Below are 57,671 nucleotides of genomic sequence, written 5' to 3' on the forward strand. Positions count from 1 at the left end.
CTGAAAGGAACTGAGGCGCTGGTGATACTTGCCAGAAAATTAGCTCGGGTATTGTTTGCCTTGATGAAAAACCAAAGCGAATACAAGCCAAATTCTATGTTTGGGGGTTCCCCCCAAACATAGAATCTCCCACATTTCGACCACATTTCCAATGAGTTAACTCGGTTGAGTGTGGGAGCGGGCTTGCTCGCGAAGGCGTCAGATCAGGCGACAGCAGTCTCTGCTGGCGAAACAATACTGGTCTTGCCTCCACGGGACTTGCCAGAGCTCAAATATTCGGCAATCGACTCCTGGGTCACTTCCCCAAGAAACACCCGTTCCGCATCCATCACCGGCAGCCACGACCGATTGAACTCGTACATCCGCGACAACAGGATGCGCAGATGCTCGTCATAGGCGGCCGTAGCGTTGAACTCGCGCAAGTACTGAGCACAGGTGCCGGCCTGACGGTGCAAGTCGCGACGACGCACGTAGCCCAAAGCCTTGTTCTCGGCGCAGGTCACCACCACATAACGCCGGTCATGCTCGTCCATCAACTCCAGCGCATCGGCCACCGGGGTTTCCGGGCTGACCGAAGGGGCGTTGTCTGCCGCATCTTCGGCCTTGACCAGCAGCAGGCGTTTGAGCGTGCTGTCCTGACCAACGAAGTTGCTGACAAACTCATCCGCCGGATGCGCGAGCAGGGTATCTGGATGATCGATTTGCAACAGTTTGCCGGCGCGGAAGATCGCGATCTTGTCGCCCAGCTTGATGGCTTCGTCGATATCGTGGCTGACCATGATCACGGTCTTGTTCAGCGCGCGCTGCATCTCGAAGAACTCGTTCTGGATCATCTCGCGGTTGATCGGGTCGACTGCGCCGAACGGCTCGTCCATCAGCAACAACGGCGCATCCGCCGCCAGGGCCCGGATCACGCCGATGCGCTGTTGCTGGCCACCGGACAGTTCCCGCGGGTAGCGATGCAGGTATTGCTTGGGTTCGAGCTTGATCATGCTCATCAACTCGCGGGCGCGGTCGTGGCATTTCTGTTTGTCCCAGCCGAGCAGTTTCGGCACCACTACGATGTTTTCCTCGATGGTCATGTTCGGAAACAGGCCGATCTGCTGGATCACATAGCCGATGTTGCGGCGCAGGGTCACCTCGTCGAGACCGGTGGTGTCTTCGCCGTTGATCAGGATCTTGCCCGAGGTCGGCTTGATCAGGCGGTTGATCATTTTCAGCGTTGTGCTTTTGCCGCAACCGGACGGGCCGAGGAACACGCAGATTTCGCCTTCATTGACGGTCAGGCTCACCGAGTCCACGGCTTTCACGTCTTTGCCGTTGCTTTGGAAGGTCTTGCTGAGGTTTTGAAGTTCGATCATTTGAGCAGTCCTTTTGGAGTCAGCGAGCGTTGCAGCCATTGCAGAAGCAGGTCGGCGAAGATGGCCAGCAGACTGACCAGCACCGCGCCGACGATCAGCATCGACATGTCGCTGCGGCTGATGGAAGCGAGAATGAGTACACCGAGGCCGCCGGCGCCAATGGTCGCGGCGATGGTCATGACACCGATGTTCATGACCACGGCGGTACGCACGCCGGCGAGGATTACCGGTACGGCGATGGGCAGTTCGACCATGCGCAGGCGCTGGCCGAAGGTCATGCCGATGCCGCGTGCGGCTTCGCGAATGCCAGGTTCCACACCGGTCAGGGCCAGGTAGGTGTTACGCATGATCGGCAGCAGCGAGTAGAGAAACACCGCGGTGATCGCCGGCAGCGGACCGAGGCCCTGGCCGAATTTGGAATAGAACGGCAGCAGCAGGCCGAACAGCGCAATCGACGGCACGGTCAGCAGCACTGTGGCGCTGGCTTGCAAGGGGCCGGCGAGGGTCGGGAAGCGGGTCATCAGGATGCCCAGTGGCACGCCGGCCACAATCGCCAGCGTCACGGCGATGCCGACCAGGGTGATGTGCTGCCAGGTCAGGTGCAGTACCTGCTGCCAGTCGAGGTGGGAAAAGGCGTTGAGAAATTCCATGGCTTTTCCTCCTTATTTGATTGGATGCCGACGCAGGAAATCTGCGGCAACGGATGAAGGGCTTTCATGGTCGACATCGACCCGCGCGTTGAGCTGGCGCATGGTCTCGTCGTCGAACAGTTCGGCCAGGGGCTTGAGCTGTTCGGCCAGTTGCGGGTGTTCGTCGAGATAGGCCTGACGCACCACGGGAGCTGCGGTGTAGTCGGGGAAGTAGTGCTTGTCGTCCTCGAGCAACTTGAGCTTGAAGGCATTCAAGCGACCGTCGGTGGTGTAGACCAGGCCGGCAAACACTTGGCCGTTGCGCAGCGCGGTGTAGACCAGTCCGGCGTCCATTTGGCGGATGTTTTTGCGCGTCAGGTTCATGCCGTACAGCTTGACCATGCCGTCGAGACCGTCGGAGCGGTTGGCAAACTCGGTGTCCAAAGCCACCAGGTTGTTGGTCTTGCCTTCGCTGCGCAGCACGTCGTTCAACTGGCTGATGTTGTTGATCTGCGGGTATTCGTCGGCGACGTTTTTCGGCAGGGCGAGGGCATAGGTGTTGCTGAATTTGGACGGGGTGAGCCAGACCAGGCCTTTTTTCGCGTCGAGTTCTTTCACCCGGGCGTAGGACTGTTCGCTGTCGAGTTTTTCGGTGACATGGTTGTAGGCCACCAGCGACACGCCGGTGTACTCCCAGAGCATGTCCAGTTGCCCGCTTTCGTGGGCGCTGCGGGCCAGATTGCTGCCCAGGCCGCCGGTGACTTTCACCTCGTAACCCTTGGTGCGCAGGTACTGCGAGGTGATTTCCGCGAGCAGGGTTTGTTCGGTGAACACCCGGGCGCCGATGCGGATCACCGGTTTTTCCGCGGCTTGGGCAAATCCTGCGAACAGCAGAACGCAGCCTAGTAAAAAGCTTGATGTTTTCATGATGATTCCTTTGCCGAGGCTTAAGACGGGCGCAAGCCGCGTTCGAGCCAGACTCGGCTGGCAAGTGTCACCAGACCGTCGAGCAGCAGTGCAAGCAGGGCGGTACAAGCCGCGCCGAGCAGCAATTGCGGCTGATTGTTCAGGGCGATGCCGGGGAAGATCAGGCTGCCCAGGCTGTTGGCACCGATCAGGAACGCCAGTGGCGCCGTCCCGACATTGATCGCCAGGGCCACGCGCACGCCACCGATGATGATCGGCACGGCGTTGGGCAATTCGACTTTCCACAGCACCTGGCGCGGGGTCATGCCGATGCCGACGGCGGCTTCCTTGAGCGAACCCTGGACGTTTTTCAGGCCTTCATAGGTGTTGCGCACGATGGGCAGCAGGGAGGCCAGGAACAGGGCGAAAATCGCCGGACCGCTGCCGATGCCGAGGATGCCCAGGGCAATGGCCAGTACGGCGAGAGGCGGCACGGTGTTGCCGATGTTGAAGAACTGCATGAAGCGTTCGGCGCGGCCGACCATGGTCGGGCGGCTGAGGAGGATGCCGGCGGGGATGCCCACGACAAGGGCGGCCAGCATGGACGCGAGGACGAGAATCAAATGAGCTTGCAGGTAAAACAATAAATCGTCGCGGTAGTGTTCGATCGTGTTGATGCCGATCCAGTTGATCAGCAGGGCCAGAAGGGCGATTACCAGCGCGCCTCCTATCAGCCCTTTGCCATAGTGGATAGCCACAGGCGGACTCCTTTTTTTCAGTCGGCGAACACTTTCTCGTGTGGCAACGCCATGCCTGGCTGCCGAAAAAGTGATCGCGATAAGCAGCTCATGCCGAGCGCATTCCACTGTAGGAGCGAGCATGCTCGCAAAAACGTCCGGACAACGCGTACCTTCAGGTACCCAGCGTTATCGTTGGCGTCCATCGCGAGCGTGCTCGCTCCTACAGGGGGAGAGCGCACGGCTTTTTGAGCCATGAGCACAGCCTCGTCAGGCTGAATTGCGGGTGTTTCAGGCCCCCGACGAGTGGTCGTAGCAGGGGAATGGACGCCTCCACCTTTTAAAAGGTTCCATAATTTGCAGCCTTTTGCCACCCTTAATGCCCACTCGCATACCCGTAGGAGCCGGCTTGCTGGCGATGGCATCCCCGCGGTCTGTCAGTTGCACCGAGGTGATGCCATCGCCAGCGAGCCGGCTCCTGCAAGGGGCTCTGTTGGTCGCCGCGGTGGTCCGGGGCGGTCCCTTTGCGCTATACTCGCCGCCCTTTTTTGAATCACCTGCCAGGCGATTTCCCATGACCAAACAGGCCGCCGAAGTCGCGAAACGCCGCACTTTCGCCATTATTTCCCACCCCGATGCCGGTAAGACCACCATCACCGAGAAGCTCTTGCTGATGGGCAAGGCGATTGCGGTTGCCGGTACGGTGAAATCTCGTAAGTCCGACCGCCATGCCACCTCCGACTGGATGGAAATGGAAAAGCAGCGTGGTATTTCCATTACCACGTCGGTCATGCAGTTCCCGTATCGCGAACACATGATCAACCTGCTCGACACCCCGGGCCACGAAGACTTCTCCGAAGACACCTACCGCACCCTGACGGCAGTGGACTCGGCATTGATGGTTCTCGACGGCGGTAAGGGTGTAGAGCCACGGACCATCGCCCTGATGGACGTTTGCCGTCTGCGTGATACGCCGATCGTCAGCTTCATCAACAAACTCGACCGTGACATCCGCGACCCGATCGAACTGCTCGACGAAATCGAAGCGGTCCTGAAGATCAAGGCAGCGCCGATCACCTGGCCGATCGGTTGCTACCGCGATTTCAAAGGCGTGTATCACCTCGCCGACGACTACATCATCGTGTACACCGCCGGTCACGGGCACGAGCGCACCGAAACCAAAATCATCGAGAAGCTTGATTCCGATGAAGCCCGCGCGCATCTGGGCGACGAGTACGAGCGCTTCATCGAACAGCTGGAACTGGTGCAGGGTGCCTGCCACGAGTTCAATCAGCAGGAATTCCTCGATGGCCAACTGACCCCGGTGTTCTTCGGTACCGCTCTGGGCAACTTCGGTGTCGACCACGTCCTCGACGCCGTCGTTGATTGGGCGCCGCGCCCGCTGGCCCGCGTGGCCAACGAGCGCACCGTGGAGCCGGTGGAAGAGAAGTTCTCGGGCTTCATCTTCAAGATCCAGGCAAACATGGACCCCAAGCACCGCGACCGTATCGCCTTCATGCGTATCTGCTCCGGCAAGTACGAAAAAGGCATGAAGATGCGCCACGTGCGCACTGGCAAGGACGTACGCATCGGCGATGCCCTGACCTTCTTCTCCTCCGAGCGTGAGCAATTGGAAGAAGCGTTTGCCGGCGACATTATCGGCCTGCACAACCATGGCACCATCCAGATCGGCGACACCTTCAGCGAAGGCGAAGTCCTGGGCTTCACCGGCATCCCGCACTTCGCCCCGGAACTGTTCCGCCGCGTGCGCCTGAAGGACCCGCTGAAATCCAAGCAACTGCGCCAGGGCCTGCAGCAGTTGGCCGAAGAAGGCGCGACCCAGGTGTTCTTCCCCGAGCGCAGCAACGACATCATCCTCGGCGCCGTCGGTGTGCTGCAGTTCGATGTGGTCGCCAGCCGCCTGAAAGAGGAATACAAGGTCGAATGCTCCTACGAGCCGATCACTGTCTACTCTGCGCGCTGGATCGAATGCAGCGACAAGAAGAAGCTTGAGGAATTCTCCAACAAGGCCGTGGAAAACCTCGCGCTGGACGGCGGCGGCCACCTGACTTACCTGGCGCCTACGAGGGTCAACCTGGCGCTGATGGAGGAGCGCTGGCCGGACGTGAAATTCCGTGCGACGCGTGAGCATCACTAAGCGTTAGCTGCGATACCCGAAACCCCGTTGCGAAAGCTTCGGGGTTTTTTGTAGCCTTAAGTAATTCCCTGGATCAATGCACCTGACCACTGGCCGAGTCACCTTGGCGGACGAGAATTTCATTGTCCTTGCTGATGGACTGCTTGATGTTGTAACCGATGAGTTCTATCACCTGACCTTCCTGCGAATACGTCACCTCGACATATCCCCCGCCAAAATACTCCACGCGATAAATACGTAACTGATCCACGGTTCGCATCGCGAAGGATTCAATCTCGAATAAATTCTCGATCCCTACTGATTTGGTGGTCATGTTCTCGACCGTTATATGTCCCGCTTCATCCAGGAACATTATTGCCCCGGCCGGGCGCGTGACTTTCACGCAGCCCTCTACCTTCTCCACCACGCAGCCAGAAATCTGGGCGCCAACGAAGTTACCTTCGCGGTCTACCTGGACATAGCCATCGTCTGCCGTCGTTTCCGCTCCTTGTGGGGCTGCCTCAAACTCTACGTTTATCTTGCCTGCTTTAAGTCTGGTCATTTTCTGCTCCTTGCAGTTGCCGGAATTGGCGGTGGTTGTATTGCGTCAGACTTTTGCCATACCGATTGCAACAATCGGCCAGTGCGTGCCCGATAAATGGATCGGGAAATACTCATGCTTCGCCGAACAGGCTCCACTTAATTTTCTCCTCTTGGACGGTAATTCTGTCGGCGAGCAGGAAGCGGCTATGGCTGCGCTGGACATTGAGGGTCGGCATCATTTCGCCTTTTTCGAAGCGTTGGATCTTGTTGATGATGCCTTCGGCTTTCCAATAGCCCGTCTGCGGGCAGGCTTGGCCACTGTTGCAGGTCAGCGTGGAGTAAGGAGTCCGGATAAAATCGGGAGAGTCCGGCAACGGGCGGCCGGAGGAGGGGTCGAGGAGTTTGGCCTTGGCCAGTTGGCGGATCAGCGTTTCGCTGGGTTTTTCTGGCGGGACGTTGGCCAGGCGTTCTTCGAGCCATTGCAGTTTGCCGTCCCAGGCTGGCAGTTTGGCCGGTGGGAGGGGGGCGATCTCGTTTATTTCCGGGACTTTAGGATTGGCGTAGGAGTAGCCAGAGAGCACTTTCCAGATTTTTGCGTAACGTTCGGCGCGCTCCAGATCTTCCTTTTGACCGAGATAGTGCAATCGATTCGTAGGTTCTGGACCTCGAAATCCCGCCTCAATAAAACCGGCAGAAGTATCATCTCCAGCTGCCACTCCGAGCTGGAATGCCTCGAGCGCTTCTTGATACTGCTTCTTCCCCTGAAGATTGACCCCTAATTCTGTAGCCGCCTCTCCATGCCCCTGTTCAGCGGCGCAACGGCGCATTTGCCTGGCAATGTCAGGGGCAGCATCGCTCCAGGCCAGTTTGTCACCCACATAGTACTGCGCTTGCGCGCTGCCTTCATCTGCCGCCTTGCGGTAGTAACGTAAGGACATCTGCGAATCTTGCTTCAGTCCCGCCGAGCCCTGTTTGAGGAAGATCCCGACGAAGTAGTATCCCGTCGCCACACCTGCGTTGATGAGTTGCTGACTCATCCTCAAGTGCTCCTCGCCTCGGAGCTGGAATTGGCCACGCATAGCACCATTCTGCAGATTGATGTTGGCCCTGTAATGGCCATTCTCGGCGGCAATGCGGTACAACCGCTCGATTTCCGCATCGACGCTTTTATCCTGTTTGAGTTGATTATTTTTCTGCAACCAGCGGGCGTCCTGGAACAGTACATCCGACTCGGCTGAGGCTTCAGGTATCTGCTCGCGGGCGCAGGTAAAGGCCAACTTGGCTTTGATCTCGGTGAGCGGGTTCAATTGAGGATCCTTCTTCGTAGAGTTAAAGGCGTCGGGACTGTCACAGGCGACCAGCAGCAGGCAAGAACACAAAAGTAAACAACGCATCAGTCGAGGTCCTGCATGGTGTCTTTGTCGTAATAAAATTCAACAAGAGGGGCGTCTGGCACGCCGTTTTGCTTATCCTTCTGTCGGTCTTTATTTATCTTAATAATCTCCTGCCAAGCCTTGAATGCCTGGCCTGCATCATCCTGCGCCCCTTTCTTATTCGTATGCAGATCCCACAACCGCCGCCGCATTTCCCGGGTCACACTCGCCCACTCATGAGCAATATTCAGCTCGCTGTCCACCTGCATGCTGCGAGTGTTGATGTTGGCCGAACCATGGGTGGTGAAGACGTCGTCAATGATCATCAACTTGGAGTGGATGTACACCGGCATCCAGTTGTCCGCCGGTGAGTCTTTGGCGACCAACGAGCACACGTGGATTTTCAAACCGGGTATGTTCAAGTTCGCCTCCACTTTGCTGCTTTCGATTGCACGGATGCTGGCGTTGAGATCTCTCAGTCGCCAAAAGTTGGAGTTGGCAGTTTCCCGCTGAGCTTCTCTGGCTTTTTCACTCAGATCGGTGCCTCCCATCGCATCGGTGAGACTTGTCATCATGAGTAAAGCGCGCTGCTCGACCAGCTCACCCAAAGTTGGAGTCAGCGGAGCGGCCTGAGCTTTTACCGCCTCGATGCGACGTAACTTGGTGACCTGGGGCATGGTCTCAGCCCGCCCGAGGCTTTCGAGCATGCGCTGTGTATTGACCATGCCGGCACCGATGGCGCCGTACTCGTCATTGGTGATCACAAACAGATGCAGGCTGCCGTGCAGGCCGGGATCGCGACCGCCTTTGGCTTGGGCGGCGGCAACTTCCTTGATCAGTTCAGCCAGGGGCGGCCAGCGAAAGTACTGATTCTCGATGTAAATGAACTGGGTCGCGTTGTTGACAGCTTGCAGGTAAAGCTTCTCGATGTCGCGCTTGCCTTCCTGCGGTTGGGTGCGCACCAACTGGGCCATTTGCCGGGTGACCTCCGGGCTGCATTGAAGTGTTGGCCCTATCTGCATGGCACGGCGTGAGGCGAACAGGTCTTCGCGGGTTTCCTTACGCCAGGCCTTGGCAAAGTTGTGGTGCAGGTGCTCGAGAATCGGCCCACTTACGCGGCTGGAAATGTCCTGCCGTGGTGTATCGCCACGCGGTCCTCTATCGGGAGCGGGCTTGGTGCCTTTGTTACGGTTCAACGCCGTATGGGAGTCGGTGTCCCAGTACTCGTCGAGCATGTTGTGGCCCATGACGAAGCCGACGGCGCGGCCAGGTATCTCGTAGTCGACCAGGACCGTTTTCTGGTGGTGAGTCGCTGTCGCGCTCAGCGTGGTCAGCGTGCTGGGGCTGAGTTGTCGATCGAGGCTTTGGTATTTGACCTGATGGGCAATTTCGGCGCGTTCATATACGCTGAAACCCCGACTGACGAATACCGGCACCTTGCGCGCGATCAGCATCGCCGGCGCCAGGTGGTCATCGTACGCACAGCGGGCAAACCACTGACGGTCATAGGCATATTGCTCGTCTGTGGAAGGTTGCAGCGCCCGATTACGCAACCGGTAAGGGCCTTTACCGGGCAGGTTGGCTTCACCCCCATAACCCGCGCTGTTGAACGGCATCTCCCACCCCAGTAGCCGCACCTCGACACCTTCCCGGGCCTTGAGCATGAGCAACTCGCCTATGCACGGCGCCTCGCCGTCGCGGATGAAGTACATCGACGGCTGGAAACCCCAGCAGATGATGTCGATCGTTCTGACAGCCTCCTTGATGGCATTGTGAACGGCCCGGAAGGCCTCCTCGCCGTTGATCAAGGGCTCATAGGTTGCCTTGGCCGGCGGGTATTCGGTGTTCTGCACGTACCACGGCGGGGTGCAGGTCACCTCGTCGGTATGCTGAAACGCGACCGGCACGACGATGTCGGGTCTGCTCATTGTGTTTTTCCTTCCTGGTCGGTGGCGTCCATCTGCACGGCGTACTGCGCGCGGTGATCGGTGTGCGATGCGGGCTGGCTCAGCTCGGCATCGGCTTGTGAGGGGTGGTTGTGCAGGCCGCGATTGGCGAGTTGCGCCTGCTCGGCGTTGCGGTATTCGCTGGGCACCGGGATCTGGTAGGCCACACCGTTGGCCATCACCAACCGGTAGCCTCGGGTGACGACCTGATGGTCGATCGACAGTTGCCCGGTCTTGTCCAGCACGCCTTGTTTGAGGACTGCGCCGTCGGCGTACAGGGTGTAGGGCATACCCGCCCAGTTATGGCCGGAAGCATTGGCGGCTGGCGGCAGGTTGAACCGTAAGGTCTGCCTGGACAGGCTTTGCGGGTAATCCGGATGCGTGGCTTTCATGCTCGCCGGGCCGCTGTAGTCGAAATGCGCCGACTTGACCTTGTGATCCCCTGCCGTGCCCGACTCGATGCAACACTCATCCAGGCTGAGGTAACTGCCGCCACCGTTGAGGACGATTTTCTTTTTTGCAGTGATGTGGATTTCGTCTTCTGTGCTGGTGATGTCCAGGCCGTGCCGGGCGATCAGCTCCAGTCGGCCGTTTTGCGCCTGCACGCTCACCGGGCCCTGATTGGCGATCAGCTTGAGGCCGAGCTTGCGCACGAACAGGCTCATTCCCTGCCCGACGCCGATGAACAGGCGCTTGATCACGCTGAGGTCGGCCTCGCCGCCGGCGTTGAGCATCAGGTTGTCCTTGGCCGCCAGTTGCAGGTGTTTTCCGCTGGTCAAGGCGATGCCTTGCGGGGCGCTGAGCAGCAGGACCTGGGACTTGAGTTGTTCCAGATCCTGGCGCAGCAGGTTTAGCTGCGCGGCTACGTCCGCCGGTTCGGCTTTGGCGGTGTGGGCGTCAGTGGAGAGCTGCTGCAGCTGTTCGCCGGCCTGTTGCAGTCGGGCCACGGCGTCGTCCATGTCCAGCACCTGACCTTGCGCCTTGGCCTGCGCATCGGCGCTGATGAACACGCCCTTGCCCGCGCGCAAACTGCCCCAATCATCCGTGCGCAGCTCAAACCCCTCCCCGCGCTTGACCCTCTTGGCATCCACCAGATGCCCCAGATTGAGCTGGCTCTTGCCCCCATACTCAGTACTGAGCTTGACGTGCTCCTCCCCCCGCGTGTCGTCCAGGCGCAACTTGTTGTTGGCCGGAGTACGCAACACATTGCGATGGTCATTGCGCATGGTCACCAGGTCGGGATGCTGGTCATCATGCAAGGCGTGGGCAATGTAGGGTCTATCCGGGTCGCCCTGTTCGAAGGCGATSGCCACTTCGGTGCCGGCGATCAGCGGCAGGTGCAGGCCGTAGGTGTCGCCGGCGTAGGCGCGGGCCTGGCGCAGCCATTTGCTTTCGCGGCCGGGTGGCTGTTCGAAGGCGATCGCCACTTCGGTGCCGGCGATCAGCGGCAGGTGCAGGCCGTAGGTGTCGCCGGCGTAGGCRCGGGCCTGGCGCAGCCATTTGCTTTCGCGGCCGGGTGGCCAGGTGTCGCGGTCGAAGAGGAATTTGACCCGGTAGCGRCCKTGCTGGTCGATTTCGGTGTAGAGGGGGTTGCTCTGGGGGTGGGTGATGCGTGCCGGGAGGGTGCCGGCGATTTGTGGTTTGGGTGGTATTTCGGGGCGGAAGCACAGGCGCAAGGCGTAGGGCATGGCTTCAAAATCGCAGGTCAGGCTGCGGTCGCGGGCGGCGCGGATGGCGATCTTTTTAATCACTACGCGGGGGGCGAAGGCCTTGGGGGTGTCGCCGCTGATGGTCAGGACCTGGCCGGGGGCCAGGGTGGCGCTGCTGCTGGTGCCGCTGAGGTGGGTCTGGTTGTTGAGGTAGCGCTCGTGGCGCAGGCGTGCGTAGAAAAAGCCGCTTTCGCTTTGCAGGTCTTCGTCGCGCAGGTGGGCCTTGCCGAGCACGCGGTAGGGTTCGGCGTAGTGGTAGGCCTCGCCGTAGGTGTTGTCGGCGCATGGGTCTGGTTGTTGAGGTAGCGTTCATGGCGCAGGCGTGCGTAGAAAAAGCCGCTTTCGCTTTGCAGGTCTTCGTCGCGCAGGTGGGCCTTGCCGAGCACGCGGTAGGGTTCGGCGTAGTGGTAGGCCTCGCCGTAGGTGTTGTCGGCGCTGGGGCGTTCGACTTTGCCGTGGRCRGCCGGCTCGCCCTGGGTCTGGTCGACTTCGCCATCGAGGTAGGCGCGGCTGTCTTCGGGGTGGTAGGCGCGAACATTGACCTGCTGTTCCACCACCTGGTGGCGGGTCTGCAGGGCCCAGACGCTGTCCTCGTCGCTGTTGCTGAAGCCCGATGGTGAGCGCAGCGGCAATTCGACGTCGAACTGGTAGCAGCGCTGGTCGTCGCAGAACTCGACCATGTCGAAGTGGAGTTTTTCRTGTTGGGTGCAGCGGTACCAGATGCCRACTTCGGCGAGGATCCGGCTGATGAAGGCCAGGTCGCTTTCCTGGTACTGCATGACCTGTTCGCGGGACGGGTAGTCGCGCTTGAGGGTGAAGCGAAARTGCCCGGTGTCCAGAYCGTGGCGGCTGCGCAGGATGCTTTTGACGATGTCCGGCACGGACTGGTGCTGGTAGATGCGCGTTTGCTGGCCGCGATCGAGCAAGGCCAGGCGCGGTTGCAGGGTGACTTCGTAGCGGGCTTCGTCGACCGACCCGGACAGGCGCTGGCAGCCGGTGATGCGGCCGTACAGGGTGCGCAGGGGTTTGGGTGGYTTGGGTTCGTCCCAGGACATCACCGGCCGCGTCGAGGGGTGGGCGTACAGGCTGAACTCGGCGTATTGGCCGATGAGTTTTTCCGCGCCGATGTCGAGGTCGCTGGCGGTGAATTCGATGCGGTAGAGGTAGGGTTGGCTGAGGTACTCATGGCCCTCGAAGGCGAGGACGTCGAGGTGGGTGTCGAGTTGGTCGATCTTGAGTTTGTGGCGGCTGTGGTCGAAGAAGGTGTTCATGCTTGGCCCTCCATCGCAACGGCTGAGGGCGCGTCGCTGAATTGCAGGGTGATGCCCTCCTCGTCGCTGTAGCCCAGGGTCACGCCAAGGGTTTTATGCCGGGCGGCCTGGCGCTGCAGCAGCTGTTGGCTGAGGACCGGCAGAATCTGCTGGCTGAGCAGGCTGTCGATGTTGCGCGCGCCGCTGTCGGGCAGCAGGCAGGCGGCGACCAGTGCGTCGTGCAGGCCATCGTCGATCTGGCAGGTCAGGCCGTAATGGCGGTGCAGGCGCTTGGCGACCTTGGCCAGTTTGAGCACGACGATGCGCTTGAGCGCCTCGGCCTGCAGCGGGCGGTAGATCAGGGTCTGGAAGCGGGCGAGCAAGGCGGGCTGGAAGTGCTCGCGCAGCAGCGGTCGCAGCCATTCGTGCAGCTCGCTGTCGCTGGCCTCGGGCTGGTCGCGCAGGCCGCTTTGCAGCGCATCGCTGCCGAGGTTGGAGGTCATCAGGATGACGGTGTTGCGGAAGTCGATTTCGCGCCCTTCACCATCGCGCATGAAGCCGCGGTCGAACACCTGATAAAACAGGTTGAGCACGTCGCGATGGGCCTTCTCTACCTCATCCAGCAACACCACGCTGTAGGGCCGTTGGCGCACCGCTTCGGTGAGCACGCCGCCTTGGCCGTAACCGACGTAGCCCGGTGGCGAGCCCTTGAGCTGGCTGACGGTGTGGGCTTCCTGGTACTCGGAGAGGTTGAGGGTGATCAGCGATTTTTCGCCGCCGAACAGGCACTCCGCCAGCGCCAGGGCGGTTTGTGTCTTGCCGACGCCGCTGGTGCCGACCAGCAGGAATACCCCCAGCGGCGCCTGTTCTTCGGTCAGACCGGTCTTGGCCGCGCGCAGGCGCTGGGCCAGGGCGCCGAGGGCAGCGTCCTGGCCAATCACCCGCTCGCCCAGTTGCTGTTCCAGGTCCAGCAGGCTGGCTTGTTCGTCCTTGAGCAAACTGCCCAGGGGCACGCCGGTCCAGTCGGCGATGACTTCGGCGACGCTGCGGGCATCGACGTCGAGGGACAGCATCGGCTGGCTGCCCTGGGCTCGCGGCAGTTGCTCCTGCAGTTTCGCGCAGAGGTCGCTGCGGGCGGGTTCGGCCTGGCGCGCATCGAGCAATTGCCGGGTCAGGTCCAGCTCGTAGTGGTACTGGCGCAGCAGGTCGTCCTGCTGTTGCTGCAGCTCGACCTGTTGCCCGGCGATCAGGCTCAAACGCTCGCCCAGGTCGCTGCCATTGAGTTGCACATCCTGCTCCAGCGCACGCCGCTCCAGCTCCAGCGCGGCATGCCGGGCCTTGAGCCGAACCAGTGCCTGGGGCTCGCAGTCGAGGCTCATGCGCACCCGCGCGCTGGCGGTGTCGAGCAGGTCGACGGCCTTGTCCGGCAACTGCCGGCCCGTGAGGTAGCGCCGCGACAGGCTGACCGCCGCCTGCACCGCCGCGTCCTGGATGTGCACGCCGTGATGGCTGGCGTAACGCGCCTTGAGGCCGCGCAGCATCAAGCAGGCGCTGGCATCGTCCGGCTCGTCGACCTTGACCATCTGGAAGCGCCGCTCCAGTGCGGCATCGCGCTCGAAGTACTGCTTGTATTCGCTCCAGGTGGTCGCGGCGATGGTGCGCAATTCGCCACGGGCCAGGGCCGGCTTGAGCAGGTTTGCCGCATCCGCCCCGCCCGCCTGGTTGCCGGCACCGATCAGGGTGTGGGCTTCGTCGATGAACAGCAACACAGGGTTGGGCGACTGCTGCACCGCGTCGATGACGTTTTTCAGGCGTTGCTCGAACTCGCCCTTGACCCCGGCGCCCGCCTGCAACAGGCCCAGATCCAGGGTGCGCACGCTGACCGCCTTGAGGCTGTCCGGCACGTTGCCGTCGGCAATGCGCAGGGCCAGGCCTTCGACCAGCGCGGTCTTGCCGACGCCGGGTTCGCCGACCAGGATCGGGTTGTTCTTGCGCCGGCGACTGAGGATGTCGATGACCTGACGGATTTCATCGTCACGCCCGAACACCGGGTCGATCTGCCCGCCCCGCGCCTTGGCGGTGATGTCCTGGGTAAATTTGTCCAGTACTGCTTGCAAGGCATCGTGCACGGCAGCACCGGGGATGGGCAAAGCCGCGGTCTGGTCCAGTGCACTTTGCTGTTGGACCTGAGGGCGTTCCTCAGAGTGTTGATCGAGCAGCGTCGACAGCTGCTGCAAGTGCACGTCACCAAGGCTCAGCATGGGCCAGGCCGCATCGCAAGCCAGCAGCTGCGGACTGTCCTGCAACGCGCCCATCAGGTGCACCGAACGCAGGCTGTCATGCCCTTCCAGCGACGCGCGCAACCAGGCGCTCTCGATCAGTTTGTGCAACTTGCCGCACAACTGCGGCTTGCCTTGCACGCTGCGCGGCAGCGTATCGAGATGGTCAAGCAGACCGCGCCAAAGTGCGTCCATGTCCCATTCGTGACGACGGGCGATCAGGGTCAGGTCGCCCTCGCCCTGCTCCAGCAACTTGAGCAGCCAGTGTTCGATGCTGATCCATCCATGGGCTCGGCTTTGGCACAAGGAAGCCGCTGCACTGAGCGCCTGGGCGCAGTAGGGATTGAGACGGCGAAGCAGGCGCGTGGAGTTATGGGGCATGGCGTTACGTCCTTGTGCTGAGGGCTCAGCGGGTGGTCGGTGGGGGCGATGGAAGTGGCGGGATGGGCTGGGTTGAACGTCCGCGAGCAGACGTTCAACCCAGCACACCGAACCGGCAGGCAAGCGCTGCCTGCCGGTTTTCCCGGGTTATGCGCTCGAGCGCTGGTTCCAGGAGTCGTCGTGCATGAGGTTGCCGTCCAGGTAGAGCCAGGTGATCTTCTCGTAGCGCAACTCAATCTCTTCCATGTGGTTGTGTTTGGACTTGGTCGGGTCCTTGATGTCATGCATTTCCGAAGCGACTCTCACTACCTTGACGTTTTCAAGGGTGGCGTTGAAATACTCGACTTCCTGGCCGTTGTTGTCGATGCGATACCATTTGAACTCGGCACTGGTGAGCGTCTGGCCGGTGGTTGCAGCCTGATAGAGGTATGGGCTGGCGGCATCGACCTCCTTGGTAAACACGTACGGGGCATGAGTCCGGGTACCGGTCAATTTTCCGGTGTTGTCGTCGGTGGCGATGTAAACGCTATGGGAGTGAGCGACCACCTCGATACTGCCTTCGCGCCCTACTACGTTCACTGAACCTTTGACGTCGTTTCCAGCGTCATTTTTCAGCCACAGGTAAATGGGAATTGCCATGTGATGCTCCTTTTCTCAGTACACAAATGCCGCGTTTGCGACAGGGGATTGAACGTCGGCCCCGGCCGTGGGTAGCGCGCAGGCCCCCACTTCCGGGACCAGACGGATATCGACGCGACGGTTGGCCTGGCGCCCCGCCTCGGTGTCATTGCTGGCGATCGGCTGGCTCTTGCCAAAGCCCTGTACCGCGAAACAGCTGTCGGGGATGCCACCCATGCGCTGCATCCAGTCACGCACCGCGGCCGCACGGGCGCGGGACAACTGCAGATTGTGTTCGTCACTGCCCACGGCATCGGTATGCCCGGCGATGACGATCAGCCAGCCCGGCTGGGCCTTGATGCCGACCAGGGCGTCGATCAGCACCCTGGTCGATTCAGGCTTGAGTTGTGCGCTGGCACTGCTGAACAGCGACAGGCTGTCCAGGCGTACGGTTCGCGCGGTGCGTGCCGGCAGCGGGCGGGTCACCGGTTGCCTGTGCTCGGCGATGGTGGTCAACAGCCGTTCACGCAGTCGCTCGCCGTGATACAGGCCAAGGCCCAGTGCCAGGGGCGCGCCCAGGCGGTAGTAACTGTCCAGGCGCACTGCGTCCTCGCGCAGCACGTTCAACGCATCCTCGCGCCGGGCGTATTCGGGTTGCTCGGGACGCGCGGTCGAAGCAATGGATGTGTAGCGGCGCAGGTCGTCACTGACCTGGCGCAGCAGCAAGGTGTTCTGCCAGGCCGAGCTGGTCAGGGCGACAACGGCGGCGCCAGCGAACAGCCACACCGCGATCACCATGGCGCCACGCCGTGGCGAAGGTTGTGCCTGTCGGGGCAGCAGCGTCAGCAAAGGATCAGGGAACGGCAGCGACTCCCCCGGTACTTGCACAGCGACATCGGCGTCCAGCAACGCGGTCTTGTCACGCTGCCATTGCCGCCACAGGTTGCCGGGAACATATCCGGGCAGTGCCGGTACCAGTGTGCAGGCCCACACCAGCGGCAGGCCGACAGGCTGGCGACCTTCACGGCAGGTGAAGTGCGCCAGGACCTGCTCGTCCAGCCACGCGGCGGCGCCGTTGAGCTGGATGCCCGCCTGCAATCGTTGCGTGTGGACTGCACTCTGCGCGGATTGCCGATACCAGCCCTCTGGGCTGAAGCTGGCCCCGGCCTGCAGAATGTTGCATTGGCCCTGCCCAGCGCCCCAGCTGAACCAGGCCCCTTTGGCCGCCGGGGACTGCTGATAGCTGACCAGCAGCAACGGCAAGCTAAAGCCACGCTTGCGCGTCTGTGCGACCTGATGAATGAAGGTACGAACCTGCCCGGCCAACGCCGCGGCATTGATGTGCTCGCCCGGGTTGACGATCAACATCACGCTGAGCTGCCCGCCCCACTGGGGGCGCAAGGTCATGACGCTGTCGACCAGCCCGGGCAGCTGCTGCACACGGGCGACCCGCAGGTAACATCCCTGCTCGGTCAACCGCTGCGCGGGATGCTCGCAGGCATCGAAACCAAACAGGCTGGACAGGCCGTCGCCACAGACCAGCACCACGGGATGTCCGTAGCTCGCCGGGGGCAGCGCGAATTCATCGAGGGAACCGGGCAGTTCCCGTTGCTGCGCTGCCTGACGCGCCGCCCGCACCCTCGCCAACGCAACACTGCCGACAACGATCAAGACGCCAACCCCGCGCGTCCATCCGTCAAGCGGGATGATCGCCAGCAGCATCAGGGCCAGTGCACCGGTCCATAGCCAGAGCCCTTGTTTGAGTTTGAGCGTCATGGACCCCACCTCAGGCGTCTGCTGATAACAGCGTCGCCACCAGGCCACCCAGCCACTGATCGAGCGCGTACCAGACACCGACCAGCAACAGGCCGGCGGCCACGGCATTGACCAGGGGTGAGCGCAATTGCGGCAGCCGCGTCATGCCCTGCCCGCCGCTCAACGTCGCGGTCGAGCGTCGATGCAATGGCAAAGGCGCGACCCGATCATTCAGGGCGGCCAGCAGTTGCTCGCGCTCGGGGTCATTGATATCGGCGTAACGACCCTTAAAGCCCAGGGTCAAGACCCGCTGGAAAGCCGTCAGCACCAGCGGGTCCGCCGCCGGTTCGCGCAGCACCTCGCGCATGTCCTCGTAGAGGAACACCCCGGCCTGATGGCGGTTGAAGAACCTGGTTTGCAAGGGTTCGCTGGCCCAGCGCGAATGGGCATCGTCGTGGGTGAGATTGAGCATGGTTTCATCGAGCAACGCGCATTGCGCATGGCTGATATGGTCGATGCTGCGTTGCGCCAGGCCGGCCTCTTCGAGCGACTGGCGAACACGCTCGACCTGCTGCACGCAAAGCGCTTTGACTTCATCGCTGTTTTGCGCCGAAGCCCCCTGCCGCAACTCGACCACCAGCAGGTAGCTGTCCTGCAACAAGGCGTCGATGTCCACCGCGATGACGCTGTGTTGTTTCGTTTCGATCAGGTTCATGCGCGTAGTACCGCGAACAGTTCAAGTTTGACGTCGGCCAGGGTGCTCGGGACGTAGAAGGCACAGATGCCCTGAGCCAGGATGGCTTGCCCCTTGGCATGGTTGAGGTCGAGGGCGAAGTACTGGTTTTCCAGGCGCAGGGGGATGGCCGCCGGCACGTGGCTAAGGGACTGCAACGGCACGCCGTCGAGGGCGGCGTTGACCAGTTGATCGACTTCGTCCGGCGTGCCGATCTTGCACAGGCGCGGGAACTGGCTCTGCAGTTGCACGGCCGGCAGGCGGCAACGCACCGACAGATAGAAATCGGCACTGTCCGGCTCCCGCAGCCGAGGGTCGTCGAGCCGCACCTGCCAGCGGTTGGCTGAACGCTCTTCAAGGTCCAGGGCGATGACCCGCGAAGGCAGGCTGGCCTCCAGCAACGTGGAAATCATGCGCAACAGCGGCGGCAACACGCTTTCCAGGTGATCGTGGCGGTAAGGCGGAATCTGCTCGACATCGTGTTCCAGGGAAAAGGTCAGCAGGCTGCCGGCCAGTTTGGTCAGCTCCAAGTAGACCTGCTCGGGAGGCCTGGCAGGCCAGGCCTTGAGATCGGCCAACACCGGCTGGTAGGTGTTCAAGGCATTGAGCAGCCAGAACAGCGACACGTCGGCCACGGCGAAGTCGGCCATGCGCTGGTTGCTTTCGCGGCGCATGCCCATCAGTCGCTGCCGCTTGGAGGACAGTTGGGTCAACAGGTTGTCCAGTTGCGTCAGCAGCCCCGGGTGCGCGGCGAAACTGAGCAAGGGCGGGATGTAGTCGGGGTCAAGGCTCCAGGCGCCCTGCCCGTCGCGTACCATCCGCGCAATCGGGCAGGTCAGGTAATCGCCGTTCTCGTCGTGCTCCAGGCGCAGGCTCAGCACCTGTTCGAGCACGCCGACCGATTGCACCTCGTCGGCGTAGATGTCCTGTACCTGACGCCAGTCCTGGCGATAACGGGTGGGTCGGTCCCCCTCGCCATCAAACAGGCAGTTGTTGCCATTGGCCTGCTCCAGCGGCAGGGCCAGCAGCAAAGTCGCGGCCTGGCTATCACCCGGTAACAGGTGCGACAACTCAAGGCCCGGAGGCAGCCGATCGACATGATCGGTGTCGATCAAGGTACCGTCGGGCATGCGCAGGTTCAGCCGGGTAGCCTTGAGCGTGCCCAGGCGCAAGGCTTCGAGGTCGAAGGCGACGCTGCGAACGCCCCAGGGGTGCACCAGGCACAGACGAGCCAGGCACTCGTTGGCCCAGGCTTCCCAGCGTGCCTGCTGCTGGAATTGCTGCGGGGACAGCAATGCCCCCGCGGCCCACAAGGGGCGGTCGATCTTCATGAGGTCGTATCCCTACGAATTGGCTTGGGATTGATCAGATTCAGGCTTTCGCCTTCGGCATCTGCGAAACCAGCGACAGGTTGACGTCCATGCCTTCCACCTGGAAATGCGGCACGGCATACAACTTGACGCGGAAGAAACCCGGGTTGTCTTCGATATCTTCGACCGTCACCCTGCCAGCCCGCAGCGGGTGCGACGCTTGCAGGTCATCACCGGGATCGTTCATTTCGGTGACCAGCCCGCCGACCCACTTGTTCAGCTCCAGCTCGAGCACACGGCGGTCCTTGGTGGTGCCGATGTTTTCGCGCTGGATCAGCTTCAGGTAATGGGCAATCCGTGACAGCAGGAAGATGTACGGCAGGCGCGCATTGATCCGGCTGTTGGCGGTGGCGTCCGCGGTGTCGTACAGCGCCGGTTTCTGCGTCGAGTTGGCCGAGAAGAAGCAGGCGTAGTCGCGGTTCTTGTAGTAGGACAGCGGGATGAAACCGAGGTTGGCGAACTCGAACTCGCGGGTTTCCGGGATCATCACCTCCGAGGGAATCTTCACCTGATTGCCAGTGCCCAGATCGTACAGATGGATCGGCAGGTCGGTGACCGCGCCGCCCGCCTGCGGGCCACGGATCTGCACACACCAGCCGTTGGCGATGAAGCTCTTGACCATGTTGGCCGCGAAGGCATAGGACGCATTGGTCCACAGGTACTTGTCGTGGTCCGGCCCCTTGACGCTCTCGATGTAGTTGAAGCTGCGCACGGGAACGGTGTCGGGGCCATACGGCAGGCGCCCGAGCACGCGAGGCATGAGCAAGCCGATGTAACGGGCGTCGTCGCTCTCGCGGAAGGCTTTCCACTTGAGGTATTCGGCGCGGTCAAAATAGTTGCCGATGTCCTTGATGGCCGCCACCTCTTCCATCGAGCGCTTGCCGAAGAAGGCCGGCCCGACCGAGCCAATGAATGGCATGTGCGCAGCGGCCGCGACTTTGGAAATGTTGCGCAGCAAGGCGATGTCCTGGGGGCTGCGATCGAATTCGAAGTTGGAGATGGCCGCGGCGATCGGCTCCCCGCCCGGGGTGTCGTATTCCTGGATGTAGGTCTGCACATACAGGCCGCTTTGCGCGATTTCCGGGGCATCTTCGAAATCCTGGACCAGGTGGTCCTTGCTGATGTCCAGCAGTTCGACGCGCACGTTCTGACGGAAGTCGGTCTGGTCGATCAGCGACTTCACACCGCGCCAGGTGGACTCCACACGCTGGAAGTCCTCGTGATGCATCACGGCATCCAGTTGCCGGCTGATCTGCGCATCCAGTGAGGCAATGTGTTCGTCGAGCAGCGTGCGGTCCAGACGCTGGACCTTGTGGGAAGATTGCTTGATCAAGTTGAGAAAAACGCTGACTGCGGCGGTCACGCGCTCATCAGCTGAAACATCGGAAAGTGCTTCGGCGTCTTGAAAGACTTCAATTTCGCCCAGCACTTTTACCGGACTCAGATTGATCTTGCCAAACAGCGCGCCATACACGCCCTGGTTTTCTTTGGACAGCACCGTAGCGCCGCGCGATTGCACGTTGGATTGTTCAGTAGACATATTGAAACTTCCTTTTAAACAAACCGAGTTGAATTAACCAACTTGTTGCGCAGTGAGGGCAGCCAACTCGCCCCGCAGTTCATCGCTCAGCGACTCGTCCATGAGGATGCGCTCCAGTTCCTGACGGAACGTGGCATTGTCCAGAAGGTTCGACTTGAGGTCGCGCAGCAGGTTACGCATCGCCAGCAGCGCGCGCAGCTGTGGAATTTGCCGGGCCACCTGCTCCGGCTCGAAATCCTTCATCCTGCCAAAGCTCAACTCCACCGGGATTTCGCCAGCCTCGTCGGCCAGGGTGTTGGACGCCACCAGCTTGACCTCGGGCGCGTACTCGGCCAGCACGCTGTCGAAATTGTTGCGGTCGATGCCGACTTTGGCTCGCTCCGATAACGGACGCTGTTCCCGGCCGTTACTGTAGTCGCCCATCACCATCAACTTGAGCGGCAGCTCGATTTTTTTCTGCGCGCCACCGGTATGTAAATCGAGCTTGATATTCACCCGAGCCTTGGGCACTTCGTTTTGAAAACTACCAGAAGCCATAAATCCTCCATGAGCATTTGTAACGATTTACACCGTTACACAAAATCAATTACAAATTCCAACCCACTATGCCCGCCGGCATTATGAAGTCACATTACCGACCACAGCATGCAAGCTGTTAGAGCAACAAAAATAGACCATAGACAGGGTAAGTACAGCTGCCGAAACAAACACTCAAACACTTACCAGGAGGAATGTTGAACTAACTTACGCAGGCTTACCATCCTGTAACTAATATTTAGATAAAGGCTACGTTGCACTCAGAACTTGCTTGCACTCGAAACAGCAACTTCCTACATGGCTAGAGAAATTGCCTACACGCAATCTATTGACTCGCTGCAAAAGCAATGCGGCACAGCCGTCATGAAATCAGAAGACAAGGAATACCCGATCTCTGATATCACCACAGCTGTGCTCGAAAGCACTCAGGACTGAGCGCAGGCTGGGCGGTCTGCAAGACCTCAGAATTGCTCGGTGATATAGCGGTACGGATAATCCGGCTCGCGGTAGTCACCCTGCGCCTGCCGCTTAGGCAGTTTCACTTTGGCGCGTTTCACATCCTCATAGGGAATGCTGGCGAGAAGATCGCTGATGATATTGAGACGGGCCCGGCGCTTGTCGTTCGAGTTGGCGACACGCCAAGGGGCGAACTCGGTATCGGTGGCTTTGAACATGTCGTCCCGGGCACGGGAGTAGTCGTACCAGCGGTTGTAGGACTTGAGGTCCATCGGCGACAGCTTCCAGATCTTGCGGCCGTCGGTGATACGTCCCTTGAGCCGACGGGTCTGCTCCTCTTCGCTGACTTCCAGCCAGTACTTGATCAGGATGATGCCCGATTCGACCAGTGCCTGCTCGACCCGCGGCGCCACCGTGAGAAAGGTCTCGAGCTGCTCGTCCGTGCAGAACCCCATCACCCGCTCCACGCCGGCGCGGTTGTACCAGCTGCGATCGAAGATCACCACTTCACCGGCCGCCGGCATGTGCGGCAGATAGCGTTGCAGGTACATCTGGCTCTTTTCCCGATCGGTCGGTGCCGGTAGTGCCACGACGCGGAACACCCGTGGGCTGACCCGTTCGGTGAGGGCCTTGATGGTCCCGCCCTTGCCGGCGCCATCGCGCCCTTCAAAGATCACGCAAACCTTGATGCCCTTCTCTTTCACCCACTCCTGCAACTTGACCAGTTCAACGTGCAGCCGGGCCAGTTCATTGAGATAGACCTTGTTCTTGAGCTTGCCGCTGTCATCAGGTTGGCTTTTCACTGCTGCCTTTTTCTTTGCCATGGTGCAAACCTCGCTAGATACTCCGAACAGTGTCAGGAAGCGCCCGACAGCTGCCATTCACAGTCGACTGAGCCGATAGTGCTCAACCGCCAATTCCAGGTTATGGAAGATGCGCGCCTCGCCCAGCGTGCGCCCCAACGGTGCCTTGATGACCATAGCCGAAACGCTGGGGCTCATTCCCACCAGCCACAGCGAAACGCCTTTTTCGCGCAAGCGTTGTTCAGCGCCGGTGAGCATCTTCAAGGCGGTGTACTCCAGATCGAACACACTGCGCAGGTCGAGGACGACGACCCCCGGCTCGTGTGTCTCGATCAACAGCCGTATCTTCATGCCAATACGCTCGGCATTGGCGAAGAAGATGCGACCTTCGGGCCGAAGCAATAGCAGCCCGTCAAAGTGTTCGTCATTGAGGTTCGTCGGGGACTGTGGACGGAACACGTTGGTGCCGGGCTTGCGACCCAGGATGTGCACCGGTGGATCGGAAACCTGATAGGCCAGGGCGAGCAGCGACACGACAATGGCGACGACAATCCCTTGCAGGGTGCCCAGCAGCATGACGCCGACCATGGCGACGATGGCCCAGACCAGCTCGGTCTTGCGCACTGACAGGATCTCGCGGAATTCCCTGGGCTCGATCAGGCCCACCGAGTACACAATCACTACGGCGGCAAGCGTGGCATTGGGCATCATGCCAATGAACGGCGCCAGCAGCAGGCAGGTACCCAGCGCCAGTGCCGCGGTGATCAACCCCGCCAATTGCGAGCGAGCCCCGGCCAGGCGATTGACCGCCGTCTGGGTGGTGCCGCCGCCAGCGACCATGGCGCCAAGAAACGCCCCGCCGATATTGGCCATGCCGGTGGCGACCAATTCGCGATTGGGCTGCAGCGTGGGTTCATCGTTGCGAGCGAAGGCGCGCGCAGCGGCGATGGATTCGGTAAAGCTCATCAACGCGATGCCCATCGCAGACGGCCAGAGATCAGCGGCCAACGACCAGATCGGCAATACCGGTGCGGGCAGCCCAATCGGCACCACGCCGACCGCCGACACGCCGAAACGCTCCAGATCAAACAGGCTCATGGCGATAATGCCGAGCGCTACCGCAATCAGCGGCGCCGGCAATCGAGGGGTAAAATGCTTCATGCCGACCAGCACCGCCAGCATGCAAACGCCGACCGCCACGGTCGGCAGCGAGACATGTCCGAGCCCCTGGAAAATCGCCACCAGGTTGTGCAGGAAACTGCCTTTGTCGATGTGAATGCCCAGCAGCTTGGGCAACTGGTCGAGAACGATGACCACACCGATGCCCGCCTTGAAGCCCACCAGTACCGGTTCGGAAATGAAGTTGGCAACGAAACCCAGGCGCAGCACCCCGGCCATGATCAGGATCGCGCCCACCATCAAGGCCAAGGTGGCCGAGGCCGCCAACAGTAACGCCGGATCACCGGACGGGCTGGCCTGGGCGAGCGCGGAGCCGGCGAGAATCGCCAGGGTGGTGGTGGTGCTGACACTGAGCGGGCGCGAGGTGCCGAGCACGGTATAGATCACCATCGGCACCAATACGGTATACAGCCCGACCTGCACCGGCAGGCCGGCAATGGTGGCATACGCCAGCGCCTTGGGAATGACCACGGCCGCCGCCGTCAGCCCGGCAATGACATCGCCCCTGAACCAGTCCGGCCTGTAGTTGTTCAGCCACTCGGGTATTAGCAGGCCACGCAAGGTGCCCTGGTGTCGGGTACCGGGAACCCGCGGCTGCGGATGGCTGCCCTGCTCACTCATGTATCACTCCCTGTCGGAATCGGTCTTATAAAGTTTTGCGTGTGCCCGGTTCACCGGGTCTGATCTGTTCATCTGGTCTTTGCACATACGCCATTCACCTGTCCCCACAGGCAATCGGCTCAAGGTCGCAAAACCCAGGCGCCGGGGCATGAAAAACCGGGGTTGAATCTACCGGCAATGGCCGATATGGCCGGACTCGGTCAATGGCGCCGGCCAGTGGATTTGCGCAAAGGCCTGACCATCGAAGAACAACGTCGGGTATGGGACATCTGGTGCGTTATCGTGGACTTCCCTCTGCGGCCCTGGTGGCAGGAAGTCCCTCTAAATCTGATGTTTGACGATAGTACGACCCAGGCAGTCCCACAAGGACAGCCTCTGCGAGTTTGAGCCATGGCGCAGCAGGTATCGGCCAAAAGGCACTGATAAGCCTTTGCGTCACGGCGCTGCACGCAACGCCTCAGGGCAAACCCCGTCACGATCCTGTCATTAAAGCCTGATAGCGTCAGCGCGCTTGCCCTGGCCGCGGCGCTCGACCTGCGATCGACTGCGCCCTGCAGCAGGGTCCCCGCTCCTCCGCCCAAGGTGCCACTTCCGGTGTACTCAAGCACGACGCGCAAGAACATCATCCTTAGATCCAGCGACCTGAACTGCGACGACTTTGGCGCGCTGTTCTCGAAGATGTTCGGCAATCTCTATGCCGACTCGCGCCCGCCGCCCAAAGACATCATCATCGGCGGGGTGTATGGCAGGCACGACGGTGTCAGCTTTCGCCGCATGCACTACCTGGGGGATTTCACCGTCGACTTTCCCGAGCCACTGGACGAGATTACCTTCGTCATCCCCAGCGCCGGGAAGATCCTCTACAACCATGCCACCGTTGGCGGTAGCCAGGTCGGCCTGGCCATCGACAAGGCTGATATCCGCTCGATGCGCTTCATGGACAACCATGCCCAGCACGGAATTTCGATCCGGCGCGCACTGTTTACCGAGCGCCTGTCGACCCTGCTGGGCAAGCCGATTCTGGAAAAGCTGTATTTCGAGCCCGTAGTGGATCTGAATGTCCCGGCCTTCCAGGTCATCCGCACGTTAGTGGAGATGGCCACGGGCAACGAGTTCGATCTGCTGATCAATGCGGGCGCGCTACTGCCTTCGCGCCTGCGCGAGATGCTGGTTGATGCGGTACTTCAAGCCTGGCCGCACAACTTCACGCAAGCGCTGCGACGCCCTGCCCCGACGATTGCGCCGCGACATGTCAAGTTGGCGGTCGAGTACATCCAGGAACATCCCGATGATCTGGTCAGCGGAACGGACCTGGCCCGGTTGAGCAATGTCAGCCTGCGCGCGCTGCAGGATGGATTTCAGCGGTTCATGGGGATGTCGATCGTGGCTTATCAGCGGCAAGTACGGCTGGAGCGTGCCTATGCCGAACTTGCCGGTGAGACCGCGCCTTCGGTGACCGAGGTGGCGTTGCAATACGGGTTCAGCAATGTCGGGAGGTTTTGCCAGTATTTTCAGAAGGCGTATGGGGTGAGTCCGGCAGAGGTGAAGAATGGCCGGCGGGAGGGACGTTTGGGGTTCGCGATGGTTTGATTGTTCACCCTGCCGGGGCGTGTCAGTCAGCATCTGTATTGGCTGTGCCGGCCCCATCGCCAGCAGGCTGGCTCCCACAATTGATCCGGGCGATCAAAAATCTCCTGGTCACCATCAATCCCTGTGGGCGCTAGCCTGCTAGCGATGAGGCCCGCCGATACAACATCAATGGCGGCAGATGCGCTACCGCCATGACATCCCGTCAGAACAGATAACTGGCCTTCAACCCGCCATTGAAGCCATGGCTGTCACCACCGCCACTGGCACCCATTTGCGCCCCGACACTCACCGCGCCCAAATGCGCCATGACGTTCACTGCGGCGGTGAACTGGTCGCGATTGTCGAAGGCGGCCTGTTGCTCCACGTCCAGGCCCAGCAGGTGCCCTTGACTGTCAATCTCGTTATCGCCCAGCACATGCTCATAGCCGACCTGAACACCCGGCACCAGCTGCCACGCGCCCATGCCGACCGGGGCAAAGGCCACGTTGAGGTTGGCCACGGCGCTGTGGCGGGTTTCATTGATGCTGTCGACGTCGAGGGCCAGTTCGCTGCCCGTCTCCTGGAAACCGTCCAGGTTCACGTGACTGACCCGCACGCCGAGACTCGGTTCGAGGATCACATCGCTCACCGGCACGCGGTAACCCAGCGCCAGCGTCAGGCCATAGAGGTTGCCGTGGCTGTCGCCCTTGGCTGTGCCCAGGCCGCCGCCAAGTTCGCGCTTGCTGTCGTAGTCGAGGTAGCCGGCGCTGGCATCGGCGTCGACAAACAGGCCGCGTTCCAGGCCGTTCGGGGCGAATCGCGCACCCGCCGAGAGGAAGGTGTAATCGGTGTCCGCCTCGCCACCCGCCCCGCCGACGCTGCCACGGCTGTAGCCGATGCCGCCATGGGCGCTAAGGTTTTCCGAGAAGCGTTGGGTCAGGCCGACCATCAGCCCCTGGCTGTGCTCGTTGCTGCTGGACGCCTGGGACGAACCATCGGTGCCCAGGTAACCGGCCAGGGCGCTGCTCCACAAGCGGTATTGCCCGGCCTTCAGATCGATGCCACTGGTGAAGGGCGCGGCGGCCTGTTCGATCATCGCGCCCTGGCGCAGCAGGTAGCTGGCGGCGTCGGCGTGCACCTGACCACCGACCGTGGATTCGACACCCGCGAGGTTGCCGGCGTCGATGGCCGATTGCAGGTAATAGTTGTAGTCACTGTAAGTGCCTGAGAGGCTGGTGTTCTGTAGTTGCTGCAACAGCTGGGCACCTGCGGCGGCGTTGCCGACCAGGCCTTGCTGACCGGGCAAGCTGTTGAAATAGACCATCTTGCCGCGCAGCACGTAGATGGTTTCCTGGGACAGGCCCAGGCCCTGTTTGAGGTAGTTGTCCATGCTGCCGTACTGCGCGGTGACCTGATCCAGGCCAGCCTGCAGGAAGCTCGCTTCCACGCCGAGCAGCGGCGCATAAACGGCGGCCATGCTCGGCGGCAGTGCGGCCAGGGTCGCCTGCACGCGCGCGGCGGTGTAGTCGTTGGTGGCCAGATAATTGCTCATGATCGTCGCGTCATCGATCCCGGCGATACTCTGCAGCACGGCGGCGGTCCAGCCGGTGCGGTCCTTGCCGGCGGTACAATGGAACAGCGCAGCACCGTCGACCCCGGCCAGTTCGTTGAACAGCCTGCTGATCTGGCCGCGCATTCCGGCGTCGCTGACGAACGCGCGGTTGGTCTCTTGCATCATCGCAACAGCATCGGCGGCACTGTGAAAAGCGACGCTGGTGATGTTCGAGCCGGACGTGGTGCTGCCGATGATGTCGATGTTGCTGTAGGTCGCCCCCGTCGGCAGGGTATCAGGCGTGCCTGCAATCTCGCTGGGCGTGCGCAGGTCGTAGACCGATTTGATGCCCAGGCTGTTCAACGTCGCCAGGTCCGCGGCCGACGGGGTCAGTGCATTGGAGCGATAGAACACGCCGGCGCGCATGGTGCCATCGTGCGCAGTGGAATACGCCGTGGTGAGGCCGGCAACATCGCGCAAGTTGTCGATGCTTTTCAGGCGTGGCGTATTGAGGGGCACAGGGTCGGCGGCCTGGGCGGCGGCGATGGACAGGCTCAGGACAGACAGCGAACACACAAGACGTTGAAACACGGTACAGCCTCATTGACTACTCGTTGGGCTGCCTACTATCTGTGGCTAAGTGATACTGAATATTACAGTTTGCCTTTCGCAGAAAATGCCTGCGCGATCTGTCCGCGAGGTGCGTTATCTGTCCGCACCCGGCGTCTGGTGGTGATGGATGCGCCTTTGCCCAGTTCCGCAGCATTCGCCAGGACGCCACGGACAATGAGGCGTCGATGGCGACGAAACTGAAAATGCCGGTGCTGGCAGTCAGCGGCGAAAAATCTTTCGGCGCCAATGAAGCGATCGTGATGCGCAATGCCGCAGACAGCGTCACCGAGGTGGTCGTTGCCAACGCCGGGCATTGGCTGATGGAAGAAGCACCGGGGCCGACCATTGCGGCGATTCGCGAATTTATCGCGAAGTGAAGCGATGCCGGGCGAAAATTTAATGAACGCAAAGGGCCCGCGTCCACCTAACTGAAGGACCATCAGGAGGTGACGCATGCAAAACCCGACAATGTGGATCGTATTGGCTGCAGTGCTTTTGCTTATCGAACTCTGGGCGATCAACCGGGTGCGCAAAAGCGCCGGTAAAGCGAGTACCAAGGGGGTGTGGATGGTGGTGATCGTGTTTGTGCCGCTGCTCGGGCTGGCGTTGTGGGCGCTGGCGGGGCCCAAGCACGTAGCGCACTCGCCTTCGCCGCAATCCGGACATTAACAGTTCCTGGTTTCCTGTAGGAGCGAGCATGCTCGCGAAAAAACGCAATGACACCGCGGTAAACCTGTTGCCGCGTTATCGTTGACGTTTTTCGCGAGCATGCTCGCTCCTACAGGTACCAGGTATCAGATCCAGATTGGGTGCGCTTGAATCAGCTGCCCCCACCGCTGCTGCCACCGCCCACCTGGCCAGGGGCAACAGGCTTGGAACCCGCAGGGACCGGGCCGTTGTCGGTCTTGCCGCTGTCGGCGCCCTGGGGCAGTGAAGCGGCATCAGGGTCGGCATTGGTCGGTTTTGGACCGGTATCCTTGGTTTGGCTGGTGCCGTCTGCCTCGGTGGAACTGGTGTAGGGTTTCTCGGCGGCGATGCTCACCAGCGAGGTGCCAGTGAGGATGGCGGCAAGTGTCAGGACAACAAACTTTTGATTGAGCATGACGGTTCTTCCTTTGCGTGGCTGATAAAGCTTGGAAGAACCGTTATCAAGAAGGTGCGACGCAGTGGACGAGCGGTCACACCGCCTTGGTGATCAGAAGTTCGCCGGCGTGTTGGCGCTGATGATCTCTGCCTCATCCTGGCCGATATTGCGAAACCGGTGCGGCAGCGTCGTCGGGAAGTAATAGCCGTCCCCAGCATTGAGCACACTCACCTGGCCGTCCACGGTCAGTTCCACGGTGCCACGGGTGACCAGGCCGCATTCCTCACCTTCAGCGTGCACAATCGGCTCTTCACCTGAGCTGGCACCCGGCGCGTACTGCTCGCGCAGCAGACGCATTTGCCGGCTGGGTACAGACGCACCGATCAGCAGCAGACGCAGGCCGTGACGGCCGAGATCCGGCTGTTCGCTTGAACGGAAAACGTACTGGTGTTCGCGTGGCGGCTGATCGAAGGTGAAAAAGTCCGCCAGTGACATGGGAATGCCTTCGAGCAGTTTCTTCAGGGAACTGACCGAGGGACTGACGCGATTTTGTTCGATCAGGGAAATGGTGGCATTGGTGACGCCGCTACGCCGGGCCAGCTCGCGCTGGGATAGTTTGTAGCTTTCGCGTACTAATTTGAGTCGTGAGCCCGTGTCCATGACAGCCTTATGTGCGTACTACTCAAGGATAATGGGTGTGGAGAGCTGGCGCGATTCACGCCGTTTCCGGCCCCGCAAACGTGAAAGGCGGCTATTAAATCACGTTTGTCAGAGTTGCTCAGCAGGTTCGATAAACGGTGGGGGAAAATGACTGTGAACATCAATCTTCAATCAACCGTGGCCCCTGTGGGAGCGGGCTTGCTCGCGAAGGCGGTGTATCAGGCGCCATCAATTGCGCCTGATATGGCCTCTTCGCGAGCAAGCCCGCTCCCACAGGGAAAGCGATGTTTGAGCGGCTAAAAAAACCGGCGGCACTTTTGGGGATGCCGCCGGTGAGGTAAAGCTTAGATCCCGAACCGGTCGCGCAGCGAGTAGTACACGGCACCAAGAGCGGTCAACGGTGCCGAGAAGGTGCGCCCGCCGATCATCGGCATGTGCGGCAAGGAGGCGAAGGCGTCGAAACGCTCGGCATCGCCACGGATCATTTCCGAGATCAGTTTGCCGGCCAGGTGCGAACAGGTGACGCCATGGCCGCTGTAGCCCTGCATGTAGTAGGCGTTTTTCTCGATACGGCCGAATTGCGGCATGCGCGACATGGTCAACAGGAAGTTGCCGGTCCAGCGGTAGTCGATCTTCACGTCCTTGAGTTGCGGGAAGGTCTTGAGGATTTTCGGCCGGATCAGTTGCTCGATATCGTCCGGCTCACGTGCGCCGTAGACCACGCCGCCGCCGTAGAGCAAGCGGTTGTCGGCCGTCAGGCGGTAGTAGTCGAGCAGGTAGTTGCAGTCTTCAACGCAGTAGTTGTTGCTGATCAGGCTCTTGGCCTGCTGCTTCGACAACGGCTCGGTGACGACGATTTGCGACCCGCACGGCATGCTTTTGCTGGTCACGCGATTGTCGAGGCCCTGGGGCAGGTAGGCGTTACCGGCGATCAGCAGGTACTTGGCCTTCACCAGGCCTTTGGCAGTGCGCACAGTGATTGGCTCGCCGTAGGTGATTTCCACCGCCGCCGATTGCTCGTAGATCTTGCCGCCCAGGCCGATGATTGCCGAAGCTTCACCAAGGGCCAGGTTCAGCGGGTGAATGTGCCCGCCCTGCATGTCCAGCAGGCCGCCGACGTAGGCGTCGGAACCGACTTCGCGCCTGATGTCCGCCGCGTCGAGCATTTTCAGGTTCTTGTTGCCGTAGCGCTCCCAGCTTTTCTTCTGCTCGGCCAGGCCTTTGAGCTGCTTCTTGTTCATCGCCGCGAAGATGCCGCCAGGACGGTAATCGCACTGGATGTCGTAGTGCTGTATGCGCTGACGGATGATGTCGGCGCCTTCGAAAATCATGCTGCCGAGGACCTCGGCGGTCTTGTCGCCATAGCGCTCTTCGATGACATCGACGTCGCGGCTGTAGGAGTTGACCAGTTGACCGCCGTTGCGACCGCTGGCGCCGAAGCCGACTTTGGCGGCTTCGAGCACGGTCACGCTGTAGCCCGCTTCGGCGAGGAACAGGGCCGAGGACAGGCCGGTGTAGCCGGCACCGATCACGCAGACGTCGCAGTCCACAGCGCCTTCGAGCACCGGGAAATCGCCGGTGAAGTTGCGGGTGGCGGCGTAGTAGCTGTTTACATGTGTCTGTTTCATAGATTTCTCCGATGGTCGCCGCAGAGCCGGCGACCGCCGCTTATAAAGGTGTCAGAGCTTGATCCAGGTCGCTTTGAGTTCGGTGTACTTATCGAACGCGTGCAGCGACTTGTCGCGACCGTTGCCCGATTGCTTGAACCCGCCGAACGGCGCGGTCATGTCGCCGCCGTCGTACTGGTTGACCCAGACGCTGCCGGCGCGCAAGCCACGGGCGAAGGTGTGGGCCTTGCTCAGGTTGCTGGTCCATACGCCGGCGGCCAAACCGTAGATGCTGTCGTTGGCGATTTGCAGCGCTTGTTGCTCGCTGTCGAAGGTGATCACCGACAACACCGGGCCGAAGATTTCTTCCTGGGCGATGGTCATGGCGTTGGTCACACCGTCGAAAATCGCCGGTTCCACGTACAGGCCGCCGGTGTCTTCGAGGGTGCGGCTGCCGCCGGCGATCAGTTGACCGCCCTGCTGCTTGCCGACTTCGATGTAGCGCAATACGTTTTCCAGTTGACGCTGGTCGACGACCGCGCCGACGGTGGACGCAGGATCAAGGGCGTGGCCCGGTTTCCAGGCTTGCAGGGCCTCTACCAGCAATGGAATGAACTGCTCGCGAATCGAGCGCTCCACCAGCAAACGCGAGCCGGCGGTGCAGACCTCACCCTGGTTGAAGGCAATGGCGCCGGCGGCGGCCTGCGCTGCGGCGCGCAAGTCCGGCGCATCGGCGAACACCACGTTGGCGCTCTTGCCACCGGCTTCAGCCCAGACGCGCTTCATGTTGCTTTGCCCGGCGTAGATCATCAGCTGCTTGGCAATCGCCGTGGAGCCGGTGAAGGCCAGCACGTCGACGTCCATGTGCAGCGCCAAAGCCTTGCCGACGGTGTGACCGAAACCCGGCAAAACGTTGAAGACGCCTTTGGGAATACCGGCGTCGAGTGCCAGCTGCGCGATGCGGATCGCGGTCAGCGGTGACTTTTCCGAAGGCTTGAGGATGAACGAGTTACCCATCGCCAGGGCCGGGGCGAATTTCCAGCTGGCCATGATCAGCGGGAAGTTCCACGGCACGATGGCCGCTACTACGCCAGCCGCTTCGCGAGTCACCAGGCCAAGCTGATCGTGGGGCGTGGCGGCGACTTCGTCGTAGATCTTGTCGATGGCCTCGGCGGTCCAGCGGACCGCATTGGCGGTAGCCGGGATGTCGATGCCCATGGAGTCGCTGATCGGCTTGCCCATGTCGAGGGTTTCGAGCAGCGCCAGTTCTTCCCGGTTGGCCAGGATCAGGTCGGCGAAGCGGATCAGGATGCGCTTGCGCTCGGCTGGGGCCAGTTGGGACCACACGCCGGATTCGAAGGTGCGGCGCGCCACCGCGACCGCGGCGTTGGCGTCGGCTTCGTCGGTGCTGGCGACGTTTGCCAGGAATCGCCCGTCCACCGGGCTCATGCATTCGAACGTCGCGCCGCTGGCGGCTGCGCAGTATTGGCCGTCGATGAATGCCCGACCTTCAATGGATAAGGACTGGAAGCGTTGCTCCCAGTCGCTGCGAGTGTTTGTCATTGTTTTGACTCGACGCAGGGGAAAATTGAGGTGTGTCTGGTTCATTTGTTCGGCTTGGCATCCGGCCCTCACCCTAGCCCTCCCGAAACGTCGGACCGCCCATAGGGAGAGGGGACTGACCGAGGGGTCTTGGGATCTGCTGCGACCTGAGCGACCGAGTCGATTATGGATTCGGTAGAACAGCTTCACGTCGCGGGATTTCACGAGCATCACGGTTCCCCTCTTCCCTTGGCGGAAGGGACTGACCGAGCTGCCTCAAGGCATGCTGCGACCTGATCCACCGAGTCGACTATGGATTCGGCACAAAAGGTTCAGGTCGCAGGATTTCCCGAGCATCCCCGGATCAGTCCCCTCTCCCCCGGGGAGAGGGTTAGGGTGAGGGGCTTTTCAAATATCAAACGGTATGCAAATACCAGTTGTACTCAAGATCCGAGATGGAGTTCTCGAACTCGGCCAGCTCGCTTTCCTTACAAGCCACAAACACATCGATGTACATCGGGTCGATGTATTTGGCCATGACTTCGCTGTCATCGAGCTCACGCAAAGCATCGCGCAGGTTGTTGGGCAGGCTCTGCTCGTTCTGCTCGTAGCTGTTGCCTTCCACCGGAGCGCCCGGCTCGATCTTGTTGGTGAGGCCGTGGTGCACACCGGCCAATACCGAAGCCATCAGCAAGTACGGGTTGGCATCGGCACCGGCCACGCGGTGCTCAATGCGCACGGCGTCCGGCGAGCCAGTCGGCACACGTACCGCCACGGTACGATTGTCGATGCCCCAGCTCGGCGAGTTCGGCACGTAGAACTGTGCGCCGAAACGACGGTAGGAGTTGACGTTCGGGCAGAGGAACGCCATCTGCGCCGGCAGGGTCTCGAGCACACCGCCGATCGCGTGTCGCAGCGCGGCGTTCTGCTCGGGATCCTCGCTGGCAAAGATGTTGTTGCCTTCCTTGTCGAGAATCGAAATGTGCACGTGCAGACCATTACCTGCCTGGCCCGGGTACGGCTTGGCCATGAAGGTGGTGTCCATCTCGTGGTCGTAGGCGATGTTCTTCACCAGACGCTTGAGCAGGACTGCATAGTCGCAAGCCTTTATAGGGTCGGATACGTGGTGCAGGTTGACTTCGAACTGCGCCGGGGCGCTTTCCTTGACGATGGCGTCAGCAGGAATGCCCTGCTCTTTCGCGCCTTCGAGAATGTCTTGCAGGCAATCGACGTATTCGTCGAGGTCGTCGATGAGGTACACCTGGGTCGACATCGGACGCTTGCCGGACACCGGCGAACGTGGCGACTGCGGACGACCGTTCACGTTGTCCTGGTCGATCAGGTAGAACTCCAGCTCGAACGCGGCGCAGATGGTCAGGCCCAGATCGTCGAACTTGCGCACGACATTGGCCAGCACTTCACGCGGGTCGGCGAAGAACGGCTGGCCTTCGATTTCGTGCATGGTCATCAGCAGTTGCGCGGTTGGGCGCTTCTGCCAAGGCTCGATGCTCAGGGTGCCGGGGATCGGATAGCAGATCCGGTCGGCATCGCCGATGTCCAGGCCCAGGCCGGTGCTTTCCACGGTGGAGCCATTGATGTCCAGCGCAAACAGCGACGCCGGCAGGTTGATGCCTTTCTCGTAAACCTTATGAAGACTGGTGCGTTCGATGCGCTTGCCGCGCACCACACCGTTCATATCCGCAATCAGAAGGTCGACGTACAAAACCTCAGGATATTTCTTAAGGAATGCGTTTGCTTCGTTGAGTTGAACGGTACGCAGAGGGACCGACATGATGCACCTATTTTTTACTGTTAATTATTATGTTCACCGCCCTTTCACGTAGCCAGTCAATCCGAAAGGCAAAGTGAAGTCAATAGCGAACACTTGGCCTTTCAACGTTTATTTTAGGGCCTCTCAGAGACAATAGAGTGTCAGATCATCCCTGGAACACAGGTAAATCCTCAGCTTCAGACGTTCGCCGTTTAGAATTTTTTACATGACAGTTGTTAATTAAAATCAACAAGGCTAAGCTCCGGAAAAGCTCGTTCAAGTGTGAAACTTCGAGGTGATAAAAATGGCACTCAAGCCATTGATCGGCGTTACTGCATGCGTCAAACAGATTGGCCTGCACCCCTACCATGTCAGCGGCGACAAGTACTTGCGCGCTGTCAGCGTTGCGGCACTGGGGCTGCCAGTCGTCATCCCTTCCCTGGCTGAACTGACCGAAATCGAGGACCTGCTGCCGCAGCTCGATGGTCTGTTGCTGACCGGATCGCCGTCGAACGTGGAACCCTTCCACTATCATGGCCCCGCCAGCGCCCCCGGCACGGATCACGATCCGGCGCGGGATGCCACCACCCTGCCCCTGATCCGCGCCGCGATTGCTGCTGGCGTTCCAGTACTCGGCATCTGCCGTGGCTTTCAGGAAATGAACGTGGCGTTCGGTGGCAGCCTGCATCAGAAAGTCCACGAAGTGCCGGGCTACCTCGATCACCGCGAGGCCGACCACCCGGAGCTGGCGGTGCAATACGCACCGGCGCATGCGGTCAATGTGCAGCCCGGTGGCGTGTTCGAAGCGCTGGATCTGCCGGCGGTGTTCCAGGTGAACTCGATTCACAGCCAGGGTATCGACCGCCTCGCTCCCGGCCTGCGCGCCGAAGCGGTCGCGCCCGATGGCTTGATCGAAGCGATTTCGGTGGAGCACAGCAAGGCTTTCGCCCTCGGCGTGCAGTGGCACCCGGAATGGCAGGTGCTGGACAACCCTGCTTACCTGCGGATTTTCCAGGCGTTTGGTGAAGCATGCCGGCAACGGGCGGCCCAGCGGCACTCGCGCTGACGACCCGGTAATCCCATTCAACGATTAACTGCCCCCGCGAGCGGGCAGGCGCCTTCGCGCGTCCCGCTCGCGGCAGCTACACCCTGCGATAACAACAAGCACTACCCGGCAGCCAGGACGGCGGCGCCGAATGAACCCGAGCCGACGGGGCTTCCCTGTAGGAACTGGCTTGTGTGGCGAGGGGGCTTGCCCCCGTTCGATTGCAAAGCAATCGTGAATCGGTCAGCGCGTGCTACTTCACGGCGTCGACTGATTTCAGGGGCGCTTCGCTCCCCAACGGGGGCAAGCCCCCTCGCCACACAAGCCGACTCCTGCTGGGAGCACGGTTGAATTGACCGGCACCGTCCGGCTCGGGTTTGCAATCAACTATTAAGCCGGGCCGCGTTGGCCTGGCGACTGAAACCTGTTGGGAGTTTCACATGGCAAACGCCTCCAGCATTTACAGGAAGGCTCTTGAAGGTCACCAGGCACCGAAAAAGGTGCTGGTGAAAGTCGATCGCGTCACCAAGAAGTTCGACGAGACCACTGCGGTGGACGATGTCTCCCTGGAGATCCATCAGGGTGAAATCTTCGCCCTGCTCGGCGGTTCCGGCTCAGGCAAGTCGACCCTGTTGCGCATGCTCGCAGGTTTCGAACGTCCGACCGAGGGGCGAATCCTGCTTGATGGTGTCGACATCACCGACATGCCGCCGTACGAACGACCGATCAACATGATGTTCCAGTCCTACGCACTGTTCCCTCACATGACAGTGGCGCAGAACATCGCCTTTGGCCTCAAGCAGGACCGTTTGCCTGCCAGCGAGATCGACGCCCGCGTCGACGAAATGCTGCGTTTGGTGCACATGACCCAATACGCCAAACGCAAACCCCATCAACTCTCCGGCGGTCAGCGCCAGCGTGTGGCCCTGGCCCGCTCCCTGGCCAAGCGACCGAAGTTGTTGCTGCTCGACGAGCCAATGGGTGCACTGGATAAAAAGCTGCGTTCGCAAATGCAGCTTGAGCTGGTCGAGATTATCGAGCGTGTCGGCGTGACCTGCGTGATGGTGACCCACGACCAGGAAGAAGCCATGACCATGGCGCAGCGCATCGCGATCATGCACCTGGGCTGGATCGCCCAGATCGGCAGCCCGGTAGACATCTATGAAGCGCCGGTCAGCCGCATGGTCTGCGAGTTCATCGGCAACGTGAACGCCTTCGACGGCACGGTGATCGAGGACCTGGAAGGTCACGCGATCATCCACAGCAAGGACCTGGAACAGAAGATCTACGTCGGCCACGGCGTCAGTACTTCGGTGCAGGACAAGTCGATCACCTACGCCATCCGCCCGGAAAAACTGCTGGTCAGCACCGTCAAGCCGGAGCAACGCTACAACTGGTCCAGCGGCAAGGTGCATGACATTGCCTACCTCGGCGGCCACTCAGTGTTCTACGTCGAACTGCCCGGCGGCAAGATCGTCCAGTCGTTCATGGCCAACGCCGAACGCCGTGGTGCACGTCCGACCTGGGACGACCATGTCTACGTGTGGTGGGAAGACGACAGTGGCGTGGTACTGCGCGCATGAAAACCTTCAATCAGCAATTCCTCAGGCTGGTCCCCAGCGGGCGCAAGTTCGTCATCGGCATTCCGTTCCTGTGGCTGTGCCTGTTCTTCCTGTTGCCGTTCTTCCTGGTGATGAAGATCAGCTTCTCGGAAGCGGCCCTGGCCATTCCGCCCTACTCGGAGATCTACACCTACGCCGAGCAGAAATTCCAGTTGCTGCTCAACATCGGCAACTACACCTTGCTCGGCGAAGATGAGCTGTATCTCTCCGCCTACCTGGGTTCGTTGAAGGTTGCGCTGTTCAGTACGCTGATGTGCCTGGTGCTCGGCTTTCCGATGGCCTACGCGATCACCAAGGCCAGCAAGGAAGCGCAGAACGTGCTGATGCTGCTGATCATGATGCCGACCTGGACCGCGATCCTGATCCGCGTCTACGCGTGGATGGGCATCCTCAGCAACAACGGGCTGCTCAACGGCTTCCTGATGTGGACCGGGCTGACGTCGCACCCGATCGAGATCCTCAACACCAACACCGCCGTCTATATAGGCGTGGTGTATGCCTACCTGCCGTTCATGGTGCTGCCGCTGTACGCCAACCTGGTCAAGCATGACCAAAGCCTGCTGGAGGCTGCGTCGGATCTGGGTTCGAGCACCTTCAACAGCTTCTGGAAAATCACCGTGCCGCTGGCCAAGAACGGCATCATCGCCGGTTGCATGCTGGTGTTCATCCCGGTGGTCGGTGAGTTCGTGATTCCGGAACTGCTGGGCGGCCCGGAAACCCTGATGATCGGCCGCGTGCTGTGGCAAGAGTTCTTCAACAACCGCGACTGGCCGGTGGCGTCCGCCCTTGCAGTGGTGATGCTGTTGATCCTGATTGTGCCGATTCTGCTGTTCAACCGCAGCCAGGCCAAAGAAATGGAGGCACGGGGATGAAACGTTTCGGGTTCTCAAAATTGATGCTGGTGCTCGGCCTGTCGTTTATCTACCTGCCGATGCTGATCCTGGTGATCTACTCGTTCAACGCCTCGAAGCTGGTGACGGTGTGGGGTGGCTGGTCGTTCAAGTGGTACGCCGGCCTGCTCGACAACACACAACTGATGGGCTCGGTGCTGCGCTCGCTGGAAATCGCCTGCTACACCGCGATTGCCGCCGTCGCACTGGGGACGCTGGCCGCGTTCGTCCTGACCCGCGTCACGCGCTTCAAGGGCCGCACGCTGTTCGGTGGCCTGGTCACCGCGCCGCTGGTGATGCCCGAGGTGATCACCGGTCTGTCGCTATTGCTGCTGTTCGTGGCCATGGCGCAGTTGATCGGCTGGCCGATGGAGCGTGGCATCGTCACCATCTGGATCGCCCACACCACGTTTTGTGCCGCCTATGTTGCGGTGGTAGTCTCCGCCCGCCTTCGCGAGCTGGACCTGTCCATCGAAGAAGCGGCCATGGACCTGGGTGCGAAGCCATTCAAGGTGTTTTTCCTGATCACGATTCCGATGATCGCGCCGTCACTGGCAGCCGGCGGCATGATGTCCTTCGCCCTGTCGCTGGATGACCTGGTGCTGGCCAGCTTCGTGTCCGGCCCGGGCTCCACGACCCTGCCGATGGAAGTGTTCTCGGCGGTGCGCCTGGGTGTGAAGCCAGAGATCAACGCCGTGGCCAGCCTGATTCTGTTGGCCGTATCGATCGTGACCTTCATGGTCTGGTACTTCAGCCGCCGCGCCGAAGCCAACCGTAAACGGGCGATTCAGGAAGCCATGGAGCAGACCGCCAGCGAATCCTGGCAACAACCGAAAAAGCAGATGCAGGAAGCGACGGCCTGAGGTAACTGTGATAAGGGGGGGGGGATTGCTGTGGTAAGGGGGCTTTTGTGGCGAGGGGGCTTGTCGGACCGCCGCACCGCCCCGTTGGGCTGCGAAGCGGCCCCAAAGCGGTGTTCCATTGACACCGCACTCAGTGGTTTTTACGACTGCTGCGCAGCCGAACGGGGGCAAGCCCCCTCGCCACAAAAGCCCCCTCGCCACAGGCAAGCCCCCTCGCCACAAAAGCCCCCTCACCACAGGCAAGCCCCCCTGCCACAAAAGTCCGCGCTTGCCACAAGTGTTGTGTTCACTGTTGTGTTTTTTGAATAAAAAAGAAATGGAGTTGTACCGATGAAAATGTTTGGCAGGACTCTGCTGACACTGTCCTTATTGGGCGCGATTACCACCGGCGCCCAGGCCAATGACAAGGTTCTGCGCGTCTACAACTGGTCGGACTACATCGCCCCGGACACCGTCAAAAAGTTCGAGGACGAGACGGGCATCCAGGTGACCTACGATGTCTTCGACAGCAACGAAACCCTCGAGGCTCGCCTGCTGGCGGGCAAATCCGGCTACGACATCGTCGTGCCGTCCAACAGCTTCCTGGCCAAGCAGATCAAGGCCGGTGTCTATCAGGAACTGGACAAGTCGAAGCTGTCGAACTGGAAAAACCTCAACCCGGTCCTGCTGAAAAACGCATCGGCCAGCGACCCGGACAATGCCCACGCGATCCCGTACATGTGGGGTTCGATCGGCATCGGTTTCAATCCGCAGAAGGTCAAGGAAGTGCTCGGCGCCGACGCCCCGACCAACTCCTGGGACCTGTTGTTCAAGCCGCAGAACGCCGAGAAGCTCAAAGCCTGCGGCATCAGCTTCCTCGATTCGCCGACCGAAATGATCCCGACAGCCCTGCACTACCTGGGCTACCCGGTGAACGACCAGGACAAACAGCACATCGCCGAAGCCGAGGCGCTGTTCATGAAGATTCGTCCGAACGTGGCGTACTTCCATTCCTCGAAATACATCTCGGACCTTGCCAACGGCAACATCTGCGTGGCCGTCGGTTACTCCGGCGACGTGCTGCAGGCCAAGGCTCGCGCCCAGGAAGCCGGGGACAAGGTGAAGATCGACTACAGCATCCCCAAAGAAGGTGCCGCCAGCTTCTACGACATGCTCGCCATCCCGCGCGATGCCGCCAACGTCGACAACGCCTACCTGTTCATGAACTTCCTGATGCGCCCCGACGTGATTGCCGACATCACCAACAATATCGGCTACAGCAACGCCAACGCGGCGGCGACCCCTCTGGTTGACGAAGCGATCCGCAACGATCCGGGCTCTTACCCGCCGCAGGCGGTGATGGCCACGCTCTATGCCGTGCCGGACCAGCCGATAGCCATCCAGCGCATCATGACCCGGGGTTGGACCAAGGTGAAGCTGGGCAAGTAATTCGCACAATAATTGCGCGGTACCTGACGCCCCGATCGCGAGCAGGCTCGCTCCACAGTTTGATCTTCAGTGATCACAAAAAATCATGGCAGGCAAACAATCCCTGTGGGGGCTGGCCTGCCGGCGATGGCGGTGTGTCAGTCACCCTTGATGCTGGATGTGCCGGCCTAATCGCCAGCAGGCTAGCTCCCACAGTTTGATCTTCAGTGAACTCAAAAAATCATGGCAGGCAAACAATCCCTGTGGGAGCTGGCCTGCCGGCGATGGCGGTGTTTCAGTCACCCATGATGCTGGATGTGCCGGCCTGCTCGCGAAGAGGCCATCACATACAACAGATACTCGCCCTACCGTTTTCCGTTCCCGCAGCGCCTTACCACCGCTGCCTCTCCTGCAGAAGAACGGCCTCACCTGGCTCCCTCGGTCAAGGTGAAGTTTGGCGCCCTCGGGCGCCTTTTTTATGGCTATCAGGTACAACCAAGCGGCCATTCGGCCAGCGCCCGGTAGCGACCCTTGTGGGATTCGAACAGGGTGAAGCGGTCAGCGCGCAGGAAGAACTCCGGCGGCTCCGAGGATTCCGGCAGCGGCGCGCGAAAGTCACGCATCAGGGTCAGATGCGGCCGATACTCACGCGGTGTTTCTTCCAGTGCAAACGGCAACATCGCCTGTTCCAGGTCATACACCAGCCGCAGCAATGAAGGTGGCGCCTGCCCCGCCGCCAGCACCAATGCCCCTGCCTTGCGCCAGACATCCAGCCGATCAAGCAACACCGTCAGCGACTCCCCCGGCGTGCGAACCTTTGCCGCGGCAGCGCAGATGTCGGCGATCTGCGCCACGCCGACCGAACCCAGAAATTTCAGGGTCAGGTGAAAGTTCTCCACCGGCACCGGTCGTCCATCGCGCAGATGCAACTCGCCGCGCCATTGAGCGATTGCCCGGCGTTGGCCTGGTGCGCAGTTCAACGCAAAAAACAGGCGTTTAAACGGCTCACGGGATTCCTCGGTCATACCGGTCACCTCCTGGAAAGACACTTGAGTGTACAAAATACATCCGCATCGACAAGCGCATTTCTGGCGCCACCGGGCATGGGCGTTATAGTTCAAAGGTGCCGATAAACTGGAGGGGGCAATGCGACAGATCATCAGCAAAGAGCCATGGTGGGCCACGCCGCCCGAGCCCGGCCAGGACGAACTCAAGCTGGACTGGGGCTGGCTGGTGCATTACAGCGAAGGTGAACCACGCTTCGAATTCATCCGCGAGCGACCGACGGACGACGAAATCCAACAGCGCAAGAGTTGCAGGATCACCCCGGCGCCGGAGTGATCCCAATCAGCCTCAGGCCTGGAGCAGAATGTTGAAACCACCGTACACCATTCGCTGGCCATCGAACGGCATTGGATTGACGTCCGCCTGCATGCGCGGGTCTTCCATCATTTTGTTCATCCCGGCGTCACGGGTGGCCTTGTCCGGCCAGATCAGCCAGCCAAAGGCCACGGTTTCGTCCGCCTTGAGTTTCACCGCCAGGGGAAACGACGTCACCTTGCCATCAGGCACATCGTCACCCCAGCATTCGACGACGCTGAGTGCGCCGTTTTCCTTGAATATCTCGGCGGCAATTGTGGCGTGTTTGAGGTATTGCTCGCGATTGGCGGTAGGTACGGCTGCGATAAAACCATCAACGTAGGACATGAGTGTTCTCCTTGGGTCATGGGGTGTTCTGCTGGTTAGTCGATACGGGTGGACTCCAATCGACAGTAGCTGCGTTCAACCCGACCGGCGGTTCGCTACGATCCGCCAGGTTGCCTTCGATCTGCGCCGCCAAATACAACGTGCCGGCCATAACCCCACTGGTCGGGTTTTTCACCAGCTTCATCCAGGCCTTGTCGAACGTGTTGCCCAGGCTGCTGCGGATCAGCGCCTCGCTGTCCGGCCGGTCGTTGGCCCGGATAATCGCGCGAATGGCCGCGACCCCTACCGTGATCAAGCCTCCGGCCAGTTTGCCGGCCGCCGCCGCCACAGCGCTGGCTGCCCCGCGCGGGGCCATTTCGGCCTCTATGCGCTGGCTGGCGCGCTTGGCCACGGGGGCCATGGCGGTGTCGGTGGAATCGACCCCTCTATCGCCACCGGCCTTATGGACCTTGTCGACCAGCGCCGCATAGGCCGGCAACGTGCTCAACGGTTCGGTGCGCACCACCTGATACAACGACGCATCCCGCGCCGGGGGCGGCCCGAGGGCGATAGCGGGGACTTTCTGCAGGCGACCATTTAGCTGGGCCATCGGCACGCCGTGGCGCCGGGAGATTTTTCCCATTTCCTCTTTGAGAATGTCGACATAGAACTCCATCGACTTATTGAGAATCGCGTCGGGGTCGATCTCCAGCGCCGCGGGTGCCAGCACCTTCTCCTGATACGCCTCCAGCAGGTACGCCGCCAGTCGCTTGGCCGACGCATCCTGTTCGCCCTGGGAGCTGATGGAGTACCAACTGACCTTCATCGACAGCCATTCCTGGGTCCAGTAACTGCTGAACCAGGGAATGAAGTTCTCTTCGGTGAGCTCATAGACCCGAGTGCGCCAGTAGTCCATGGAGCCACGCGCATAGATGGTTGTCTGCTCGGTGGCCAATTGCGACGCCGCGACAATTTCCCGGTCCACCTGCTGCCAGGTACTGGGCGAAACCACAACCGGCGGCGGTGCCAGCACCTGCGCACGTTCAGGCGTGGCGCAGCCCGCCAATACCACCAACACGGCGACGATCAGCGAACGCAGGTTCAAGATCGTGGTTTCCTGCAGTCTTCACCGCACGGTATGTTCGGTGATCAGAATCTTCTGTTTCAGTATAGGCGCCGGCTTACCGGGCAACGAGCCAGCCGGGACTCCACCCGCGCCCTGGTTTCATCAGCGGCGCGCATTGAGCCCGGGGTGTGCTCCCGTCTGGGCAGCGGTCCGCCGATTGGCTTATAACGTCCTCTGGCTATTGCCGATACCTTTGGCAATATCGACCCCCCAGTCCAGCGCGGCCTCCATGTCCAGCATGTGGGGCTTGGGGTCGTGGTTCTCTTCGATGACCTTGCCGCCCGGCCCGTAGACCCCGATAAACATCCCCAATGACCCGTCGCGCAGGATCTCGGCCTTGACCTCGATCTTGCATCCGTTGGACAACGTCTCCCTGTGGACCAGATGGCGTTCAGTCATCGCTGCATTCCTCCCGTTGCTGGATTCAAAAGCCTATCCGCCATGCTAGCTCAGCCCCCCGAAACGCGCCGATGCGCTGGACCGGAGGGCTTTTCTTGCACAAACGCAATGCCACCTATACTCAGAACCACTTCCCCCATGGGGCCTGCATTTCCAACAATAAAAAGCAGAGGTGGAACATGGTCTGGCAGCAAGTCTACGATCCATTCGGCAACCCGGTGCTTTCAACCCTCATGGCGGCTGTGCCGGTGGTGGTGATGCTGGCAGCCCTGGCTTTCTTTCACATCAAGGCGCACCTGGCGGCGTTGCTTGCCCTGGCGTCAGCCCTGCTGATCGCGATCTTCGCTTTCGGCATGCCGGCGGACATGGCCGGCTCTGCGGCCCTGTACGGTGCGGCCAATGGCTTGCTGCCCATCGGCTGGATTGTCTTGAACATCATTTTCCTGCACCGCCTGACCACCGAAAACGGTTCGTTCAAGGTGCTGCAGGATTCCCTGGCACGCATCACCGACGATCGTCGATTGCAGCTGCTGCTGATCGCCTTCTGTTTTGGCGCCTTTTTCGAAGGCGCGGCGGGGTTCGGCACCCCGGTGGCGGTGACCGGAGCCATTCTGATCGGACTGGGCTTTTCACCGCTGGCCGCGTCGGGCCTGGCATTGATCGCCAATACCGCGCCTGTTGCATTCGGTGCGCTGGGCACGCCGATCATTACCCTGGCCAAGGTCACCGGGCTCGATGAAATGGAGCTGTCGATGATGGTGGGTCGACAACTGCCGTTCTTCTCGGTGCTGGTGCCGTTCTGGTTGATCTGGGCCTTCGCCGGCTGGCGCAAGATGCTGGAAATCTGGCCGGCCATCCTGGTCGCCGGGGTCAGCTTCGCCATCCCGCAGTTCCTCGTATCCAACTATCACGGGCCGATGCTGGTGGACGTGATTGCTGCGCTGATTTCCATGGCCTGCCTGACCGGTTTCCTTAAAGTCTGGAAGCCCGCCACGGTGCACACCTCAGCGGCGCTTAGCGGGCGAGTCGACAACTCGAAAATCGACGACGAACACGATGAGAAACCCGTAGCCAGTGCAACCTTCGCCAGCGATGCCAAACCGGCGGTGATGCGCGCGTGGATGCCGTGGATCATCCTCACCGTCTTCGTATTCATCTGGGGCACCCAGGGCTTCAAGAATAAATTCGATACTCGCCCGGCGATCGATCCGCAGACCAGCGCCGCCAGGCTTGACCCTCAGGGCAAACCCATGCGTGAAGCCAATCCGGTCTTCGCCCCGGTGCTGACCTTCACCACCATTCACCAGCAAATCGAAAAAGTCCCGCCCGTGGTGCCAGCAGCGAAAACTGAAGAAGCGATCTACAAATTCACCTGGTTTACCTCCACCGGCAGCGGCATCCTGCTGGCGGCGATCGTCGGTGGGTTGCTGATGGGCTACTCCATCCCGCAACTGATTCACCAATACTTGCGAACCCTGTGGGTGGTGCGTTTTTCCTTGATCACCATTGTGGCGATGCTTGCCCTGGGCTTTCTCACCCGTTACTCGGGCCTGGACGCCACCATGGGCCTGGCCTTCGCCGCGACGGGGGTCTTCTATCCCATGTTCGGCACCCTGCTCGGCTGGCTCGGCGTGGCCCTGACCGGTTCGGACACGGCCTCCAATGTGCTGTTCGGCGGTTTGCAACGGGTGACGGCTGAACAACTGGGCATCAGCCCTGTCCTGATGGCCGCCGCCAACAGCTCCGGCGGGGTCATGGGCAAGATGGTCGATGCCCAGTCCATCGTGGTCGCCTCCACGGCCACCCGCTGGTACGGCCATGAAGGGGAAATCCTGCGCTACGTGTTCTTCCACTCCATTGTGCTGGCGATCCTGGTCGGTGGCCTGGTGACGTTGCAGGCCTACGTCGCACCGTTCAGCCACATGGTGGTAGGCGGGCATTGAGCCTGATTGCGCCACTTTCCACGCCCGGGCCGAATCGCCCGGGCGTGGCATTTTCAGAACGCAATTATTGAATGTTCCCACGCTCGGGCTGACAAATTAGCCATGGACAGCGAAGCATCCCGGACCAATGATTAACCTCAGTGACATCCTGTGAGTGTCGTGACCAGATGAACATTCTCTACGATGAACGCGTTGACGGCGCACTACCCGACGTCGACAAAAATGAGCTGTTGCAGGCCCTGCGAACCCGCTTGCCGGACCTGGAAATCCTGCACCAGCAGGAAGAGCTCAAGCCGTACGAATGTGACGGACTGTCCGCTTACCGCACCACGCCCTTGCTGGTGGTGCTGCCCCGGCACCTCGATGAGGTACAGGGCATATTGCGCGTCTGCCATGAGCTGCAGGTGCCCGTGGTCGCCCGGGGTGCCGGTACCGGCTTGTCCGGCGGCGCATTGCCATTGGACAAAGGCGTGCTGCTGGTGATGGCGCGCTTCAATAACATCCTGCACATCGACTCCGCCGCCCGCACTGCGCGGGTCCAGCCGGGGGTGCGCAACCTGGCGATTTCCCAGGCCGCCGCGCCGTTCGGCCTGTATTACGCACCGGACCCTTCCTCACAGATCGCCTGTTCCATCGGCGGCAACGTGGCGGAAAATGCCGGCGGCGTGCATTGCCTGAAATACGGCCTGACCGTGCACAACGTGCTGAAGGTCGACATCCTCACCGTCGAGGGCGAGTACCTGAGCCTGGGCTCCAACGCCCTGGATTCCCCCGGTTTCGATCTGCTGGCGCTGTTCACCGGATCCGAAGGCCTGCTCGGGGTGATTACCGAGGTCACGGTCAAGTTGCTGCCCAAACCCCAGACCGCCAAAGTGCTGCTGGCGGCATTCGACTCCGTGGAAAAAGCTGGCCGTGCGGTCGGCGACATCATTGCCGCGGGTATCATTCCCGGCGGCCTGGAAATGATGGACAACCTGGCCATTCGCGCCGCCGAAGACTTCATCCACGCCGGTTATCCGGTCGACGCCCAGGCCATTCTGCTGTGCGAACTCGACGGCGTTGAAGCTGACGTCCACGACGACTGCGATCGGGTGCGCCAGGTGCTGCAACAGGCTGGGGCCATCGAGGTGCGCCAGGCCAGGGATGAGGCCGAGCGGGTGCGGTTCTGGGCCGGGCGCAAGAATGCCTTCCCGGCAGTGGGCCGCCTTTCTCCGGATTACTACTGCATGGACGGCACCATTCCCCGTCGCGAACTGCCCGGCGTGCTGCAGGCCATTGCCCAACTGTCGGAGCAATACGGCCTGCGGGTGGCCAACGTGTTCCATGCCGGGGACGGCAACATGCACCCGCTGATTCTGTTCGACGCCAATCAACCGGGTGAGCTTGATCGCGCCGAAGCCCTGGGCGGCAAGATACTGGAACTGTGCGTGAAGGTCGGCGGCAGCATCACCGGCGAACATGGGGTGGGCCGGGAAAAGATCAATCAGATGTGCGCCCAGTTCAACAGCGATGAGTTGACGGTATTCCATTCGGTCAAGGCCGCTTTCGATCCCGGCGGCTTGCTCAACCCCGGCAAGAACATCCCGACTTTGCACCGCTGCGCCGAATTTGGCGCCATGCACGTGCATGCCGGGCAACTGCCCTTCCCTGAGCTGGAGCGTTTCTGATGCGCGGCGCGGACGATGTCGACGACAGCCTCGTGCTGCTGGAGCAGGTCAATCAGGCGCTGGAAAACGCCACGCCGCTGCGCATTCAGGGCTCCAACAGCAAGGCCTTTCTCGGACGCACCACGGCCGGCGAGATACTCGACACCCGCTCGCACCGTGGCATCGTCAGTTATGACCCGACCGAGTTGGTGATCACCGCCCGCTGCGGCACACCGCTGACGGAACTGGCCGAAGTGCTGGATGCCGCGCAACAGATGCTGCCCTGCGAACCGCCGTCCTTTGGCGACAATGCCACGGTCGGCGGCATGATTGCCTGCGGGCTGTCAGGGCCACGCAGGCCCTGGTCAGGTTCGGTCAGGGACTTCGTCCTCGGCACCCGGGTTATCAGTGGTCAGGGCAAATTATTGCGCCTGGGCGGCGAGGTCATGAAAAACGTCGCCGGCTATGACCTGTCACGCCTGATGGCGGGCAGTTACGGCTGCCTCGGGGTCATCACCGAAGTCTCGCTGAAAGTCCTGCCAAAACCTCGACAGTGCCTGAGCATCAGCCTGGAGATGAACAGTGAGCGTGCCTTGCTGCAGCTGGCGCAATGGGGCCAGCAGCCGCTGCCGATCAGCGCCGCCTGCCACGACGGAGAGCGCCTGCACTTGCGCCTGGAAGGCGGTGAAGGTTCGGTAAAGGCGGCCCATGAACGCCTCGGGGGCCAATGGCTGGAGGATTCGTACTGGGGCGATCTCAACGAGCATCGCTTGAATTTCTTCGATGAAGACCAGCCCCTCTGGCGCCTGTCACTGCCGCACAACACCCCGCGTCTGTCACTGCCGGGCCGCCAGTTGGTTGACTGGGGTGGCGCCCAGCGCTGGTTGAAATCCGATGCCGAAGCGGCGTTCATTCGCCAGGTGGTCGACGAGGTCGGCGGCCATGTCACCTGCTTCAGCCATGGCCTGTGCGACACCCCGTTTCAGCCGCTACCCCCAACCCTGCTGCGCTATCACCGCAACCTGAAACAGCAACTCGACCCCCGGGGCATTTTCAACCCCGGGCGCCTGTACGCGGAGCTTTGAACCATGCAGACGACCTTGAGTGAACGCGCCAGCCACCTGCCCCGTGCCGCCGAGGCTGAAAGCATCCTGCGCTCCTGCGTGCACTGCGGGTTCTGCAATGCCACTTGCCCGACCTATCAACTGCTGGGTGATGAGCTGGACGGGCCACGGGGGCGAATCTATCTGATCAAGCAGGTGCTCGAAGGCAACGAAGTCACCCATAAGACCCAACAGCACCTGGACCGCTGCCTGTCGTGCCGCAATTGCGAAACCACCTGCCCGTCGGGCGTCGATTACCACAACCTGCTGGATATAGGCCGGGCCGTGGTCGATGCCGCCGTGCCGCGTCCGCTCGGGCAACGCCTGTTGCGTGAGGGATTGCGCCGCACCGTGCCCCATCCGCAGCTGTTCAAGGGGCTGGTCAGCAGTGGCCAGGTGTTCCGGGCATTGCTGCCCGATGCCCTGCAAAGCAAACTGCCGCGTCATACCTATGCAGCCAAGCCACGCCCGGTGACCCACCGTGAACGACAGGTGTTGATGCTCGAGGGTTGCGTGCAACCGGGGCTGTCGCCCAATACCAACGCGGCTGCCGCACGGGTGCTGGATCGCCTTGGGATCGGCGTGACCGCCACTGGCGAAGCCGGTTGCTGCGGCGCCGTGGATTATCACCTCGACGCCCAGGCCACAGGCCTGGATCGTGCTCGCCGCAACATCGACGCCTGGTGGCCGGCCCTTGAAAAAGGTGCCGAGGCGATCGTGCAGACCGCCAGCGGTTGTGGTGCCTTCATCAAGGATTACGGTCATCTGCTGCGTAGCGATCCGGTGTATGCCGACAAGGCCAAAAAAGTCAGTGCACTGACCAAGGACCTGGTGGAAGTGCTGCGCGACGAGCCGCTGGAGCAACTCGGCATCCACGCCAGCCAGCGCCTGGCGTTTCATTGTCCCTGCACCTTGCAGCATGGGCAGAAAGTCGGTGGCGTGGTAGAGGCTTTGCTAAGCCAGTTGGGCTTCAACCTTACGGCCGTTCCCGACGGTCATCTGTGCTGCGGTTCGGCCGGCACCTATTCGCTGACCCAGCCCGAGCTGTCCCGGCAGCTGCGCGACAACAAGCTCAACGCCCTGGAAAGCGGACATCCCGAGGTCATTGTCACGGCCAATATCGGCTGTCAGTCGCACCTTGACGGTGCCGGCCGCACTCCTGTGCGGCACTGGATCGAGCTGGTCGAAGCGGCCATGGCGCAAACCAACCCCGGAGAATCCTGATGAACAGCAAAGCGGTGCTCTGCCAGAGCGAAGTCAGGCGGATCCTCGCCGCGGCCCGTGCCGAGGCGCAAAACAATCAATGGCCTGTGACCATTGTGGTGGTCGACGATGGCGGTCACCCACTGGCCCTCGAACGCCTCGACGGCGCCGCGCCCAGCAGCGCCTATATCGCCACTGAAAAGGCCCGCACTGCGGCTCTCGGGCGGCGTGAATCCAAGGGTTATGAAGATATGATCAACGGGGGGCGCTACGCTTTTCTGTCAGCGCCGTTGCTGACTTCGCTGGAAGGTGGCGTGCCGGTTGTCTTCGACGGCCAGGTGATCGGCGCGGTCGGAGTTTCCGGGGTCAAGGCTGAACAGGATGCGCAGGTGGCCAAGGCGGGAGCCCAGTGCTTGAATTGAATAGCCCGCAAATTTGAGCATTCACCACACATCCCTGTGGGAGTCCTGTGGCTATTTTTTTTCGGAACACCGCATCGCCCCGTTGGGCTGCGAAGCAGCCCCGACATCTGCGATGCGCTAAAGCTCTTGTGAGTGCTACGCACTCAAACGGGGGCGAGCCCCCTCGCCACAAGGGCTGCTCCAACAGGAGTTGTATTGCTCAGTGGACCCGCTGACAAGCTATCAACCAGCCGAATAAGGAACCGCAAAGATGACCCGTCTCACTGCGAAAGACTTTGCCCCGCAACTGCTGGAACTCTATGACTACTACGCCCACGGCAAGATAAACCGACGCGAGTTTCTCGATCGCGCGGCGTTGTTCACCCTGGGTGGATTGACCGCCAGCGCGCTGCTGGCGGCATTGAGCCCCAACTATGCGCTGGCCGAACAGGTCGAGTTCACCGATCCAGACATCATTGCCGAATACATCACCTACCCCTCGCCCAAGGGCCACGGCCAGGTTCGCGGTTATCTGGTGCGTCCGGCCAAGACCACCGGAAAAGTGCCGGCGGTGGTGGTCGTGCATGAAAACCGAGGGCTCAACCCGTACATCGAAGATGTCGCCCGGCGGGTGGCCAAGGCCGGGTTAATCGCCCTTGCCCCGGACGGCCTGACGTCGGTCGGCGGTTATCCCGGCAACGATGACAAGGGCCGCGAGCTGCAAGCCAAGGTCGATCCGGAAAAGCTCATGAATGACTTTTTCGCCGCCGTCGAGTGGCTGATGAAACACCCGGCCGGCAACAGCAAAGTCGGCATCACCGGCTTCTGCTACGGCGGTGGTGTGGCCAACGCGGCAGCCGTGGCCTACCCGGAACTGGGCGCCGCCGTGTCGTTTTATGGCCGCCAGCCGACGACAGAGGAAGTCGCCCGGATCAAGGCGCCGGTGATGCTGCACTTTGGCGAACTGGATACGCGCATCAACGAAGGTTGGCCGGCGTATGAACAGGCGCTGAAGGCTGGCGGCAAGACTTATGAGGCCTACATCTACCCTGGATGCAACCACGGCTTTCACAATGATTCGACACCCCGGTATGACGAGGCGGCAGCGAAACTGGCGTGGGAGCGGACGTTGGGGTGGTTCAGAAAGTATCTGGCTTGAACGGATGTCAGGTCGTGTGCAGACCTGCAGGAGCCGGCTTGCTGGCGATGGCGCCCTTGAGTACGCCATCGCCAGCAAGCCGGCTCCTACGGATGTGGGCAATGGTTACTTCGGCTGCGCGACTGTACGCAGATAGGGCTTGAGGGTCTTGAAGCCATCGGGATATTTCTTTTTCGCATCTTCATCCGACACCGAAGTGGGGATGATCACATCTTCACCCGGCCGCCAGTTCACTGGCGTAGCCACGGTGTGCTTGGCGTTCAGTTGCAGCGAATCGAGCAAACGCAGCACTTCATCGAAGTTGCGCCCGGCGCTCATCGGATAGATCAGCATGGCCTTGATCTTCTTGTCCGGGCCGACGATGAACACCGAACGCACCGTGGCGTTGTCCACCGCCGTGCGCGAGCCACCACTGGCGTTGGGGTGGATCATGTCGTAGAGCTTGGCCACCACCAGGTTTTCGTCGCCGATCAGCGGATAGTTGACCGCACTGCCCTGGGTTTCCTCGATATCACCGACCCATTTGTTGTGGTCGCTGACCGGGTCGATACTGAGCCCGAGTACTTTGGTGTTGCGCTGGTCGAATTGCGGCTTGAGCTTGGCCAGGTAGCCCAGCTCCGTGGTGCACACCGGGGTGAAGTCTTTCGGATGGGAGAACAGGATGACCCACTTGTCGCCGATCCATTCATGAAAGCGAATCGTGCCTTCAGTGGTCTCAGCGGTGAAATCCGGCGCTTCGTCGCCAATGCGGATTGCCATGTTCGATCTCCTTGCAGTGATGGACAGGGAAGCCGCCAGCGCTACCGACGGCATGGACGCGAAACAGTATAGGAGAGGATGCCGGACTCGCCGGCCTGCCTCGGCTACCCCACCAGCGCGATCAATTGCTGGCGCTGGGCATCGGTGAGCATCGGGCCAAAACCGGCCCCGGCGTTTTCTGCCATGTAGCGCGGCTTGCCGGTGCCAGGGATAACGCAGGTCACCGCCGAATGCGACAGCAGGAATTTCAGCGCCAGCTGCGGCCAACTCTTGATCCCGACTTGTGCGGCCCAGCCCGGTAGTGGTTTGTCTTTGAGCCGGCCGAGCAAGCCACCGCCACCGAACGGTCGATTGCAGATCACCGCCACCCCTTTCTCGCGGCACAGCGGCAACAGGCGTTTCTCCACAGCGCGATCATCCAGGGCGTAGTTGATCTGCAAAAAATCCACCGGCTCGGCCTTGAGTACCGCCTCCACCTCTTCGTAGGCCGAAGCGGTGTAATGGGTGATGCCGATGTAGCGAATGCGCCCCTCTTCCTTCCATTGGCGCAGGGTCGGCAGGTGGGTTTGCCAGTCCAGCAGGTTGTGGACCTGCATCAAGTCGATGCGATCGGTCTGCAACAGGGCAAAGGACTGTTCCATCTGCGCAATGCCTTCTTCGCGGCCCCGGGTCCACACCTTGGTGGCCAGGAAAGCTGGCGAACGCGGCTCATGGATCGACAGCAGTTCGCCAGTAGTCTGTTCGGCACGACCGTACATCGGCGAGCTGTCGATCACCTTCCCGCCTTTCTCGAACAACGCGCTGAGGACTGCCGGCAGGTCCTTGTAAGCAGGGTCCGATGGCGCTACATCGAAGCCGCGATAGGTGCCCACACCCACCACGGGCAAGGGCTCGTTGCTGGAAGGAATGACTCGGGTCAGCATGGTCTTGCCTCCTGTTCCCGTCGACGGCGCGGTTTGCGCGCCGGCCGGACCGAACGTGAAGACCGCCGAAACACCGGCAGCCAGCGTGAGAACTTCTCTACGGGTGTACCCCTCAGGATGGCTCATAAATCGTTCCTCACCAGTCGATCGGGTTGCGCTTGTTGCGCCTGTCGTCGTGCCAGCCAGAAACACAGCCAGCCCCAGGCCCCGGCAAACGGCAGGACAAACAGCGACACCAGGGCGAAGCCTGCGCCCATTGCCGCCAATCCTGCCGACAACCAACCGCTGGCGGCATCACCGCCGCGATACACCAGGGTTTCGATCACATTCTTGGCTTTGTACTTTTCCTCGCGGCTGACCACCGTCCACAACACCTCGCGCGCCGGGCGCACAATGGCGAACTCCACCGCCCGGCGCAGGCCTTGGGCCAGGGCCACCGTTGTTGGCACGGGCGCCAGGGCCATGGCGGCAAACGCTGCCATCGCCGCCACTGGCAACGCCGCCAGCGCCCCGCCAACGCCAATCAAACGGATCAGCGGTGCCGTCAGCAGCAGCTGACAGATCAAGGTCAGGGCCGATACCAGCAAATCGACGACGGCGAAGAATTGCGTGCGGCTGCCCACATCAGCGTAGCTGCCGGCGACGATTCGTCCCTGCTCGAAATACAACAGGGTCGCGGCGCTGGTGTGCAGGAGCATGAACGCCACCAGCCCCAGCAGATAAGGCGAGCGCAGGATCAAAGTGACGCCGGCGAGGATGCTGCCGCCCATACGCCGCTCGTCCAGCACCAGGCTGCCGGATTGCGAGCGGGTTCGCGACAACAGCGCCCGATAGCAGCGCACCGCGATTTCCAACAGCGCCGCCGCCGCGACGGTCAGCGCCACCGGGCCGAGACGGCCGACCATGCTCGCGGCCAGCAACGGCCCGATAAACGTGCCGAGGGTGCCGCCTGCGGCAATGAAACCGAACAGGCGTCGACCCTGTTCGCTGGAAAAACGGTCGACCAGCACGCTCCAGAAAATCGACACGATGAACAGGTTGTAGATGCTGATCCACACGAAAAACACCCGCCCCACGGCCACCGGGGCGATGTGGTTGGCGATCAACAGGCCAAACAGCAACATCGACAAGGCGATGAACCGGTAAATCAACGGTACGAAGCGCGTTGCCGGCAGACGCGACGCCAGCGTCCCGAACACCGGTACCATCAGCAACATGACAACAAAGGTGGCGGTGAACAACCACTGCAATTGCCCGGCTCCGCCTTCGAGCCCGAGGGCATCGCGCAAGGGCCGCACCAGGTAATAACTGGCGAGCACGCAGAAATGGAAGGCGAAACCCAGCATCAGGGCCGCTCTTTCGGATGGCAGGACGTTTAGCCATTTTTCCACGCCGGGCATCGGTGCCCTCCTCTTGCGCCAGCGTTTGACTACACTCTGGCAGCGATCACCCTATCTCCGTTGCAAGTCCCGAGTCGTCAATGCGGTCCACTGACGTTAGCCGAATGTCACGCGCCCTGGTGTTAATCGTCGTCATCGTAGCCGCGCTGTATCTGGCGCTGTGCGCTGCGTTGTTCGTGTTTCAGCGTGCGCTGATCTACTTTCCGCAATCGCGCGCCATCGAGGCGCCCGTTACCCTGACGTTGCCGGTCGGCGACGCCCGGGTGCTGGTCTCCGTCAGACCGCACCAGGGCCCCAAGGCACTGATTTATTTTGGTGGCAACGCCGAGGATGTCTCACGCAATCTGCCCGGTTTTGCCCAGGCATTTCCTGATTACGCGGTCTATCTAATGCACTACCGAGGTTTCGGGGGAAGCGCCGGTTCCCCTTCTGAAGAGGCCATTCAACGGGATGCCGTGACCTTGTTCGACCTGGTTCACGCCGAGCATTCACACATTGCCGTGGTCGGTCGCAGTCTGGGCTCGGGGGTGGCGGTGCGCCTAGCCAGCCAACGACCGGCGGCACGCCTGGTGCTGATCACACCGTATAACAGCCTTGAGGAACTGGCCACACGGCAGTTTCGCGGAATTCCCGTGCGGTGGTTGTTGCAGGATAAATTCGAGTCCTGGCGCTATGCCGAACGCATCAAGGTGCCTACGCGGCTGATAGCCGCCGAGCGTGACGAAGTGATCCCTCGCGCCAGCACCGATCGCCTTTACCGCCATTTCGCCAGTGGCGTGGCCTCGCTGCAGGTCATTCCGGGCACGGGGCATAACTCGATCGGCGACAGTCCCGACTACCTGAAAGCGCTCGGAGCCGGGTTGTAAGGAGGGTTACAAAGTCGTGTGCGAGCCTGCTTGCGAGTGCGTCAGCCCTGCCAGCACTGATGCCGGATGTACTGGCCTCATCGCCAGCAGGCTAGCTCCCACAGGGAATCCCGGGCAGCCGCAGATTTGCGGACACTGAAGATCAAATTGTGGGAGCGAGCCTGCTCGCGATGGCGTCAGGCCTGCCAGTATTGATGCCGGATGTACTGGCCTCATCGCCAGCAGGCTAGCTCCCACAGGGAATCCCGGGCAGCCGCAGATTTGCGGACACTAAAGATCAAATTGTGGGAGCGAGCCNGGATGTACTGGCCTCATCGCCAGCAGGCTAGCTCCCACAGGGAATCCCGGGCAGCCGCAGATTTGCGGACACTAAAGATCAAATTGTGGGAGCGAGCCTGCTCGCGATGGCGTCAGGCCTGCCAGCATTGATGCTGGATGTACTGGCCTCATCGCCAGCAGGCTAGCTCCCACAGGGAATCCCGGGCAGCCGCAGATTTGCGGACACTAAAGATCAAATTGTGGGAGCGAGCCNGCGTCAGCCCTGCCAGCACTGATGCCGGATGTACTGGCCTCATCGCCAGCAGGCTAGCTCCCACAGGGAATCCCGGGCAGCCGCAGATTTGCGGACACTAAAGATCAAATTGTGGGAGCGAGCCTGCTCGCGATGGCGTCAGGCCTGCCAGTATTGATGCGGGATTAGTGTCAACGTGGGCCTCTGCGGTCCGTTTCCCCCTCGCCGTGAACCTTGTGTCGATAGTCCAGTCATATCCCGGCGTTTTCCTGCTCTCTCAACCTTGTCATCTCATCAGAGCTGTCCCCCCATGCGCCAAACTGTCGTTGCCTCGCGCGTTACTTCACTGTGCCTGCTTACCCTGCTTCCCACTCTCGCCAGCCCCGCCCTTGCCGACGCGCAAAGACAGCTGGTGGCAGCCATCAACGACTATAGAGCTCATCCGCAACGCTGCGAACGACGACCGGAACAACGGTTGGCTCCCCTGGCGTTCAATTCCAACCTGGCCTTGCCGATCGGCTACGGTGGTGGCCTGCGCGACAGGTTGAAAGCTTCCGGCTATCAGGCGGTGACAGTGCGCAGCATCCGCGTGGTCGGCGCCCGGGATGCCGAAGATGCCTTCGATTTGCTCCAGGACGAGCATTGCACGGCATTGCTCGATAGCCAGTACGCCGACATTGGCGTCAGTCGCGCCGGCAGCCAATGGCAAGTGGTGCTTGCACGGCCGGTGCTCGACGGTAAGACCGGCGATGCGCGAGATGCTGGCAAGGCCCTGCTGGCTCAGGTCAACGCAGCCCGGGCCAGACCACGGTTGTGCGGACGCCAGCGTTTTGCCGCCGCACGCCCGCTGACCTGGAACGCCGCCCTCGGCGCCGCCGCCCAGGGCCACAGCAAGGCCATGGCCGTGGGCAACTATTTCGCCCATCAGGACCCCGACGGCGATATGCCCGCAGACCGGGCCAGGGCCGCCGGTTTCCGGGGACGGCAGATTGGCGAAAACATCGCCGCCGGCCAGGGTTCACCGACCAAGGCCATGGCCGGCTGGCTCGCCAGCCCCGGGCATTGCGCCAACCTGATGAGCCCGATGTTCACCCAGGTCGGTGCAGCTTACGCCGCCGACTCCCGCAGCGACCGCGGCGTTTACTGGACGATGCTGTTCGGAACGCCATGAGCCAGCACACCTATCTGCAGGACATTAAAAAGCCCGCGCGTGGCGGGCTTTGTAGTGGGAGATAAAGTAGGTGGCCGGTGCTGGTCTCCGGCTTACGAGGTTTATCAGGCCTCCCACAAAAGAGTCGTGTAGCTGTAATGGAACTCTTCTGCTTCACACGGCATAAGGGCTGGATCTCAGCGCGGAGATCTTTCTAACCGTGTACCCTTCGGAGCGCGCCCCACGCGTCCTCGCTATCCTTTTGCGCATCAGTCTGCGTCTTCACCTACAGGTTTGAGGATAGCAAAA

Annotated in this window: 47 protein-coding genes and 3 pseudogenes; 19 read left to right on the forward strand and 31 right to left on the reverse strand. The window is 61.2% G+C overall.

The genetic code is table 11. The features are described 5' to 3' along the window. Nucleotides 1–123, forward strand: a pseudogene (locus ASE98_RS27205) (IS110 family transposase); the annotation flags it as partial. Nucleotides 124–203: 80 nt separating this feature from the next. On the opposite strand, the gene ASE98_RS12555 reads toward ASE98_RS27205, so the two are convergent. Genes ASE98_RS12555 through ASE98_RS12570 form a run of 4 tightly spaced genes read right to left on the reverse strand, consistent with a single transcriptional unit; the run spans nt 204 to nt 3,654 of the window. Then, entirely contained in the window at nt 204–1,361 is a 1,158-nt protein-coding gene (locus ASE98_RS12555; RefSeq protein ID WP_060541682.1) for an osmoprotectant ABC transporter ATP-binding protein OsmV, read from the reverse strand. Continuing rightward, nucleotides 1,358–2,011 carry an ABC transporter permease gene (locus ASE98_RS12560; RefSeq protein WP_060541683.1) on the reverse strand — a complete coding sequence of 218 codons (654 nt, stop codon included), beginning with the start codon at nt 2,009–2,011 and terminating at the stop codon, nt 1,358–1,360. Before ASE98_RS12560 ends, ASE98_RS12555 begins: the two co-directional genes overlap by 4 nt. A gap of 12 nt (nt 2,012–2,023) precedes the next feature. Then, on the reverse strand, nt 2,024–2,917 hold the full coding sequence (locus ASE98_RS12565; RefSeq protein WP_060541684.1) for a glycine betaine ABC transporter substrate-binding protein: 894 nt from the start codon (nt 2,915–2,917) through the stop codon (nt 2,024–2,026). Nucleotides 2,918–2,937: 20 nt separating this feature from the next. Beyond that, nucleotides 2,938–3,654 (reverse strand): ABC transporter permease, encoded by a 717-nt coding sequence (locus ASE98_RS12570; protein WP_060541685.1) that lies wholly within the window; start codon nt 3,652–3,654, stop codon nt 2,938–2,940. A gap of 553 nt (nt 3,655–4,207) precedes the next feature. Here ASE98_RS12570 and ASE98_RS12575 point away from each other — a divergent pair. Next, the gene (locus tag ASE98_RS12575) at nt 4,208–5,791 is read left to right on the forward strand and encodes a peptide chain release factor 3 (protein ID WP_060541686.1); all 1,584 of its coding nucleotides are present in this window, start codon (nt 4,208–4,210) and stop codon (nt 5,789–5,791) included. Between the two features lie 73 nt (nt 5,792–5,864). Here ASE98_RS12575 and ASE98_RS12580 read toward each other — a convergent pair whose 3' ends face one another. The 14 genes and pseudogenes from ASE98_RS12580 to ASE98_RS12640 form a co-directional block, all read right to left on the reverse strand. Further along, nucleotides 5,865–6,332 (reverse strand): hypothetical protein, encoded by a 468-nt coding sequence (locus tag ASE98_RS12580; RefSeq protein WP_060541687.1) that lies wholly within the window; start codon nt 6,330–6,332, stop codon nt 5,865–5,867. Nucleotides 6,333–6,444: 112 nt separating this feature from the next. Next, nucleotides 6,445–7,707, reverse strand: coding sequence for an SEL1-like repeat protein (locus ASE98_RS12585; protein ID WP_060541688.1), 1,263 nt, complete (start codon nt 7,705–7,707; stop codon nt 6,445–6,447). Next, nucleotides 7,707–9,614: a phospholipase D-like domain-containing protein gene (locus ASE98_RS12590; protein ID WP_060541689.1), complete on the reverse strand. Its 1,908-nt coding sequence runs from the start codon at nt 9,612–9,614 to the stop codon at nt 7,707–7,709. Before ASE98_RS12590 ends, ASE98_RS12585 begins: the two co-directional genes overlap by 1 nt. Further along, a pseudogene (locus ASE98_RS12595) lies at nt 9,611–11,614 on the reverse strand (DUF2345 domain-containing protein); the annotation flags it as partial. The gene ASE98_RS12590 and the pseudogene ASE98_RS12595, both read right to left, overlap by 4 nt. Before the next feature lie 23 nt (nt 11,615–11,637). Continuing rightward, nucleotides 11,638–12,612, reverse strand: a pseudogene (locus tag ASE98_RS25820) (type VI secretion system Vgr family protein); the annotation flags it as partial. Beyond that, nucleotides 12,609–15,251, reverse strand: coding sequence for a type VI secretion system ATPase TssH (tssH, locus tag ASE98_RS12600; RefSeq protein ID WP_060541690.1), 2,643 nt, complete (start codon nt 15,249–15,251; stop codon nt 12,609–12,611). The pseudogene ASE98_RS25820 and the gene tssH, both read right to left, overlap by 4 nt. 147 nt (nt 15,252–15,398) lie before the next feature. After that, nucleotides 15,399–15,890, reverse strand: coding sequence for an Hcp family type VI secretion system effector (locus ASE98_RS12605; protein WP_060541691.1), 492 nt, complete (start codon nt 15,888–15,890; stop codon nt 15,399–15,401). A 15-nt stretch (nt 15,891–15,905) separates the two neighbouring features. Continuing rightward, complete coding sequence (locus tag ASE98_RS12610) at nt 15,906–17,645, reverse strand: OmpA family protein (protein ID WP_060541692.1); 1,740 nt, start codon at nt 17,643–17,645, stop codon at nt 15,906–15,908. 10 nt (nt 17,646–17,655) lie between these two features. Further along, nucleotides 17,656–18,339 (reverse strand): type VI secretion system protein TssL, short form, encoded by a 684-nt coding sequence (gene tssL, locus ASE98_RS12615; protein ID WP_060541693.1) that lies wholly within the window; start codon nt 18,337–18,339, stop codon nt 17,656–17,658. Then, a complete protein-coding gene (gene tssK / locus ASE98_RS12620) occupies nt 18,336–19,688 on the reverse strand; it encodes a type VI secretion system baseplate subunit TssK (protein ID WP_060541694.1) in 1,353 nt (450 codons plus the stop codon). Before tssK ends, tssL begins: the two co-directional genes overlap by 4 nt. A 40-nt stretch (nt 19,689–19,728) precedes the next feature. After that, nucleotides 19,729–21,267 carry a type VI secretion system contractile sheath large subunit gene (tssC, locus tag ASE98_RS12625; protein ID WP_060541695.1) on the reverse strand — a complete coding sequence of 513 codons (1,539 nt, stop codon included), beginning with the start codon at nt 21,265–21,267 and terminating at the stop codon, nt 19,729–19,731. 33 nt (nt 21,268–21,300) lie between these two features. After that, nucleotides 21,301–21,804, reverse strand: a complete 504-nt coding sequence (gene tssB / locus ASE98_RS12630) for a type VI secretion system contractile sheath small subunit (protein ID WP_060541696.1) — start codon at nt 21,802–21,804, stop codon at nt 21,301–21,303. A 461-nt stretch (nt 21,805–22,265) separates the two neighbouring features. After that, nucleotides 22,266–23,084: a polyphosphate kinase 2 gene (gene ppk2, locus ASE98_RS12635; protein WP_060541697.1), complete on the reverse strand. Its 819-nt coding sequence runs from the start codon at nt 23,082–23,084 to the stop codon at nt 22,266–22,268. A gap of 57 nt (nt 23,085–23,141) precedes the next feature. Beyond that, entirely contained in the window at nt 23,142–24,863 is a 1,722-nt protein-coding gene (locus ASE98_RS12640) for a SulP family inorganic anion transporter (protein WP_060541698.1), read from the reverse strand. A gap of 594 nt (nt 24,864–25,457) precedes the next feature. Between ASE98_RS12640 and ASE98_RS12645 the strand changes: the two genes are divergently transcribed. Continuing rightward, nucleotides 25,458–26,453, forward strand: coding sequence for a helix-turn-helix transcriptional regulator (locus ASE98_RS12645; RefSeq protein WP_060541699.1), 996 nt, complete (start codon nt 25,458–25,460; stop codon nt 26,451–26,453). A gap of 202 nt (nt 26,454–26,655) precedes the next feature. Here the strand turns inward: ASE98_RS12645 and ASE98_RS12650 are convergent, their stop codons facing one another. Further along, on the reverse strand, nt 26,656–28,575 hold the full coding sequence (locus ASE98_RS12650) for a tyrosine-protein phosphatase (RefSeq protein ID WP_060541700.1): 1,920 nt from the start codon (nt 28,573–28,575) through the stop codon (nt 26,656–26,658). 206 nt (nt 28,576–28,781) lie between these two features. Here ASE98_RS12650 and ASE98_RS12655 point away from each other — a divergent pair, with 206 nt between their 5' ends. Then, nucleotides 28,782–28,973 carry an alpha/beta fold hydrolase gene (locus ASE98_RS12655; protein WP_060541701.1) on the forward strand — a complete coding sequence of 64 codons (192 nt, stop codon included), beginning with the start codon at nt 28,782–28,784 and terminating at the stop codon, nt 28,971–28,973. A 76-nt stretch (nt 28,974–29,049) separates the two neighbouring features. Further along, nucleotides 29,050–29,265 (forward strand): PLDc N-terminal domain-containing protein, encoded by a 216-nt coding sequence (locus ASE98_RS12660; protein ID WP_060541702.1) that lies wholly within the window; start codon nt 29,050–29,052, stop codon nt 29,263–29,265. A 151-nt stretch (nt 29,266–29,416) separates the two neighbouring features. Here the strand turns inward: ASE98_RS12660 and ASE98_RS12665 are convergent, their stop codons facing one another. The 5 genes from ASE98_RS12665 to ASE98_RS12685 all read right to left on the reverse strand — a co-directional run bounded on the left by ASE98_RS12665 (nt 29,417) and on the right by ASE98_RS12685 (nt 35,281). Beyond that, nucleotides 29,417–29,698 carry a hypothetical protein gene (locus ASE98_RS12665; protein WP_060541703.1) on the reverse strand — a complete coding sequence of 94 codons (282 nt, stop codon included), beginning with the start codon at nt 29,696–29,698 and terminating at the stop codon, nt 29,417–29,419. Nucleotides 29,699–29,791: 93 nt separating this feature from the next. Further along, nucleotides 29,792–30,340 (reverse strand): cupin domain-containing protein, encoded by a 549-nt coding sequence (locus tag ASE98_RS12670; RefSeq protein WP_060541704.1) that lies wholly within the window; start codon nt 30,338–30,340, stop codon nt 29,792–29,794. A gap of 344 nt (nt 30,341–30,684) precedes the next feature. Then, a complete protein-coding gene (locus ASE98_RS12675; RefSeq protein WP_060541705.1) occupies nt 30,685–31,968 on the reverse strand; it encodes an NAD(P)/FAD-dependent oxidoreductase in 1,284 nt (427 codons plus the stop codon). Nucleotides 31,969–32,019: 51 nt separating this feature from the next. After that, on the reverse strand, nt 32,020–33,510 hold the full coding sequence (locus tag ASE98_RS12680) for an aldehyde dehydrogenase (RefSeq protein ID WP_060541792.1): 1,491 nt from the start codon (nt 33,508–33,510) through the stop codon (nt 32,020–32,022). 394 nt (nt 33,511–33,904) lie between these two features. Beyond that, nucleotides 33,905–35,281, reverse strand: coding sequence for a glutamine synthetase family protein (locus ASE98_RS12685; RefSeq protein ID WP_060541706.1), 1,377 nt, complete (start codon nt 35,279–35,281; stop codon nt 33,905–33,907). 283 nt (nt 35,282–35,564) lie between these two features. On the opposite strand from ASE98_RS12685, the gene ASE98_RS12690 reads away from it, so the two are divergent. From ASE98_RS12690 to ASE98_RS12710, 5 genes are all read left to right on the forward strand, one after another. Continuing rightward, nucleotides 35,565–36,326, forward strand: a complete 762-nt coding sequence (locus ASE98_RS12690; protein WP_060541707.1) for a gamma-glutamyl-gamma-aminobutyrate hydrolase family protein — start codon at nt 35,565–35,567, stop codon at nt 36,324–36,326. A gap of 419 nt (nt 36,327–36,745) precedes the next feature. Next, a complete protein-coding gene (locus ASE98_RS12695; RefSeq protein ID WP_060541708.1) occupies nt 36,746–37,888 on the forward strand; it encodes an ABC transporter ATP-binding protein in 1,143 nt (380 codons plus the stop codon). Continuing rightward, the gene (locus ASE98_RS12700) at nt 37,885–38,799 is read left to right on the forward strand and encodes an ABC transporter permease subunit (protein ID WP_060541709.1); all 915 of its coding nucleotides are present in this window, start codon (nt 37,885–37,887) and stop codon (nt 38,797–38,799) included. The genes ASE98_RS12695 and ASE98_RS12700 overlap by 4 nt, the downstream gene beginning before the upstream one ends. After that, a complete protein-coding gene (locus ASE98_RS12705; RefSeq protein ID WP_060541710.1) occupies nt 38,796–39,680 on the forward strand; it encodes an ABC transporter permease subunit in 885 nt (294 codons plus the stop codon). Before ASE98_RS12700 ends, ASE98_RS12705 begins: the two co-directional genes overlap by 4 nt. A 330-nt stretch (nt 39,681–40,010) precedes the next feature. Next, nucleotides 40,011–41,108, forward strand: a complete 1,098-nt coding sequence (locus ASE98_RS12710) for a polyamine ABC transporter substrate-binding protein (RefSeq protein WP_060541711.1) — start codon at nt 40,011–40,013, stop codon at nt 41,106–41,108. A 464-nt stretch (nt 41,109–41,572) separates the two neighbouring features. Here the strand turns inward: ASE98_RS12710 and thpR are convergent, their stop codons facing one another. Next, nucleotides 41,573–42,112, reverse strand: a complete 540-nt coding sequence (gene thpR / locus ASE98_RS12715) for an RNA 2',3'-cyclic phosphodiesterase (protein ID WP_060541712.1) — start codon at nt 42,110–42,112, stop codon at nt 41,573–41,575. Between the two features lie 121 nt (nt 42,113–42,233). On the opposite strand from thpR, the gene ASE98_RS12720 reads away from it, so the two are divergent. Continuing rightward, entirely contained in the window at nt 42,234–42,428 is a 195-nt protein-coding gene (locus tag ASE98_RS12720; protein ID WP_060541713.1) for a hypothetical protein, read from the forward strand. A gap of 12 nt (nt 42,429–42,440) precedes the next feature. On the opposite strand, the gene ASE98_RS12725 is transcribed toward ASE98_RS12720, so the two are convergent. The 3 genes from ASE98_RS12725 to ASE98_RS12735 form a co-directional block, all read right to left on the reverse strand. Beyond that, nucleotides 42,441–42,794 carry a DUF1428 domain-containing protein gene (locus ASE98_RS12725; protein ID WP_060541714.1) on the reverse strand — a complete coding sequence of 118 codons (354 nt, stop codon included), beginning with the start codon at nt 42,792–42,794 and terminating at the stop codon, nt 42,441–42,443. A gap of 16 nt (nt 42,795–42,810) precedes the next feature. After that, complete coding sequence (locus tag ASE98_RS12730; protein WP_060541715.1) at nt 42,811–43,878, reverse strand: hypothetical protein; 1,068 nt, start codon at nt 43,876–43,878, stop codon at nt 42,811–42,813. Nucleotides 43,879–44,061: 183 nt separating this feature from the next. Continuing rightward, nucleotides 44,062–44,298 (reverse strand): hypothetical protein, encoded by a 237-nt coding sequence (locus ASE98_RS12735; RefSeq protein WP_060541716.1) that lies wholly within the window; start codon nt 44,296–44,298, stop codon nt 44,062–44,064. A 179-nt stretch (nt 44,299–44,477) separates the two neighbouring features. Here ASE98_RS12735 and ASE98_RS12740 point away from each other — a divergent pair, with 179 nt between their 5' ends. From ASE98_RS12740 to yghX, 6 genes are all read left to right on the forward strand, one after another. Further along, entirely contained in the window at nt 44,478–46,241 is a 1,764-nt protein-coding gene (locus tag ASE98_RS12740; RefSeq protein WP_060541717.1) for an L-lactate permease, read from the forward strand. 167 nt (nt 46,242–46,408) lie between these two features. After that, complete coding sequence (gene glcD, locus ASE98_RS12745) at nt 46,409–47,908, forward strand: glycolate oxidase subunit GlcD (RefSeq protein WP_060541718.1); 1,500 nt, start codon at nt 46,409–46,411, stop codon at nt 47,906–47,908. Continuing rightward, the gene (glcE, locus tag ASE98_RS12750; protein ID WP_060541719.1) at nt 47,908–48,972 is read left to right on the forward strand and encodes a glycolate oxidase subunit GlcE; all 1,065 of its coding nucleotides are present in this window, start codon (nt 47,908–47,910) and stop codon (nt 48,970–48,972) included. The genes glcD and glcE overlap by 1 nt, the downstream gene beginning before the upstream one ends. 3 nt (nt 48,973–48,975) lie before the next feature. Beyond that, entirely contained in the window at nt 48,976–50,214 is a 1,239-nt protein-coding gene (glcF, locus tag ASE98_RS12755; RefSeq protein WP_060541720.1) for a glycolate oxidase subunit GlcF, read from the forward strand. Then, nucleotides 50,214–50,615, forward strand: a complete 402-nt coding sequence (locus ASE98_RS12760) for a heme-binding protein (RefSeq protein ID WP_060541721.1) — start codon at nt 50,214–50,216, stop codon at nt 50,613–50,615. Before glcF ends, ASE98_RS12760 begins: the two co-directional genes overlap by 1 nt. A gap of 250 nt (nt 50,616–50,865) precedes the next feature. After that, nucleotides 50,866–51,753: a YghX family hydrolase gene (yghX, locus tag ASE98_RS12765; RefSeq protein ID WP_060541722.1), complete on the forward strand. Its 888-nt coding sequence runs from the start codon at nt 50,866–50,868 to the stop codon at nt 51,751–51,753. A gap of 105 nt (nt 51,754–51,858) precedes the next feature. Here the strand turns inward: yghX and ASE98_RS12770 are convergent, their stop codons facing one another. The 3 genes from ASE98_RS12770 to ASE98_RS12780 all read right to left on the reverse strand — a co-directional run bounded on the left by ASE98_RS12770 (nt 51,859) and on the right by ASE98_RS12780 (nt 54,835). Further along, the gene (locus ASE98_RS12770; RefSeq protein ID WP_060541723.1) at nt 51,859–52,512 is read right to left on the reverse strand and encodes a peroxiredoxin; all 654 of its coding nucleotides are present in this window, start codon (nt 52,510–52,512) and stop codon (nt 51,859–51,861) included. 104 nt (nt 52,513–52,616) lie between these two features. Further along, nucleotides 52,617–53,561 (reverse strand): aldo/keto reductase, encoded by a 945-nt coding sequence (locus tag ASE98_RS12775; protein ID WP_177336969.1) that lies wholly within the window; start codon nt 53,559–53,561, stop codon nt 52,617–52,619. After that, complete coding sequence (locus ASE98_RS12780) at nt 53,558–54,835, reverse strand: NTP/NDP exchange transporter (RefSeq protein WP_060541725.1); 1,278 nt, start codon at nt 54,833–54,835, stop codon at nt 53,558–53,560. The genes ASE98_RS12775 and ASE98_RS12780 overlap by 4 nt, the downstream gene beginning before the upstream one ends. Before the next feature lie 80 nt (nt 54,836–54,915). On the opposite strand from ASE98_RS12780, the gene ASE98_RS12785 reads away from it, so the two are divergent. Together ASE98_RS12785 and ASE98_RS12790 are read left to right on the forward strand one after the other, a co-directional pair. Further along, a complete protein-coding gene (locus tag ASE98_RS12785) occupies nt 54,916–55,701 on the forward strand; it encodes an alpha/beta hydrolase (protein ID WP_060541726.1) in 786 nt (261 codons plus the stop codon). A gap of 821 nt (nt 55,702–56,522) precedes the next feature. Further along, nucleotides 56,523–57,383: a CAP domain-containing protein gene (locus ASE98_RS12790; protein WP_060541727.1), complete on the forward strand. Its 861-nt coding sequence runs from the start codon at nt 56,523–56,525 to the stop codon at nt 57,381–57,383. Nucleotides 57,384–57,671 lie beyond the last annotated feature (288 nt).

The sequence above is a fragment of the Pseudomonas sp. Leaf48 genome, from assembly GCF_001421885.1.
Lineage (GTDB): Bacteria > Pseudomonadota > Gammaproteobacteria > Pseudomonadales > Pseudomonadaceae > Aquipseudomonas.

Excerpts from the sequence above, each read along its gene's own strand:
- ASE98_RS12555 (WP_060541682.1), bottom strand. The coding sequence starts at position 1,361 with ATGATCGAACTTCAAAACCTCAGCAAGACCTTCCAAAGCAACGGCAAA.
- ASE98_RS12560 (WP_060541683.1), bottom strand. The coding sequence starts at position 2,011 with ATGGAATTTCTCAACGCCTTTTCCCACCTCGACTGGCAGCAGGTACTG.
- ASE98_RS12565 (WP_060541684.1), bottom strand. The coding sequence starts at position 2,917 with ATGAAAACATCAAGCTTTTTACTAGGCTGCGTTCTGCTGTTCGCAGGA.
- ASE98_RS12575 (WP_060541686.1), top strand. The coding sequence starts at position 4,208 with ATGACCAAACAGGCCGCCGAAGTCGCGAAACGCCGCACTTTCGCCATT.
- ASE98_RS12580 (WP_060541687.1), bottom strand. The coding sequence starts at position 6,332 with ATGACCAGACTTAAAGCAGGCAAGATAAACGTAGAGTTTGAGGCAGCC.
- ASE98_RS12585 (WP_060541688.1), bottom strand. The coding sequence starts at position 7,707 with ATGCGTTGTTTACTTTTGTGTTCTTGCCTGCTGCTGGTCGCCTGTGAC.
- ASE98_RS12590 (WP_060541689.1), bottom strand. The coding sequence starts at position 9,614 with ATGAGCAGACCCGACATCGTCGTGCCGGTCGCGTTTCAGCATACCGAC.
- tssH (WP_060541690.1), bottom strand. The coding sequence starts at position 15,251 with ATGCCCCATAACTCCACGCGCCTGCTTCGCCGTCTCAATCCCTACTGC.
- ASE98_RS12605 (WP_060541691.1), bottom strand. The coding sequence starts at position 15,890 with ATGGCAATTCCCATTTACCTGTGGCTGAAAAATGACGCTGGAAACGAC.
- ASE98_RS12610 (WP_060541692.1), bottom strand. The coding sequence starts at position 17,645 with ATGACGCTCAAACTCAAACAAGGGCTCTGGCTATGGACCGGTGCACTG.
- tssL (WP_060541693.1), bottom strand. The coding sequence starts at position 18,339 with ATGAACCTGATCGAAACGAAACAACACAGCGTCATCGCGGTGGACATC.
- tssK (WP_060541694.1), bottom strand. The coding sequence starts at position 19,688 with ATGAAGATCGACCGCCCCTTGTGGGCCGCGGGGGCATTGCTGTCCCCG.
- tssC (WP_060541695.1), bottom strand. The coding sequence starts at position 21,267 with ATGTCTACTGAACAATCCAACGTGCAATCGCGCGGCGCTACGGTGCTG.
- tssB (WP_060541696.1), bottom strand. The coding sequence starts at position 21,804 with ATGGCTTCTGGTAGTTTTCAAAACGAAGTGCCCAAGGCTCGGGTGAAT.
- ppk2 (WP_060541697.1), bottom strand. The coding sequence starts at position 23,084 with ATGGCAAAGAAAAAGGCAGCAGTGAAAAGCCAACCTGATGACAGCGGC.
- ASE98_RS12640 (WP_060541698.1), bottom strand. The coding sequence starts at position 24,863 with ATGAGTGAGCAGGGCAGCCATCCGCAGCCGCGGGTTCCCGGTACCCGA.
- ASE98_RS12655 (WP_060541701.1), top strand. The coding sequence starts at position 28,782 with ATGGCGACGAAACTGAAAATGCCGGTGCTGGCAGTCAGCGGCGAAAAA.
- ASE98_RS12660 (WP_060541702.1), top strand. The coding sequence starts at position 29,050 with ATGCAAAACCCGACAATGTGGATCGTATTGGCTGCAGTGCTTTTGCTT.
- ASE98_RS12665 (WP_060541703.1), bottom strand. The coding sequence starts at position 29,698 with ATGCTCAATCAAAAGTTTGTTGTCCTGACACTTGCCGCCATCCTCACT.
- ASE98_RS12670 (WP_060541704.1), bottom strand. The coding sequence starts at position 30,340 with ATGGACACGGGCTCACGACTCAAATTAGTACGCGAAAGCTACAAACTA.
- ASE98_RS12675 (WP_060541705.1), bottom strand. The coding sequence starts at position 31,968 with ATGAAACAGACACATGTAAACAGCTACTACGCCGCCACCCGCAACTTC.
- ASE98_RS12680 (WP_060541792.1), bottom strand. The coding sequence starts at position 33,510 with ATGACAAACACTCGCAGCGACTGGGAGCAACGCTTCCAGTCCTTATCC.
- ASE98_RS12685 (WP_060541706.1), bottom strand. The coding sequence starts at position 35,281 with ATGTCGGTCCCTCTGCGTACCGTTCAACTCAACGAAGCAAACGCATTC.
- ASE98_RS12690 (WP_060541707.1), top strand. The coding sequence starts at position 35,565 with ATGGCACTCAAGCCATTGATCGGCGTTACTGCATGCGTCAAACAGATT.
- ASE98_RS12695 (WP_060541708.1), top strand. The coding sequence starts at position 36,746 with ATGGCAAACGCCTCCAGCATTTACAGGAAGGCTCTTGAAGGTCACCAG.
- ASE98_RS12700 (WP_060541709.1), top strand. The coding sequence starts at position 37,885 with ATGAAAACCTTCAATCAGCAATTCCTCAGGCTGGTCCCCAGCGGGCGC.
- ASE98_RS12705 (WP_060541710.1), top strand. The coding sequence starts at position 38,796 with ATGAAACGTTTCGGGTTCTCAAAATTGATGCTGGTGCTCGGCCTGTCG.
- ASE98_RS12710 (WP_060541711.1), top strand. The coding sequence starts at position 40,011 with ATGAAAATGTTTGGCAGGACTCTGCTGACACTGTCCTTATTGGGCGCG.
- thpR (WP_060541712.1), bottom strand. The coding sequence starts at position 42,112 with ATGACCGAGGAATCCCGTGAGCCGTTTAAACGCCTGTTTTTTGCGTTG.
- ASE98_RS12720 (WP_060541713.1), top strand. The coding sequence starts at position 42,234 with ATGCGACAGATCATCAGCAAAGAGCCATGGTGGGCCACGCCGCCCGAG.
- ASE98_RS12725 (WP_060541714.1), bottom strand. The coding sequence starts at position 42,794 with ATGTCCTACGTTGATGGTTTTATCGCAGCCGTACCTACCGCCAATCGC.
- ASE98_RS12735 (WP_060541716.1), bottom strand. The coding sequence starts at position 44,298 with ATGACTGAACGCCATCTGGTCCACAGGGAGACGTTGTCCAACGGATGC.
- ASE98_RS12740 (WP_060541717.1), top strand. The coding sequence starts at position 44,478 with ATGGTCTGGCAGCAAGTCTACGATCCATTCGGCAACCCGGTGCTTTCA.
- glcD (WP_060541718.1), top strand. The coding sequence starts at position 46,409 with ATGAACATTCTCTACGATGAACGCGTTGACGGCGCACTACCCGACGTC.
- glcE (WP_060541719.1), top strand. The coding sequence starts at position 47,908 with ATGCGCGGCGCGGACGATGTCGACGACAGCCTCGTGCTGCTGGAGCAG.
- glcF (WP_060541720.1), top strand. The coding sequence starts at position 48,976 with ATGCAGACGACCTTGAGTGAACGCGCCAGCCACCTGCCCCGTGCCGCC.
- ASE98_RS12760 (WP_060541721.1), top strand. The coding sequence starts at position 50,214 with ATGAACAGCAAAGCGGTGCTCTGCCAGAGCGAAGTCAGGCGGATCCTC.
- yghX (WP_060541722.1), top strand. The coding sequence starts at position 50,866 with ATGACCCGTCTCACTGCGAAAGACTTTGCCCCGCAACTGCTGGAACTC.
- ASE98_RS12770 (WP_060541723.1), bottom strand. The coding sequence starts at position 52,512 with ATGGCAATCCGCATTGGCGACGAAGCGCCGGATTTCACCGCTGAGACC.
- ASE98_RS12775 (WP_177336969.1), bottom strand. The coding sequence starts at position 53,561 with ATGAGCCATCCTGAGGGGTACACCCGTAGAGAAGTTCTCACGCTGGCT.
- ASE98_RS12780 (WP_060541725.1), bottom strand. The coding sequence starts at position 54,835 with ATGCCCGGCGTGGAAAAATGGCTAAACGTCCTGCCATCCGAAAGAGCG.
- ASE98_RS12785 (WP_060541726.1), top strand. The coding sequence starts at position 54,916 with ATGCGGTCCACTGACGTTAGCCGAATGTCACGCGCCCTGGTGTTAATC.
- ASE98_RS12790 (WP_060541727.1), top strand. The coding sequence starts at position 56,523 with ATGCGCCAAACTGTCGTTGCCTCGCGCGTTACTTCACTGTGCCTGCTT.